Annotated in this window: 51 protein-coding genes (1 of these 51 running past the window's edge); 39 read left to right on the top strand and 12 right to left on the bottom strand. The window is 62.1% G+C overall.

Annotation, left to right across the window (positions count from 1 at the left end):
- Nucleotides 1-51: 51 nt before the first annotated feature.
- Together ACOJB8_RS16285 and bktB are read right to left on the bottom strand one after the other, a co-directional pair.
- On the bottom strand, nt 52-1698 hold the full coding sequence (locus tag ACOJB8_RS16285) for an MBL fold metallo-hydrolase (RefSeq protein ID WP_475013365.1): 1647 nt from the start codon (nt 1696-1698) through the stop codon (nt 52-54).
- 42 nt (nt 1699-1740) lie between these two features.
- Nucleotides 1741-2922, bottom strand: coding sequence for a beta-ketothiolase BktB (gene bktB / locus ACOJB8_RS16280; protein ID WP_475013364.1), 1182 nt, complete (start codon nt 2920-2922; stop codon nt 1741-1743).
- Between the two features lie 354 nt (nt 2923-3276).
- On the opposite strand from bktB, the gene ACOJB8_RS16275 reads away from it, so the two are divergent.
- From ACOJB8_RS16275 to ACOJB8_RS16240, 8 genes are all read left to right on the top strand, one after another.
- Nucleotides 3277-5208, top strand: coding sequence for an AMP-binding protein (locus tag ACOJB8_RS16275; protein ID WP_475013363.1), 1932 nt, complete (start codon nt 3277-3279; stop codon nt 5206-5208).
- 5 nt (nt 5209-5213) lie between these two features.
- Entirely contained in the window at nt 5214-6425 is a 1212-nt protein-coding gene (locus ACOJB8_RS16270; RefSeq protein ID WP_475013362.1) for an acyl-CoA dehydrogenase family protein, read from the top strand.
- 79 nt (nt 6426-6504) lie between these two features.
- The gene (locus ACOJB8_RS16265; RefSeq protein WP_475013361.1) at nt 6505-7665 is read left to right on the top strand and encodes an acyl-CoA dehydrogenase family protein; all 1161 of its coding nucleotides are present in this window, start codon (nt 6505-6507) and stop codon (nt 7663-7665) included.
- A 19-nt stretch (nt 7666-7684) separates the two neighbouring features.
- On the top strand, nt 7685-8422 hold the full coding sequence (locus ACOJB8_RS16260) for an enoyl-CoA hydratase (RefSeq protein WP_368617187.1): 738 nt from the start codon (nt 7685-7687) through the stop codon (nt 8420-8422).
- Nucleotides 8423-8501: 79 nt separating this feature from the next.
- On the top strand, nt 8502-9296 hold the full coding sequence (locus ACOJB8_RS16255; protein WP_475013360.1) for an enoyl-CoA hydratase/isomerase family protein: 795 nt from the start codon (nt 8502-8504) through the stop codon (nt 9294-9296).
- 51 nt (nt 9297-9347) lie between these two features.
- Nucleotides 9348-10127 carry an SDR family NAD(P)-dependent oxidoreductase gene (locus ACOJB8_RS16250; protein WP_475013359.1) on the top strand — a complete coding sequence of 260 codons (780 nt, stop codon included), beginning with the start codon at nt 9348-9350 and terminating at the stop codon, nt 10125-10127.
- Between the two features lie 33 nt (nt 10128-10160).
- A complete protein-coding gene (locus ACOJB8_RS16245; protein ID WP_368602271.1) occupies nt 10161-11141 on the top strand; it encodes an NAD(P)H-dependent flavin oxidoreductase in 981 nt (326 codons plus the stop codon).
- A gap of 129 nt (nt 11142-11270) precedes the next feature.
- Nucleotides 11271-11951 carry a TetR/AcrR family transcriptional regulator gene (locus ACOJB8_RS16240; RefSeq protein ID WP_083245401.1) on the top strand — a complete coding sequence of 227 codons (681 nt, stop codon included), beginning with the start codon at nt 11271-11273 and terminating at the stop codon, nt 11949-11951.
- Between the two features lie 21 nt (nt 11952-11972).
- On the opposite strand, the gene ACOJB8_RS16235 is transcribed toward ACOJB8_RS16240, so the two are convergent.
- Nucleotides 11973-12860, bottom strand: coding sequence for an SDR family NAD(P)-dependent oxidoreductase (locus tag ACOJB8_RS16235; RefSeq protein WP_475013358.1), 888 nt, complete (start codon nt 12858-12860; stop codon nt 11973-11975).
- Between the two features lie 55 nt (nt 12861-12915).
- Here ACOJB8_RS16235 and ACOJB8_RS16230 point away from each other — a divergent pair, with 55 nt between their 5' ends.
- Both ACOJB8_RS16230 and ACOJB8_RS16225 read left to right on the top strand, forming a co-directional pair.
- Complete coding sequence (locus ACOJB8_RS16230) at nt 12916-13443, top strand: nuclear transport factor 2 family protein (protein ID WP_475013357.1); 528 nt, start codon at nt 12916-12918, stop codon at nt 13441-13443.
- Nucleotides 13444-13484: 41 nt separating this feature from the next.
- Complete coding sequence (locus ACOJB8_RS16225; RefSeq protein ID WP_342947355.1) at nt 13485-14636, top strand: Gfo/Idh/MocA family protein; 1152 nt, start codon at nt 13485-13487, stop codon at nt 14634-14636.
- Nucleotides 14637-14658: 22 nt separating this feature from the next.
- On the opposite strand, the gene ACOJB8_RS16220 is transcribed toward ACOJB8_RS16225, so the two are convergent.
- Nucleotides 14659-15594 carry a FadR/GntR family transcriptional regulator gene (locus ACOJB8_RS16220; RefSeq protein ID WP_475013356.1) on the bottom strand — a complete coding sequence of 312 codons (936 nt, stop codon included), beginning with the start codon at nt 15592-15594 and terminating at the stop codon, nt 14659-14661.
- Between the two features lie 275 nt (nt 15595-15869).
- Here ACOJB8_RS16220 and ACOJB8_RS16215 point away from each other — a divergent pair, with 275 nt between their 5' ends.
- Entirely contained in the window at nt 15870-16934 is a 1065-nt protein-coding gene (locus tag ACOJB8_RS16215) for a hypothetical protein (RefSeq protein ID WP_475013355.1), read from the top strand.
- A 75-nt stretch (nt 16935-17009) separates the two neighbouring features.
- On the opposite strand, the gene ACOJB8_RS16210 is transcribed toward ACOJB8_RS16215, so the two are convergent.
- From ACOJB8_RS16210 to ACOJB8_RS16190, 5 genes are read right to left on the bottom strand one after another with little or no spacing between them, the layout of a single operon-like run.
- Complete coding sequence (locus ACOJB8_RS16210) at nt 17010-17786, bottom strand: enoyl-CoA hydratase-related protein (RefSeq protein ID WP_069266512.1); 777 nt, start codon at nt 17784-17786, stop codon at nt 17010-17012.
- Between the two features lie 43 nt (nt 17787-17829).
- Nucleotides 17830-18594 (bottom strand): glucose 1-dehydrogenase, encoded by a 765-nt coding sequence (locus tag ACOJB8_RS16205; protein WP_069266513.1) that lies wholly within the window; start codon nt 18592-18594, stop codon nt 17830-17832.
- Between the two features lie 39 nt (nt 18595-18633).
- Entirely contained in the window at nt 18634-19887 is a 1254-nt protein-coding gene (locus ACOJB8_RS16200) for a CaiB/BaiF CoA transferase family protein (protein ID WP_069266514.1), read from the bottom strand.
- A gap of 2 nt (nt 19888-19889) precedes the next feature.
- On the bottom strand, nt 19890-20366 hold the full coding sequence (locus ACOJB8_RS16195) for a MaoC family dehydratase (protein WP_069266515.1): 477 nt from the start codon (nt 20364-20366) through the stop codon (nt 19890-19892).
- 48 nt (nt 20367-20414) lie between these two features.
- Complete coding sequence (locus tag ACOJB8_RS16190) at nt 20415-21578, bottom strand: acyl-CoA dehydrogenase family protein (protein WP_475013354.1); 1164 nt, start codon at nt 21576-21578, stop codon at nt 20415-20417.
- Between the two features lie 383 nt (nt 21579-21961).
- On the opposite strand from ACOJB8_RS16190, the gene ACOJB8_RS16185 reads away from it, so the two are divergent.
- The 15 genes from ACOJB8_RS16185 (at nt 21962) to ACOJB8_RS16115 (ending at nt 37142) form a co-directional block, all read left to right on the top strand.
- Nucleotides 21962-22327, top strand: coding sequence for a Zn-ribbon domain-containing OB-fold protein (locus ACOJB8_RS16185; RefSeq protein WP_069266517.1), 366 nt, complete (start codon nt 21962-21964; stop codon nt 22325-22327).
- Between the two features lie 60 nt (nt 22328-22387).
- Nucleotides 22388-23539: a thiolase gene (locus tag ACOJB8_RS16180; RefSeq protein WP_342947360.1), complete on the top strand. Its 1152-nt coding sequence runs from the start codon at nt 22388-22390 to the stop codon at nt 23537-23539.
- 53 nt (nt 23540-23592) lie between these two features.
- Entirely contained in the window at nt 23593-24393 is an 801-nt protein-coding gene (locus tag ACOJB8_RS16175) for an enoyl-CoA hydratase/isomerase family protein (RefSeq protein ID WP_475013353.1), read from the top strand.
- A gap of 11 nt (nt 24394-24404) precedes the next feature.
- Nucleotides 24405-25211, top strand: a complete 807-nt coding sequence (locus ACOJB8_RS16170; RefSeq protein ID WP_069266520.1) for an enoyl-CoA hydratase/isomerase family protein — start codon at nt 24405-24407, stop codon at nt 25209-25211.
- Between the two features lie 17 nt (nt 25212-25228).
- Entirely contained in the window at nt 25229-26044 is an 816-nt protein-coding gene (locus ACOJB8_RS16165) for an enoyl-CoA hydratase/isomerase family protein (RefSeq protein ID WP_256094871.1), read from the top strand.
- 44 nt (nt 26045-26088) lie between these two features.
- Nucleotides 26089-26943, top strand: a complete 855-nt coding sequence (locus ACOJB8_RS16160; RefSeq protein ID WP_368726691.1) for an SDR family oxidoreductase — start codon at nt 26089-26091, stop codon at nt 26941-26943.
- Between the two features lie 3 nt (nt 26944-26946).
- Nucleotides 26947-28089, top strand: a complete 1143-nt coding sequence (locus ACOJB8_RS16155) for a CaiB/BaiF CoA transferase family protein (protein WP_368726690.1) — start codon at nt 26947-26949, stop codon at nt 28087-28089.
- Nucleotides 28090-28133: 44 nt separating this feature from the next.
- Complete coding sequence (locus ACOJB8_RS16150; RefSeq protein WP_475013352.1) at nt 28134-29333, top strand: acyl-CoA dehydrogenase family protein; 1200 nt, start codon at nt 28134-28136, stop codon at nt 29331-29333.
- Nucleotides 29334-29364: 31 nt separating this feature from the next.
- Entirely contained in the window at nt 29365-30519 is a 1155-nt protein-coding gene (locus ACOJB8_RS16145; RefSeq protein WP_475013351.1) for an acyl-CoA dehydrogenase family protein, read from the top strand.
- A gap of 32 nt (nt 30520-30551) precedes the next feature.
- Entirely contained in the window at nt 30552-31718 is a 1167-nt protein-coding gene (locus ACOJB8_RS16140; RefSeq protein ID WP_475013423.1) for an acyl-CoA dehydrogenase family protein, read from the top strand.
- Nucleotides 31719-31736: 18 nt separating this feature from the next.
- Entirely contained in the window at nt 31737-32543 is an 807-nt protein-coding gene (locus ACOJB8_RS16135; protein WP_475013350.1) for an enoyl-CoA hydratase, read from the top strand.
- Nucleotides 32544-32562: 19 nt separating this feature from the next.
- Nucleotides 32563-33432: a MaoC/PaaZ C-terminal domain-containing protein gene (locus ACOJB8_RS16130; protein WP_069266527.1), complete on the top strand. Its 870-nt coding sequence runs from the start codon at nt 32563-32565 to the stop codon at nt 33430-33432.
- A gap of 54 nt (nt 33433-33486) precedes the next feature.
- Complete coding sequence (locus ACOJB8_RS16125) at nt 33487-34695, top strand: acyl-CoA dehydrogenase family protein (RefSeq protein ID WP_368602283.1); 1209 nt, start codon at nt 33487-33489, stop codon at nt 34693-34695.
- Nucleotides 34696-34704: 9 nt separating this feature from the next.
- The gene (locus ACOJB8_RS16120; RefSeq protein ID WP_475013349.1) at nt 34705-35838 is read left to right on the top strand and encodes an acyl-CoA dehydrogenase family protein; all 1134 of its coding nucleotides are present in this window, start codon (nt 34705-34707) and stop codon (nt 35836-35838) included.
- A 74-nt stretch (nt 35839-35912) separates the two neighbouring features.
- Nucleotides 35913-37142: a cytochrome P450 gene (locus ACOJB8_RS16115; RefSeq protein WP_475013348.1), complete on the top strand. Its 1230-nt coding sequence runs from the start codon at nt 35913-35915 to the stop codon at nt 37140-37142.
- 62 nt (nt 37143-37204) lie between these two features.
- Here ACOJB8_RS16115 and ACOJB8_RS16110 read toward each other — a convergent pair whose 3' ends face one another.
- Entirely contained in the window at nt 37205-37864 is a 660-nt protein-coding gene (locus ACOJB8_RS16110; protein ID WP_069266531.1) for a TetR/AcrR family transcriptional regulator, read from the bottom strand.
- Between the two features lie 1374 nt (nt 37865-39238).
- Between ACOJB8_RS16110 and ACOJB8_RS16105 the strand changes: the two genes are divergently transcribed.
- The 5 genes from ACOJB8_RS16105 (at nt 39239) to ACOJB8_RS16085 (ending at nt 47492) form a co-directional block, all read left to right on the top strand.
- Nucleotides 39239-40936 carry a DUF1302 domain-containing protein gene (locus ACOJB8_RS16105; protein WP_256094873.1) on the top strand — a complete coding sequence of 566 codons (1698 nt, stop codon included), beginning with the start codon at nt 39239-39241 and terminating at the stop codon, nt 40934-40936.
- 14 nt (nt 40937-40950) lie between these two features.
- Complete coding sequence (locus tag ACOJB8_RS16100) at nt 40951-42300, top strand: DUF1329 domain-containing protein (protein WP_475013347.1); 1350 nt, start codon at nt 40951-40953, stop codon at nt 42298-42300.
- A 144-nt stretch (nt 42301-42444) separates the two neighbouring features.
- Nucleotides 42445-43806, top strand: coding sequence for a DUF1329 domain-containing protein (locus ACOJB8_RS16095; RefSeq protein WP_368726912.1), 1362 nt, complete (start codon nt 42445-42447; stop codon nt 43804-43806).
- 125 nt (nt 43807-43931) lie between these two features.
- On the top strand, nt 43932-44996 hold the full coding sequence (locus tag ACOJB8_RS16090) for a WD40/YVTN/BNR-like repeat-containing protein (RefSeq protein ID WP_475013346.1): 1065 nt from the start codon (nt 43932-43934) through the stop codon (nt 44994-44996).
- A 12-nt stretch (nt 44997-45008) separates the two neighbouring features.
- On the top strand, nt 45009-47492 hold the full coding sequence (locus tag ACOJB8_RS16085) for an efflux RND transporter permease subunit (protein ID WP_475013345.1): 2484 nt from the start codon (nt 45009-45011) through the stop codon (nt 47490-47492).
- A gap of 127 nt (nt 47493-47619) precedes the next feature.
- Here ACOJB8_RS16085 and ACOJB8_RS16080 read toward each other — a convergent pair whose 3' ends face one another.
- Together ACOJB8_RS16080 and ACOJB8_RS16075 are read right to left on the bottom strand one after the other, a co-directional pair.
- Entirely contained in the window at nt 47620-48402 is a 783-nt protein-coding gene (locus ACOJB8_RS16080) for an SDR family oxidoreductase (protein ID WP_475013344.1), read from the bottom strand.
- A 17-nt stretch (nt 48403-48419) separates the two neighbouring features.
- Nucleotides 48420-49445 carry a zinc-dependent alcohol dehydrogenase family protein gene (locus ACOJB8_RS16075; protein WP_475013343.1) on the bottom strand — a complete coding sequence of 342 codons (1026 nt, stop codon included), beginning with the start codon at nt 49443-49445 and terminating at the stop codon, nt 48420-48422.
- Nucleotides 49446-49582: 137 nt separating this feature from the next.
- On the opposite strand from ACOJB8_RS16075, the gene ACOJB8_RS16070 reads away from it, so the two are divergent.
- The 8 genes from ACOJB8_RS16070 to ACOJB8_RS16035 all read left to right on the top strand — a co-directional run.
- A complete protein-coding gene (locus tag ACOJB8_RS16070) occupies nt 49583-50332 on the top strand; it encodes an electron transfer flavoprotein subunit beta/FixA family protein (protein ID WP_069268810.1) in 750 nt (249 codons plus the stop codon).
- A 2-nt stretch (nt 50333-50334) separates the two neighbouring features.
- Nucleotides 50335-51267 carry an electron transfer flavoprotein subunit alpha/FixB family protein gene (locus ACOJB8_RS16065; RefSeq protein WP_475013342.1) on the top strand — a complete coding sequence of 311 codons (933 nt, stop codon included), beginning with the start codon at nt 50335-50337 and terminating at the stop codon, nt 51265-51267.
- Nucleotides 51268-51445: 178 nt separating this feature from the next.
- Entirely contained in the window at nt 51446-52804 is a 1359-nt protein-coding gene (locus ACOJB8_RS16060; RefSeq protein ID WP_069268808.1) for an aromatic ring-hydroxylating oxygenase subunit alpha, read from the top strand.
- Entirely contained in the window at nt 52804-54513 is a 1710-nt protein-coding gene (locus ACOJB8_RS16055) for an FAD-binding protein (RefSeq protein WP_069268807.1), read from the top strand. The genes ACOJB8_RS16060 and ACOJB8_RS16055 overlap by 1 nt, the downstream gene beginning before the upstream one ends.
- Nucleotides 54514-54529: 16 nt before the next feature.
- Nucleotides 54530-55516, top strand: a complete 987-nt coding sequence (locus ACOJB8_RS16050) for a thiamine pyrophosphate-dependent dehydrogenase E1 component subunit alpha (RefSeq protein ID WP_368602290.1) — start codon at nt 54530-54532, stop codon at nt 55514-55516.
- Complete coding sequence (locus ACOJB8_RS16045) at nt 55513-56505, top strand: alpha-ketoacid dehydrogenase subunit beta (RefSeq protein WP_342947379.1); 993 nt, start codon at nt 55513-55515, stop codon at nt 56503-56505. The genes ACOJB8_RS16050 and ACOJB8_RS16045 overlap by 4 nt, the downstream gene beginning before the upstream one ends.
- 44 nt (nt 56506-56549) lie before the next feature.
- Nucleotides 56550-56780 carry a biotin/lipoyl-containing protein gene (locus ACOJB8_RS16040; protein WP_069268804.1) on the top strand — a complete coding sequence of 77 codons (231 nt, stop codon included), beginning with the start codon at nt 56550-56552 and terminating at the stop codon, nt 56778-56780.
- Between the two features lie 50 nt (nt 56781-56830).
- Nucleotides 56831-57441, top strand: partial view of a 2-oxo acid dehydrogenase subunit E2 gene (locus tag ACOJB8_RS16035; protein WP_475013341.1) — the 5' portion only. It continues 211 nt past the right edge of the window; only the first 611 of its 822 coding nucleotides appear in the window; it begins with the start codon at nt 56831-56833; its stop codon lies beyond the right edge, outside the window.

The following is a 57441-nucleotide window of genomic DNA, read 5'->3' as shown; positions in this document are numbered from 1 at the left end:
ATCGTCTGCCCGTGCCCGGATTGAAAACGGGCGCGCGCAGGCAGTTTGCATTCAGCAACGCGGGGCTTGTTCGTCTAACCGTTCGAGATGAGCAAGCAGCGAGCGGGCCGCGGCTGGCCAGAGCTTTGCCGGTACGTCCTCGTAAGCATGGCGTAGCCAGTCATCGATCGAGCCGTTCGGCAGTGTCTTCACTGCCTGCGCGATCTTTGCTTCCCGCGCCATGCGGTGCGCCTTGAGGCGCGCGATCTGCTCACGCGCGCGGTCGAGCACGTAGCCGTGTGCAGGCAGAATGAAGTCGATCTCATGTTCGGCGCAGATCGCGTCCAGCCGGTCCAGCGACGCGAGGTACGCAGTCATGTTGCCGTCGGGCGGATCGATGATGGTCGTGCTTCCATTGAGGATGTGGTCTCCGCTGAACAGCAATCCGTCCTCGACGAGGACGAGGCACACGTGGTTGCTCGCGTGCCCCGGTGTCGGAACGACAAGCAATCGATGTGTCTCGCCGTCACAGGCAAGCGCGAGCCATTCACCGTCGCGCAGTTCGCGGTCCGGTACGAAATGGCTGCTCGCCCTCGCAAAGGACCCGGACGGCAGGCCGAGGATCGCTGGCTTGTTCGCGCACATGGCTTGCAGTGGCCGCGCGCCGGGCGCGTGGTCCGCGTGCGAGTGCGTGCAGACGATCATACGGATGTCGCCACCCGTTGCGGCGAGAATGCGCTGGAGGTGCGCCCGATCGTCAGGCCCCGGATCGATCACGATGAAGCCGGTTGCCGCTGTGCCGACGATATAGCTATTCGTGCCGGGTCCCGTCATCATGCCGCCGTTCGCGACGGTCAGCCGTATCACGTTTTTCAGCAGCGGGACGGCCTCGGTTGATCGCCAGTCGAGCGCGTGAAGTACCTGGCCATCAGGGCACACGAGGCGAAGCTCCCCGTACGGCGCGTCGCCTTCCATGCAACGCACGACGTTGCCGGCTTTCAGGCCACCGCGCGGACAACTGCTCCACAGCGGTTTTTCACCGGCGCATGCCGCAAGCAACGCTTCGACCGAGTCGAACGAACGAAGGCGTTCGAGCGTGCGCACGGTTGGGAAGATCATGGCGAAGTCGCCCGCAGCGTGGCGCGCGAGGGCGTCGGAGGGATTGACCCACACCGGTTCGAATTGCTCGGCGCCATCCGCGACAGCGGTTTGTCCGGCAGGCATGCGCGCCACGAAAAACTGCACGTCGAAGCGCCGAGGCAGGTCGCGGTCGGTGATCCAATGCGCAAGCGGATAAATGCAGTCGGCGGCGAGCGTGAGGCTTCGCTGCGCGCAATGTTCCCCGATCGCCGCGCTTCGGTCGAGCGTCGCCATATCGCTGTCGTCGACGAACGCGCCATCGCTTCGCCGCGCGAGCAACACGCCTAGCTCCTCGAATGTCTCGCGTATGGCGGCCACAGCCTGAACTGCCTGCGCTTCGTCTTGCGTGCCGCGTCGTGACGCGCACGCGGCGATGCGTGCATCGGACGGATCGATCGCGCCACCAGGGAAGACAAAGGCGCCCGGTGCGAAGCTCGCTTGCGCCGAGCGCCGCGTCATCAGCACTTCAATGGCCGGCGCACCTTTGTATTGAGCGTCGCGCAGCAACAGCATCGTTGCCGCCGGGCGCGGTGAAACGGGTTGGCGCTGCGCGTGGAGCAACTGTTCGGGGCGTACCACGTCACTCCCTCTGATTCAATGAATAGCCGCTTGCGTGTAGCGCTAAATGCGTTCGAAGACTGCTGCGATGCCCTGGCCGCCGCCGATGCACATCGTGACGAGCGCATAGCGGCCGCCGCAACGGTGCAGCTCGTGAATCGCTTTCACCGCAATGACGGCGCCGGTCGCGCCGATCGGATGGCCGAGCGAGATGCCCGAGCCGTTTGGATTGACCCGGGCGCTGTCGAATTCCAGCTCCTTCGCGACGGCGCAAGCCTGCGCGGCGAATGCTTCGTTCGCTTCGATCACGTCGAGATCCGCCACGGTCAAGCCCGCGCGTTGCAATGCCTTGCGTGTTGCAGGCACCGGGCCAATGCCCATGTATTGAGGATCGACGCCTGCGTGAGCCCAGGACACGAGCCGCGCGAGTGGACGAAGGCCGCGTTGCTCGGCCGTGCGGCGCGCCATCAGCAGGACTGCCGCAGCGCCGTCGTTGAGGCCGGACGCGTTGCCGGGCGTCACGGTCCCGTCCTTCTGGAATGCGGGACGCAACTTGGCGAGATCCGCGGCGGTCGTGCCGGGCCGCACATGCTCATCCGTATCGAACACGCTGTCGCCCTTTTTCGTGCGGAGTGCTACAGGCACGATTTGCTCGCGGAAGTGGCCATCATGTATGGCTCGTGCGGCGCGCCGGTGCGACTCGACGGCGAGCTGGTCCTGGTCGTCGCGCGAAACGCCGTACTTCTTCGCGACGTTCTCCGCCGTCACGCCCATATGGCAAGCGCTGAACGGGTCCGTCAACGCGCCGGCCATCATGTCGATCAGGCGGATGTCGCCCATGCGTGAGCCCCAACGCGCGCTAGTGGCAACGTACGCTGCGCGCGACATGCTTTCCGCGCCTGCGCCGATGGCGATTTCGGTCTCGCCGAGCGCGATGGCCTGGGCGGCGGAAATGATGGCCTGGAGGCCGGAGCCGCACAGCCTGTTGAGTGTCAGCGCCGGGGCGTCCGCACTCACGCCGCCCTCGAGCGCCGCCACGCGCGCGAGGTACATGTCGCGAGGCTCCGTATGGATCACATTGCCGAACACCACGTGGCCGACATCGTCGCCCGGCAGATTCGTGCGGTCGAGCAGCGCGCGAACGACCGTCGCGCCAAGTTGCGTAGGCGGAACGCTCGCCAGGGCACCACCAAAATCTCCAATCGCCGTGCGAACGGCAGCGGTGACGACAACCTCATCCGACATGATGGCTCCTTGATCCGGCGCTCGGCTACGACCTGCGCGTCTAGTTTGACAATATGAATGACATTCATAAATTAGCGCATTTCTTGTTTTATGTCCACGTTATTGTGCAGTGCGCAAGGATGCGATCGAGCCGCGCATTTCGACGCGTATTCGCGTCAGATGCGAGTTGCGCATCTGAGTTTCCTTGCGGGTGACAACCGGATAGACGTCCGTTCGATTTCGCGTTATGCTGGTTCAACATGATGATCAACGTTCAATTATTGGTTGCTATGGAGCTGCAAGAATTGCGTCTGCTGGAAGATGATGCGAACGCTCTCAGGACATGGCCTGCCAGATAACAACAGGACGATTCAGATGGATGCAGGTACGGCTTCGCACGATGCCCTCATGGATGTACCGTTTCGCCCGATTCGCCTTGGCAGCATGGAAGCGATTGTCGAGCGCAGACCCGATGGCAGCGTGGTGTACGCACTGAAGGAACCGCTCGAACCGTATCCCGTCCGCTTGACGGAGCGGCTCGAACACTGGGCGAGTGTTACGCCCGAGCGCGCGCTGCTCGCGCGCCGCACGCCGGACGGCAAGTCGTGGGAGTCCCTCACCTATAAGCAGGCGTTCGACGGTGCGCGTGCGCTGGGGCAGGCGCTGCTCGATCGCGGTTTGTCCCAGTCGCGTCCGTTGATGATTCTTTCGGATCGAAGCTTCGAGCATGCGCTCTTTGCGCTTGCCGCATTGCACGTCGGCATTCCCTATATTCCGGTCACGCCCGCGTACTCGCTTTTATCGCAGGACTTTTCGAAGCTCAAGCAACTGGCGGCCGTGTGCACACCTGGGCTCGTGTTCGCGGACGACGGCGCGCAGTATGGCCGCGCATTGCGCGAGGTATTCGGTGACGTGGAGTGCGTCGTCGTCGGCCCGTTGCCGGAGGGCCGGGCCGGTTCGCGTGTCGCGGAGTGGCTGAAGACGCCGGTTACCGCCGATGTCGAAAAGGCGTTCAACGCAGTGGGCCCGGACACGGTGGGCAAGATCATGTTCACTTCGGGTACGACGGGCGCACCGAAGGGGGTGATCTATCCGCAGCGCATGTTGTGCAGCAATCGCCAGCAGGTCGCGCAGGTGTTCGCGTTTCTTCAGGACGGGCCGCCGGATCTCGTTGACTGGCTGCCGTGGCATCACACCTTCGGCGGCACGCATAACTTCGGCATGGTGCTGTACGGCGGGGGCACGTACTACCTGGACCCCGGCAAGCCAACGCCGGAGGAAATCGGCCCGACTGTGCAGGCGTTGCGTGAAATCGCGCCGGTGGTCTACCTCAATACGCCCCAAGGGTTGGCCTCGCTCATTCCGCATCTTCAGGCCGACAAGGCATTGCGCGAGAAATTCTTCAGCAAGCTCGCGCTGATCTACTACGGCGGCGCAAGTCTGCCGGAGTACATCTGGGCCGAACTCGACGAACTCGCCGTACGCACGATAGGCCAGCGCGTGCTCATCATGTCGGGCATCGGTGGCACGGAAGCGGGCCCCACGCCGATGTCGGCAGCCTGGGATCCGCGGCGCGAGGCGATCGCGGGATTGCCCGTGCCCGGCGTCAAAGTGAAGGTGGCGCCGGTTGGCGCAAAGCTGGAAATCCGCTTCCTTGGCGACTGTGTCACGCCCGGGTACTGGAAAGATCCCGAGCGCACCGCCGCCTCGTTCGACGAGGAGGGCTATTTCCGCTCCGGTGACGCCGCAACGTTCATCGACCCGCAGCGTATCGAGCTCGGCCTGCGCTTCGATGGCCGCATTGCGGAAAATTTCAAACTGTCCACCGGCACGTGGGTCAACGTCGCCGAGTTGCGTCTGCATGCGTTGAACATTTTCGGCCCGTATGCGCGCGACATTGTCATTGCGGGGCACGACCGCGATTACCTGACGGCACTCGTGTTCCCCGACATCGAAGCGTGCCGTGCGCTGTGCGACGACCTTCAAGAGCTCACGCCGAGCGTCGATCAGATCGTCAACAGCCGTGGTGTGCTGGCGTTCTTCCAGAAGGGCATCGACAAACTCGCTGCGCGACCCGGCGGCAGTTCTGCCCGTATCGCGCGCATTGTGCTCGAAAGCGAGCAGCCCACGCTCGACAGCGGTGAATTGAGCGCGAAGAGCGCGATTAGCCAGCGCAACGTGCTCGAGCGGCGTCGCGGCGTCGTGGAGGAGCTTTATCGCATGCCGCCCACGCCGCGCACGCTGGTCGGCAATGCCGGCGCTGCCGAAGCAGATCCTGTTCAACGTATCGAAAACGCTGGAAGCTAAAGAATATGGACTTTCGCGTAGACCCCGCCGACATTGCGTTCCGCGAAGAAGTGCGGGCTTTTCTCAAAGCGCACCTGCCGGCGGATATGGCGTTTCGCGGCCAGCAGGGCTTCCTCGCAGGCGACGACGATTCGCAGCGCTGGACCCGCATTCTGCATGAAACACGCGGATGGTCGGTGCCGCATTGGCCCGTCGCCGATGGCGGCACGGGCTGGACCGCGATGCAGCGCTACATCTTCGAGGAAGAGTGCTATCTGGCGGGCGCCCCAACGCAGAATCAGGCGGGTGTGTCGCTCGTCGGACCCGTGATTTGCGAATTCGGAAACGAAGAGCAGAAGCGCCGCTTTCTTCCACCGATTCAGCGCGGCGAAGTGTTCTGGGTGCAGGGCTTTTCGGAGCCGGGTTCGGGCTCCGATCTCGCGTCGCTGCGCACGACGGCGGTTCGCGATGGAGACCACTACATCGTCAACGGACAAAAGATCTGGACGAGCTTTGGCGCCTATGGCCAATGGAACTTCGTGCTGGTACGAACGGACAGCGAAGCGAAGCCGCAGAAGGGCATTTCATTCCTGCTGCTCGACATGGCGACGCCGGGTGTCACAGTGCGGCCAATCGGGTCGCTCGACGGTTGTCATCACCTGGCCGAAGTGTTTTACGACAACGTGCGCGTGCCCGCCGAGAACCTGATCGGCGAAGTGAATAAAGGCTGGGGATATACGAAGTTTCTGCTCTTTAACGAACGTGCGTTCCTCGGCGCCGAAGCACCGGCGCTCAAGCGTTATCTGCGCAAGATCCGGCACTACGCGTCGCGCGAGCGCGCGGCGGGCAGGCCATTGATCCAGGACCCCACGTTTGCCGCGCGTCTCGTGCAGCATGAACTGGAGGTTCGGGCGATCGATATGGCGGTGCAGAAGATTCTGCATCAAGGGATCGACGAGCGTAGCGGCGGCATGGCAATCGGGTCCATGCTCAAGGTGCGAGGCTCGGAACTTCACCAGAAGCTCACGGAGATGTTGCTGGAGGTGATTGGCGACTACGGCGCCGTGTTCTACCCCGATCCGAACGAGGAACATGCACTGCGCGACGCGTCGTTTATCGGGCCCGAATACGCGCCGGGCCTCGCCGCCGAGGTTTTCTACCGGCGCGCGTGCACGATCTACGGCGGCACGGCCGAAATCCAGCGCAACATCATCGCGAAGGCGATGTTCGATCTGTGACGCCTGCGTCGATCCAGGAACAGCCGTCGATCCCCGTTACGGGTGATCGCATCAATTGCCGGTAGATAGAGGGTGCAGCATGGACTTCGAGTTGAGCGACGAACAGCGGATGCTGCAGGAAAGCGCGCAGCGCTTCGTGCAAAAGAGCTATACGTTCGAACATCGCAGCAATCTGGCTTCGCAACGCGGCGGTTTCTCGCGTGAGACATGGCGCGTGCTCGCAGAAATGGGCTGGCTTGGCATCGCGGTGCCGCAGGAAATGGGCGGGCTCGGTTTCTCGCCGGTGGAGAGCGCCATCGTGGCCGAGCAGATCGGGCGCGCACTGGTGCTCGAACCCTACGCGATGTGTGGCGTGTTTCCGGCCTCGCTCGTCACGCGCTGTGGGCGCGAAGGACAGCGCGAAACCATGCTCGGGGAAATCGTCTCCGGCGAAGCCGTTTATGCGGTCGCGCACAGCGAGCGCGAGGCGCGAGGCCAGGTGCACTACGTCACGGCCACGGCGCAGAAGACGGCAGACGGCGCCTGGCGCCTGGACGGCTACAAAACGCTCGTGGTAGGTGCACCCGTTGCCGACCGGCTGCTTGTCGTCGCTCGCACCGCGGGTGCGGCCGATGACAAGGACGGCATCGGTATTTTTCTCGTCGATCCGAAGCAGGCGGGCGTGACGCTCAAGACGTGCGCACTGCTCGACGGCACGCCGTCGGCCGATCTGCTGCTCGATGGCGTGATCGTGGCAGATGCCGATGTCGTCGGCGAGCCAGGGCGCGCTTACGAAGGACTACAGGCCGCAGTTGACGAAGCCATCGTTGCGATTTGCGCGGAACTGGTGGGCGATATGGAAGACGCCATTGAACTCGCTTCGGACTACCTGAAAACACGCAAGCAGTTCGGCGTTCCAATTGGCAGCTTCCAGGCGCTGCAACACCGTATGGCCGACATGGCGATCGATGCCATGCAGGCGCGCGCAACACTGCACCGTGCATTGCTTGCGCTCAGCGAGGACAGCACGAAGCGAAGCTTGGAGATCTCAGGCTGCAAGGCGCAGACCACGCGCAGTGCGAAGTTCGTCACGCAGCAAGGCATTCAGTTGCACGGCGGTTATGGCATCACGAACGAATACAAGGTAGGTCATCACTATCGCCGCCATCTCGTGCTCGACGCGTTGTTCGGCAACATGGACTATCACCTGAATCGCTACGCGTGCCAGATTCAACACGAGGCATTGGCGGCGACGGCTTGAACCTTATCGAGGCACTGCCATGGACGCAACAAGAACCGATCTGCTCGGCACGACGCGTGAGGACGCCGTTCTCACGCTTACACTGAACCGGCCCGAGGCGCGCAATGCGCTGAACCTTGCGTTGACCGAAGCGCTGGTCGAAGCACTGCGCCGCTTCGAAGCCGACGAAAGCCTGCGCGTGCTGATTGTGACGGGCGCCGATCCGGCCTTTTGCTCGGGGCTCGACCTCAATGACTTCTCCGCGCCTGATGCGCCGCGCGCGCGAGTCGCAGAAATGATCGACATGTGGCCGCACATCACCAAGCCGGTGATCGCGGCGGTGAACGGCGCCGCCGTTACCGGCGGGTTCGAGCTTGCAATGGGATGCGATTTCATCCTTGCGTCCGAGCGAGCGCGCTTTGCCGACACGCATACCAAAATCGGCGCGCTGGCGGGCGGCGGCATGACAGCGCGGCTGCCCTATATCGTGGGCCCGAGGTGGGCCAAGCAGATCAGCCTGACGAGCGAGCCGATCGACGCGGCAACCGCGTTGCGCATTGGTCTTGTGAACGAGGTGGTGGGTCACGATCAGTTGATGGAGCGGGCAAAGGCGGTTGCGAAGACGATTGCGAGCCGTCGTCCCGACCTCGTCGCAACCGTCAAGCAGGTGATCGATCAGGGCGCGCTGGCAACACTCCAGGATGCCTTGCGCATCGAGAAGGCCGCGCTAGCGGAACGAAAGCAACGCGGCAGCATGGCGTGGCAAGTGCAGAAATAATCGATTCGCCGAACAAGGCGCGTAACCCGGGCGCGGTAGCGCCGGCTCATCCAGCAACTCTGGCCCCACGGCGCCAAACATGACAAATCTATACGGCCTTCCAGACGATATTCAAGTCACGGCAGATGGCGGCCTGCGCATCATCACGCTCAACCGGCCCGACGATCTGAACGCGTCGACTACGGAGATGTTGTTTAGCTATCCAAAGCTATTCGCGGCGCTCGCTGACGATCCCGAGGCGCGCGTGGCCATTCTCACGGGTGCGGGGCGGGCATTCAGCGCAGGCGGAGACATGAACCATTTCGTCAAGACGCTCGACGACCCCGAGTTCGCCCGGCGGGTTCAAGAGAACGCACGCCAGACCATACACGGTTTCATCGACGTACCGATTCCGATTATCGCAGCGGTCAACGGCCCTGCGGTGGGGTGGGGCGCGACGATGGCCACGTTGTGCGACATCGTTCTGATGTCCGAGAAATCGTTTCTGGCCGAACCGCATATCAACATCGGTCTAGTCGTGGGCGATGGTATTTCCGTAGCGTGGCCGCTCTACACGAGCCTGCTGCGGGCGAAGGAACTGATCTTTACGGGCGATCGCATCACTGCGCAGCAGGCGGTTGAATACGGACTCGCCAACCGCGTCGTGGAGCCGGGCAAGCTGATGGACGAAGCGTTGGCGCTTGCCGAAAAGCTGCTCAAGCAACCGCGTCACGCGCTGCGCGAAACCAAGAAGCTGATGAATCTCCACCTCCATCGCAGCGCGGCGCTGATGCTCGACACGACGCTTGCGCGGCAGCTTGCGGCAACGCTCAGCGATGAGCATCACGAGATTGCCTCGGCGTTCATCGCTCAGCAGAAACGCAAACAGGGCTAATTGGCACGGTGATTCTCCTTCATCGGCACCCCATTCTTATGTGGAGTACGCATGGGCTCTTCGCTTTTCGACCTGACCGATAAGGTCGCCATTGTCACCGGATCGAGCCGCGGCATTGGGTACGCCAGCGCGCTCGGCATGGCAGAGCACGGTGCAAAGGTCGTCATTTCCGGCCGTAACGCCGACGCGTGCGAAACCGCCGCGCAAGCCATCAACGAAAAGATCGGCAGCCGGGTGGCCATGCCGTTTGCCTGCAACATCGGGCGCAAGGCCGAGCTGCAAAATCTCGTGGAGGCAGCGAACGGCAAGTGGGGCAGAGTCGATATCGTGATGGCCAATGCAGCAATTCATCCCTGGATTGGATCTGCCCTCGATCTGCCGGACGAAACGTTCAACAAGTTCATGCAAGTCAACGTGCAGAGCAATATCTGGCTCGCGCAGATGACCATGCCGGGCATGATCGAGCGCGGCTATGGCCGCTTCATTTCGGTGGCATCGGTGGTCGGTCTGTTCGGCGACGCCGTGACGGGAACCTACGGGCTCACCAAGGCCGCCGACATGCAACTGGTGCGAAACCTCGCGATGGAATTCGCAGCGAAGGGGGTCACTGCCAACTGCATTGCGCCGGGCACATTCAAGACCGAGATGGCGCGATCGCAGTGGGAAGACGAGGCGATGGTCGAATGGTACCGTGGCCGCAATCCGTCGCAACGCTTCGGCGAAGTCGAGGAGATTGCCGGGCTCGCCGTGCTTCTGGCGTCGCCCTCGGGTGGCTATATCAATGGCCAGACGATCGCGGTGGACGGTGGCCACACGATTTCGTTTCGCTGATTTGCGCGAGGAAACCGCATCGTGCGCCCACAGATGTTCAAGACGCGAATCACCGATCTGCTCGGCATTCGCCACCCCATTCTTTGCGGCGGTCTCGGGCCACGCGTGTCCGACGCTCGATACGTCGCCGCCGTCGTCAACGCAGGCGGCATGGGGTTCATCGTCGGCGCCGGCTTTCCCGATGCCGACGAATTTCGCAACGAGTTGCGGACCTGCCGTGAACTCAGCGGTGCGAAGAACTTCGGCGTCAATCTCTACATATCACGGCAAGCGGGTGGCGTGGAGCGCGTCAAGCAACAGATCCGCATTCTGATCGAAGAGAAAGTCGCTTGCGTGGAAACGGCGGGCGCGAGTCCGGAAGCGGTCGTGCCCATCCTCAAAGAGGCGGGCATCAAGGTTTTGCACAAGGTGCCCGCTGTGCGCTATGCACATACGGCCGTGCGGATGGGCGTCGACGGTGTGATCGTCGTCGGCAACGAATGCGGCGGCCACCCCGGCATCTATCAGATCGGCAGTATCGTGCAGGCCGCGCAGGCGCCGCGGGAAGTTGGCTTGCCTGTCGTGATTGGCGGCGGCATCGGTACGGGGCGCCAGCTTGCAGGCGTGCTGGCGATGGGGGCCGACGCCGTCATCATGGGCACGCGCATGATGGTTGCCGAGGAGCTGTGGATTCATCCCGAGGTCAAGGCGAAGGTGGTGGCGGGCGACGGCAGCGAGAGCGTCGTGGTCAAGTCTGCGATCCGTGATCACCACCGCGTGCTGCGCAACGAGAGCGCTGAGGCGGTCCTGGAGCTGGATCGCGCGCAGGTGACCGAATTCGAGCAATTCCGTCCTCACGTGATGGGCGCGCTCGCACACGATGCCTACGTGACTGGCGACACCCGCAAGGGCATGATCGACTACGGCCACGCGGCGGTCTTTGCCGATGCGGTGAGGAACGTCGAAGCCATCTTCGACGAGATGATCGACGACGCCGTAGCTGCGTCGGACCGGCTGGGCAAACTGATGACGTAGAAAGTTGTCATGGCGACGATAGAGCGTGCAGGGGGTCTGGCAGGTCCGGCACACGTGGCCCCTGGGCTACAATCTCAGGCGTACTGGTTTCAATATCTGTAATGCATACGCAATCTCTATCGGCACGCCATGAACGCAGTGAAAAGGCCGCAGGCCACGCTTGAGGACGAGGCTTTGCCAGGTGCGAAGCGGGGGCGCCCATTCAAGGCCGACGCGGCGAAGCGCCAGGACGAACTGCTCGATCACACACTGGAGCAGTTCATGGCTGTGGGCTATCGAGCCGCGACCATGGACGGCATTGCGGCCTCGTTTGGCGCGAGCAAGTCCACGATCTACCGGCGCTATGGAAGCAAGGCCGGTCTGCTGAGCGCGGCGATGGAGCGCGGCGTTCCGCTGCTACTCGATCCGCTTGCCCAGGTCTCCACCGATGCTCGCCGCTCGCCGCGCTCGGTTCTGCGCGATTACGGCGAAATCATTCAGTCTTATCACGCCGATCCGAGCATACGCGCGATGTGGCGGGCGGTAAGTGAGGCGAGGGAAGAACTGGGCGACATGCTGGGGCACGTCGTAGAACAGCAGGATAGGGCGCTGGCTCCCATCGCCGACTATCTCGCTACGCTGGCACGCAACGGAAAGATCGCTGTTGCCGAGCCGCGTGCGGCCGCTGCGTGTTTCGGCGCGCTGACGAGTGGCGGTCTCGCCAGCTTCCTCGGCGAGCCGCCTCGCGAGAACGAGCGGCGAGGCGCGCTGGAGTTTGCGCTCACGCTGTTTCTGGACGGCATACTGCCGCGTGCGTCTGCACGGAAATAAGTGAGAGCTTGCGCTGCGGCGCTAACCAAACAGTTTGCACAACGTGCCGCCCATGGGAACGGGGAGCGTCGCGCCTTCGTCGTAAGGCCAGCGCAACATGCCGAGGGCGGCTGCGGCACCGCCGTCCACGTGCAGTACCTGACCTGTGATCGACCTCGCGAGGTCGGATGCGAGGAACAGCACGGCATTGGCGAGGTCGTCCGCGGCAGGAGGCGTTTGCAGCGGGATGTACATCTGAAAGGCCTTCGCCCACCATTCGGCCGGGGCGTCGGCGTTGAGCGAGCGCCATGGTTCGGGAATGGCTGCGGCGTTGCCCGCGCTGGGCGTCGTATCGGGCGCGATCAGGTTCACGCGTATTCCGTGCGGCCCGAGTTCCCATGCCATCGCTTTCGAGAAGTTCGTCGTTGCCGCTTTCGCGCCCGCGTAGACGGCAAAATCGCCGGCACCGCGATGTGCTTCGATAGTCGTGAAATTCACGATCGATCCGCCGCGCCCGCTGCGCTGTAATAGCGGCACCGCGTGACGCATCGATTCGACTACGTAGCCGAAATTGCGCTGAACGTCGTCGGCGCAATCGCGCTCCGCGCGTTCCATGAATGGCTGCATGCACGTGCCGCCAACCACGTTGACAAGCACATCGATACCGTCGAAGAAGCGCGCGGTCTCGCTATAGAACTGCGCGAGTTGGTCACTTCGTGTGGCGTCCGCATGCATGTCGAACACGCGGCGTCCCATCTCCCTTAGCGCCGCCGATGTGCTTGCAATGCTTTCGTCATCGATGTCACAAAACGCGATGTCAACGCCGGCCTCGCCGAGCGCAAGCGCGACCGCTTTGCCAATTCCTGCCGCACCACCAATCAACACGGCTCTGCGCCCTTCAAGCGCGCCCCTGCGATCCAGAAATTCCATCGGCTTCTCCTTTCATTGGGATGTGAGTGAGCGGGAACACGGCAGAATCCGCGTATTGAATAATGGTACCGACGGTGCTATTGTTTCTCAAGGGTATCAAAGCAATGTGCCGAAGACGTCGATCCATGGAGGAACCTGCGTGACCGACATCGAACGACTCCTTGCAATCGAGGAAATCAAGCAGCTCAAAGCGCGTTATCTGCGCTGTGTCGATACGAAGAACTGGGAAGCATTCGGCGCAGTGTTCGCGCCTGATGGCCAACTCGACATCAGCGACGATGTGCCGGGATGCATTCTTGCGGGCAGGGAGAACATCGTGCGCGCGGTCAGTGTCCCGCTTGCCGGATGCGTAAGCGTTCATCACGGCCATTGCCCAGAGATCGATATCACATCGAGCACCACGGCCAACGGCACCTGGGCAATGGAAGACATGTTGCGCTGGGGGGCGAAGTCGGCGTATCCGAATCGCGCGCTGCATGGCTACGGCCACTATGTCGAGACCTACGAGAAGATCGACGGCCAGTGGCTTATCAAGAGCATGAAACTGCAGCGACTGCGCGTCGATGTCGGAGTGCAGACGTGAGTGCAATAAACCCATCGGAAGCAAGACATGGAGAAGCGATCGTGACACGCAGAATCGGCATCATCGGCGCCAACTGGAGCCTGAAAGTGCACGGCAGCGCCTGGCGGCTGCTGCGGGATGTGGAGGTGGCGGCGGTCTGCACCGCGCACCGCGAGACCGCCGAAGCGGCGGCGCAGGCATTCGGCGTGCCGCGCGCGTATTGGAACGTCGCCGATCTCGTCGCCGATCCGACGCTCGACATCATCGATGTCGGCAGCAGGCCTGCATATCGCTACGACATGGTCATGGCTGCGCTCAACGCCGGCAAACACGTGTATGACGCGCTGCCCTTTGCGGTCGATACGGAGCATGCCGTTGCGCAGAGCGAACTCGCGGCGAAGAAAGGATTGGTTGGGGTCGTCGATGCACAGTTTCGTTGGGTGCCCGCAGCGAAGCACATGCAGGCGCTGATCGCAGAAGGGTTCCTCGGCGAACCGCTCGGATTCAATTTTCAGCTGCTTCAGCCGCTGCGCAACCACGATGGTTTCATCTATCCCCACGCGTCCTATCCCGGCGGCGGCGTCTCGCCCTACAAGTGGCTTGCCGATGCGCAAAGCGGTGGCAGCGCATGGCGCAATTTCGGCAGCCACATGGTGCTGCTGCTCATGCCGCTGCTCGGGCGGGTGAAGGCGGCCGCCGGTTCGGACACAACGGGCCTCAAGCAATGGCGCCTGCCGGACGGCAGCGTATTCACGCCGGACACCGCCGATCTCGGCTGTAGCGTGCTGCGCATGGAAAACGGCGCGCTAGGCACGGTCCAGACGAGTTGGGCCGTGGCCGACGGTCCGGGCATTCGCGCAGAACTTTGGGGAACGAAAGGACGCCTGCTCTATGTCGATCCCACGTTTGGCGATGGTGTTTCGTCGCGTCTTTATGCGGGAAAGCCGGAGCCATTCGAATTCGGTACTGCGGCAGGCGAGTGGCTCGAAACGCCCGCACGCTATTTCGAGGTGCCTGGAACTGGGTTCTCGAAGGAGAACGCGCCTTCGTATATGGTGTCGATGGGATGGATGTTTCACGACATGCTCCAGGCCATCGAGCAAAAACGGGCACCGTCACCCAGCTTCGAGGAAGCCACGCACGCGCACCGGGTGGTGGAGGCGGTGATCGAATCCGGCCGTAGCGGGCGGTGGATCGAGATCGGCGGTCGCTGAGGTTCGCGGGGAAACGTGAACGTTATTCGAGCCACGTTCTGATCCCAGCGATGTACTCGGTCATCTGCCCGCGAGCCTGGTCCTTGTCGCGGGCGATGATTGCCCACGCAATCTCGCGATGGTATGCCTTGATTCTGGCGACGACCCGGTCTCGCTCGGGCCGGCTGCGCTGGTGAAACGTGGAATGGGCGTCGGCCAGTTGCAGGACGATGCCGTCGAAAAGGCGCAGAGCGGGATCGCCGCACAATTCGGCCAGCAGGAAATGAAATCGCAGGAGCGCATCGGCCCCTGCGCTGCCGTCGAGTTGCGCCTCGGCCTGCACCTGATCACGCAGACGTTGTTCGCCTTCCTGATCGAGTCGTTCCATGGCGAGGTGCAGGACGGCCAATTCGAGCGCGCGGCGAGTCGCGAGAATATCGCGCGGCGCGATGCCCGCATACTCCAGATAGACGCCGACGCCCTGCATCGTCGCGTTCAGGTCCGGCCGCGCGACGATTACGCTGCCGCCGGTGCCACGCTGCACCCTCACGATCGAGTGGTGCTCGAGCAGATGAATCGCGCCGCGCACTGTGGTGCGGCTTGATCCGTGGATTTTCATTAGATCCTGTTCTGAGCCGAGAGGCAGTCCCTCAGGCCATCCCAACTCGATGATGTGCTTCAGAAGCGACAAGAAGAGCGTCTGGGCACGCGTGATGGGTGTGCCGAGCGAATTGCGCTTGCGGCGCGGTTCGTCGGCCGGCGAGAGCGCAGGTGTCATTGCAGCCAGCATCGTGAGCCATTGCTGGCGTTGCGCTTCGGCAGGGTGCCTGCCTTCGCGCAGTTTCTCGCGGCGTTGCGTGGCGAACTGATTGAAGAGCGCGACGTCGGCTGCCGGCACGACTAGCGTCAGGCTCACCATGCCTTCGGTCTTTATTCGCGCGCGATATTCTGCGACGCGTTCGGCGGAGGATTTTGGCATGTCCAGTCTCGTCGCTACGATAAGCGAACAGCGTTCAATATAGCGCACGCGATCGTTACATGTAACGAATTCTCTCTCCGCAATGGCGATGTGCTCTCCCGCGCAACTGCGAAAGTCGATAAATCAATGCGGTAGCTGCGATACGGGCCTGCCTGTTTCTCCACGGGCGCACGTCTGATGAGGTGGACGAATCAACCGGTTTTCTTCCGTGAGCCGGTATACGTATAGTGGTGAGGTGCTACAAATACCTCACCACGACGATGGACACTTCAACCATGAGCGACACCAAACCCACCATGCCGCGCCGCGGCGACTTTGGCTGGCAGCCTCTCGTCAGCGCCTTCGAGCCCACCATCGAGGACATGTTGTCCAACCGCGCCTACTTCGGCATGCCACCCGAGGCGCTCTACCTGTGGGGGACGCTACGCGACGAGGACGGTGAGATCTACTGTCCGATGCGACGCATTCCCGCTGGCCTGAATACCGACGCGAAGGACACGCGCCGACGTTTCTACCTGTGTACGACGCTTGGCCACGACGACGGCATGCATATGCATCCGGTAGGCAAGACATCGGTGCCGAACGACGGCTTTACGCGATCGCTCGAAGAGGGGCGCATCCACTGGCGCAGCCATCCACAAGCGCCTGGCAACCGTTTCCACGTCACCTGGACACCCGACGACTGCAGCTGGTACGAAGAGAACGCCATGGATATCAAAGGCAGGCTGGTGAAGCCCGGCATGCACTGGTATTTGCCGGGCCGCGATGCTGGCATGTATTACGTCGCGAACATCTTCGAGATGGAAGGTACGATTCTCGGCAAGAAGGTGCGCGGCATGATCGGCTTTGATCCGATCCATATGTACGAGGGCGGCGAAATCTACAAAACGAAAGACGCCCTGGTACAGGAGAAACTGGAACTCGTCTGGTACACATGGGCCACGCGATACAAGGATGGCAGTATCGACTTTGGGCACTTCACGCTCGGCAACGACATGTTCGGCTTCGCGATTCTCGGCAACGAAAAGGGCGAGGTGCGCTTCACTTATGACGTGACCGGCACGGTCGACTTCGGCGCGAATGGCTACTGGCAGGAGGGTATCCGCTACTCGGCCTTTGGCGAGGAGTGGGAGTTCGTGCCCGATCCGCGCGGGCGTCTCGTCGGTCTTGGGACGCTCAAGAATCCGCAGGTGGACGGGCGCTGGCGGCGTGTAGGAGACACCCGCGAGCCCGATGTATGGTTCGCGTGGGGCGAAGCGGCGCCGGAGCATGGCAGCCGCCCCATGAACCGGCTACCGGGGCTTGGCACGCGTGTCGGCGTAAATTTTCGCAAGTACTGAACGTCAACTGCAATGTAGCAAGCGCACGCAGGGCGGCGCCAAAACCAGGCGTCGCCCTGCGTGCCATTCTCCCGCTTACTTCACGTACTTGCGGAACTCCGGCTTGCGCTTTTCGCGGAACGCATTGCCGCCTTCCTTGGACTCGTCGGTTTCGTAATACATTGCGAGCGCTTGCATTGCGAACGCACCGATGCCGCGAATATTCTCGGTATCGATATTGAACGATCGCTTCGCCAGCGCGATGGCCGTGGGGCTCATCTGCAGAATCTCGTCGCACCACTTTTTCGTTTCGGCATCGAGTTGCTCGGGGGGCACGACTGCGTTGATGAGACCCCAGTCGAGTGCCTCTTTCGCGCTGTATTTGCGGCACATGTACCAGATTTCCCGTGCGCGCTTCTCGCCGATGATGCGCGCGAGGTACGCGGTGCCGAAACCCGGATCGACCGAACCGACCTTCGGGCCGACCTGGCCGAAGATCGCGGTTTCGGAAGCGATCGCGAGGTCGCAGATCGTCACGAGCACGTTGCCGCCGCCGATCGCGTAGCCGTTCACGCGTGCGATCACCGGCTTCGGAATGTCGCGGATAATGCTTTGCAGTTCCTCGATCGGCAGGCCCACGGTGCCGCGGCCGTTGTAGCCGTCGCCGGACTGGTCGCCGCCGGTGCAGAACGCCTTTTCGCCGGCGCCGGTGAGCACCACGACGCCGATGTCCTTGTTCCATCCCGCGAGACCGAAGGCCTTGATCAGTTCTTCACAGGTGTTGGCGTTGAACGCGTTATAGACGTTGGGGCGATTGATGGTGATCGTCGCGACGCCATCCGCTTCCTTGTAGATAATGTCCCTGAATTCCATGTCGTATTCCGATGTTGTTTATTGAGCAGGTTCGAGACGCCGGTTAGCCGGCCATCGTCAGGCCGCCGGACACGCTGATGACCTGGCCGCTGATGAAAGCGGCGTCGTCGCTCGCGAGGAAGGCAACCGTGCCGGGGATATCGCCCGGTTCGCCCATGCGGCCGAAAGGCACGGCCTTCACGAGCGCCGCCTTGATGCGCTCGCCTTTCTCACCTTGCGCGAGGTTGTCGAGCAGCGGGGTCGCGGTGGGGCCGGGGCACACGACGTTGACGGGAATATGCTGGCGCGCCATTTCGCGCGCCATGGTTTTCGTGAACGCGATGAGACCGCCTTTGCAGAACGAATAGACGGCTTCCATCGAGGAGCCCACGCGTCCCGCATCGGACGAGATGTTCACGACGCGGCCACGGCCGCGCTCAGCCATGCGGCGCAACACGGCGTGGTGCATATTCAGCGGGCCGTACAGGTTGATCGCGACGACCTTGTCCCAGAACGGCTTCTCCGTTTGCAGGAAGAACGAACCCATGTCCCAGCCCGCGTTGTTGACCAGAACCTCGATCGGACCGAGGTCTTCCTCGACTTTGGCCACCGCGGCATGCACGCCTTCGTGATCCGTGATGTCGACACGGTACGCACGCGCCTTGCCACCCGCCGCCTCGATTTCTGCCGCGACACGTGCTGCGCCTTCTTCGTTCAGATCGAACAGCGCGACGGTCGAGCCTTCCTCGCCGAATCGCTTGCTGATGGCGGTTCCGATCCCGCCCGCGGCGCCGGTTACGATGACGACCTTCTCCTTGAGCCCCTTCATTGGTTCCCCTCCGTGATGTGCGAGGCGCGTTCGCGCCAGTTAGTCTTTGCTCAACGCTTCCGTAACGGCTTGGCCTTTTCCCGTGGCACGGGCGACGAGCGCGCTGGCTTCGCTTGCGCTATAGCCCGCTTCGATCAGGACTTCGATGCTGTGCTCGCCGAGATTCGGCGGCAGATAGCGAACGTTGCCGGGCGACTCGGAGAAATGCACCGGGATCGAGGTCATGACCATGTCGCCTTCGGTCGGGTGATCGAAGCGCTGGAAGAAGCCGGTTTCCTTGACGTACGCGTCGTGCATCAGGTCTTTCAGGTCGCGCACGGGACCGTGCGGAACGTCCGCCAAGGCAAAAATGGCGTTCCATTCAGCCGTGGTCTTATTGCGGATGGCGTCGCCGACGATGCGGTACAACTCGTTGATGTTGCGCATGCGCTCGGTCATGTGGCAAAAGCGCGGGTCATCCAGCAGATGCGCCGCATCGATCGCGCACAGCACGCGGCGCCATTGCTCGTTGTTCACCGCAAGCAGGCAGATATGGCCGTCCTTCGTCGCATACGGGCGGCGATACGGCGAGAACATGCGCGGATAGCCAAGGCCCGTGCCGTCATTGGAGCCCAGCGCGCCTTCCCAGAGATGCTCGAAAAGATTGAACTGCAGCATCGTTTCGAACATCGGCACATGGACGAGCTGACCGAGGCCGGTACGCTCGCGGTGATAGAGCGCCATGCCAATTGAGGAGGCCAGCACGTAACCGCAGAACTTGTCGACGATCACGGTGGGGAAGTAGCGCGGCGAGCCGTCAGCGTCACGGTTCATCGCGGCAATGCCGGTTTCGCCCTGGATCACGTCGTCGAAGGCGGGGCGGTCCTTGTAGGGGCCGTCGATGCGGTAGCCGGCGCCCGACGCGTAGACGATGCGCGGGTTGCGCGCCCGTACGGCTTCGTAGCCGATGCCGAGCCGTTCGGCGGCGCTCGGACGCATGCTGTGCACGATGACGTCGGCCGATTCGACAAGCTTGAGCAGCGCTTCGCGGCACTCGGCCTGTTTGAGGTTCAGGATCACGCTCCGCTTGTTGCGGTTCATGATCGTATAGAACACGGCCATGTCGGGATTGCGGCCGGGGCCGTTCTTGCGGTTCTGGTCGCCTTCGGGCGGTTCGATCTTGATGACGTCCGCACCCATGTCGCCGAGCAGCTGTGTGGCGACCGGACCGAGCACGTTGATGGTCAGGTCGATCACGCGCACACCGGCTAACGGGCCCGTGGCCCGTTCGAGGGGTTGTTGTGGATTTTCCATGCTCAGGCCTTGTATTCTTTGCCCTTCACGAGTCTGAGCGGCGTGTACACCATCACTTCCGTGCCGTCCTGCTTGATCACGCGATTACGCGTGCGTACGAGACCCAGTCCTGGACGCCCGTTGCTAGGCCGGCATTCGATGACTTCGCATTCCACATGAATCGTGTCGCCCACGTAGGTGGGACCCTTGATATCCAGCTCCATGTTGAGGAACGCGAAGCCGACGCCCTGCATGGTGGCCTGCGTGAGCAGCCCCTCCATGAGCGTAAACACGAGTGCTCCCGGCGCGACGCGTCCCTTGATCGCGGACTGCTCCCTTAGAAACTCTGTGTTGGTAAACAGCACTTCCAGCATGCCAGTCACGGATACGAAATTCACCACGTCCGTTTCGGTGACTGTGCGGCCCACGGTCTTGAACTTGCGTCCAACGGGCAGGTCCTCCCAGTGAATACCCAAACCAACCGTTTCGACTTCTTCCATTGCCTGTCCTCTGTTGTTGTCGCTCGCTTGTTAGCTCAACTGTCTTTTTCAGTTCTTCTTGATGCGGCCCAGCACGTTGTCCGCGACAATGTTGCGCTGGATTTGATTCGTGCCCTCAATGATCTGCACAACTTTTGCGTCGCGGAAATACCGGTTTATCGGGTACTCGTTGGAGATGCCGGCAGCGCCAAAAAGCTGTACGGCGTCAGTCGCGACCTTCATGGCGACATCCGATGCGAACATCTTCGCCATCGCAGCCATTGGAGCGAGTTCGCGTCCGCTTACGCCCGCGTCGACGAGCGACGCGGTGCGGTAGACAAGTTGGCGCGCGGCTTCGGTCTGCGTGACCATGTCGGCAATCATCCAGCGCACACCCTGGAAGTTGCTGATGGTCTGGCCGAACGCTACGCGATCCTGAATGAATTTGACGGCATGGTCGATCGCCCCCTGCGCAATGCCGACCGCGCGCGCGGCAACGATGGGGCGGCTCGTGTTGAGCGCTTCCATGGCCACCTTGAATCCCTGGCCGCCTTCCGGCCCGAGACGGTCTTCCGCGCGAATGAAGGCGTCGTCGAAATAGAGGGGGCAAGACGCTACGCCTCGCGCGCCCATCTTGTCTTCTTCATTACCGATGGTGAGCCCGTGCGTGTTGCGATCGACGACGAAGAGATTGATCCCCAGCGGCTGCCCTTCCTCATCGAGCGTCTTTGCCGCGACGAGAATGAAGTCGGCAATATGCGAGTTCGTGCACCAGATTTTTGAGCCGTTGAGCACATAGCCGCCGTTCTTGCGGCGCGCTGTGGTGCGAATGCCGGATACGTCGGAGCCGCTTTGAGATTCGGTAATCGAGAGCGCGCCGCGCAATTCGCCGGATGCGAGTCCGGGCAGAAGGCGTGCCTTCTGTTCGTCCGTGCCTCCTTCGAGAATGGCGCCAAAGGGCGTCCATTGCACGACCAGCAAATAGCCGGTGTTGTAGCAAACTCGCCCAAACTCCTCGACGGCGATACAGGCCGACATCACACTGCCGGCGCCGCCATACGCTTCCGGAAACGGCAACGTGAAGAGGCCCAGTTCCTTAAGCAGTGCATACATGTCATGCGGATACTCGGCCGTACGGTCGATCTCGTCGGCGCGCGGTGCCACACGCTCCCTTGCGACGCGACGGATGAGATCGCGGATCTGAACCTGGTCGTCTGTTAGTTCGTATGTCACTTCGAGCTCTCTTACTGGCGGTTTTCCGGATCGGGCCAGGATTCGTCTTTCGGAGCGGGCCAGGTTGCCCCGCTGACCACTCCCGAATCACCCCGGTCTCTTCAAAATGTTGAACAATGTTCGATAAAGTAAACGATGGATCAGGTGGCCGTCAAGCGCAGAAACCGGCTGGCGCGGGTTTGTCCGAGGTGCGTCCGGAATTTCGCCGGGATGTAGTGTCAGCCTTGTGGGGCGGGGCACGACAGGGCTTTCCCACCGTTGACAGCACGCTTCCGGTGCGTTTAATATTTGGAACAGTGTTCGGTTATTTGTTCCATTTTGGCCCGACATAGCGGCTCGATTCGCGGGAGCCCTAAGGCAAAAACGATTTGGAGGAGCGGGGAATGGACTCTCTTTGTCCTGAAGTCGACTATCAGAAGTTTCTGGCCGAGGGCCGCTTGATGATCCAGCGCAGCCGCAGCAGCGGCCGCTATGTGTTCTATCCGCGCGTGGCCGAGCCGGTCACCGGGGCGCGCGATCTGGAATGGGTCGACGCGTGCGGGAAAGGCACGGTTTATTCCACCACGGTCGTGCGCCAGAAGTCGCCCACGCCGAGCTACAACGTCGCAGTGATCGATCTGGAGGAAGGTGTGCGCATGCTCAGCTGCGTTGAGGGCATCGAGCCGGAGGCCGTGCGCATTGGCATGCCCGTGCAGGCGAAGATCGTCTACCGGGGGGATGCGGCACTGCTCGTATTCGAACCAGCCTGACGCCCGCTAACCCGCAACCGGCCGTCAAGAGCCGGTCGCACCTGATGAAAGGTAGATCGAATGGAATTCAACTTGCGCGGGCGTACCGCACTGGTGGCAGGCGCCACCTATGGGATGGGGGAAGCGCCTGGCTTGTCGTCAATGGACCTTGCTGCGCGCGCTTGCGTCGACGCGCTGGCCCAGGTAGGGCTCACGCCCGGCGATGTGGATGGCCTGTTCGTGTGCACGCCCGACGACATGCTCTCGGGTCTCACGTTTGCCGAGTACCTCGGTATTAACCCGAAGTTCACCGACAACAACCGAAGCGGCGGCTCGGCGTTCGAGATTTACGCACACACTGCGGCGATGGCCTTGTCTACGGGCCAGATCGACGTCGCGCTGATCGCATATGGGAGCAACCAGCGCAGCGCGGCGGGCAAGCTCGTGCAGTCGTCGCGTCCCTCGCCGTGGGAGAGCCCGTACAAGCCGATGAATCCGGTCTCGTCTTATGCGCTCGCGGCGGCGCGGCATATGCACCAGTTCGGCACGAAGCGCGAACATCTGGCCGAGGTGGCCGTCGCCGCGCGCAAATGGGCGCAGCTCAACCCGGATGCGTACATGCGCACGCCCTTGTCGATCGATGACGTGATGGGCGCGCGTCTCGTATCCGACCCGCTTTCCGTACGCGATTGCTGCCTCGTGACGGATGGCGCGGCGGCCGTCGTCATGGTGCGCGCCGACCGCGCACGCGATCTGACCGACAAGCCCGTCTATCTGCTCGGCGCGGCTTCGGCCACGTCACACCGCGAAATTGCGAGCATGCCCGATCTCACGGTGACGGCGGCCGCGCAATCGGGCCGGCGCGCGTATGAAATGGCGGGCGTGAAGGCAAGCGATATCGACGTCGCGATGCTGTACGACGCATTCACGATCAACACCATTCTGTTCCTGGAAGACCTCGGCTTCTGCCCCAAGGGCGAAGGCGGCCGCTTCGTCGCGGACGGGGCCATCGCGCCGGGCGGCCGGCTCGCGGTGAATACCAACGGCGGCGGGTTGTCCTGCGTTCACCCCGGCATGTATGGGCTTTTCCTGATCGAAGAGTCGATGCGGCAGCTGACGGGGCGCGCCGGCGAACGCCAGATTCCCGGCGCGAAGCTGGCCATCGCACACGGCAACGGCGGCGTGCTCTCGAGCCAGGCCACGGTGATTCTCGGAACTGAGGAAACGCTGTAAGACACGGCGGCCGCCCAGGCCACGGTCAACAGTTTTGCATGGGAGACGGACAGATGAGCGTAGAGATCGGCGGCGACGCGACAGAGATCGTCCAGGTCCAGCAAGACGGTGCAATCGCGATCGTCACATTGAATTATCCCCAACGCCGCAACGCATTTTCATTGAAGATGCGTCAGACGTTGTATGCGCAACTTTATCGTCTGATGCATCACGAGGAAAGTTGCCGCGCAATTGTCCTGACCGGCGCCGGCAATACGTTTTGTGCGGGCGGCGACATCTCGGAGATGCAGACGCGCAAGGTGCTCGAGTACCGGCAACGCAATGAACTGCCGCTCGATATCTTCAGACTGATGGTCGAAGGCCCGAAAGCGGTTGTTGCCGCGGTCGAAGGGTTTGCGTTTGGCGCAGGCCTCTCGCTCGCAGCGGCTTGCGACTACGTCGTCACATCGTCGGCGGCGCGCTATGCGAGCGCGTTCGTGAAAGTCGGGCTTTTGCCCGATACGGGGCTCTACTGGTCGCTCTCGCAACGCGTGGGCGGCGGCCTCGCACGTGAGCTCATGCTGGGCGCGCGCGAGTTCAACGGAGTAGAAGCGGGCGAGACCGGGTTTGCGAATCAGGTCGTCGAGCCCGGCGAGGCGCTGAACGCGGCCTTGAAGGTGGCGCAACAGTACGCCGAATTGCCCTCGGTCGCCACCGCGCATCTGAAGGCCGCGCTCGCGACGGGCATCCGCACGCTCGACGAGGCGATCGAAGCCGAAGTCAACCTGCAGCCCATCCTGCGCCGCAGCCGCGAACACCAGGAAGCCGTGAGCGCCTTCATGGAAAAGCGCAAGCCGGTGTTCGTGGCCGACTGAAGGGAGCCAACATGAGCGAAAAACAAACGGCAGCAACCGAAACGGCGGCGCTGATCGAGGTGACCCGCGAGGGGCCGGTCGCGATCGTGACGTTGAACAATCCGCGACGCCGCAATGCGATGGGGCGCCAGATGCGCCAGTTGCTGCGTGACACGGTGCATCGTCTCATGGTCGACGACCCAGAGTCGCGCGCAATTGTACTCACTGGCGCGGGCGAGCATTTCTGCGCGGGTGCGGACATCTCCGAGATGACGAAGCGCACGATCCTGCAAAGCCGCGAAATTCTGGCGGAATCGTGCATGGTGGTGCGCGAAATGCAAGCGGGTCCGAAGCCCGTTGTGGCGGCGGTGGAAGGCGTGGCCTTCGGCGCTGGCCTGTCGCTCGCGGTGGCGGCCGATTACGTCGTCGCAGCGTCGAGCGCGCGTTTTTGCGCTGCGTTTCTGCGCGTGGGGCTGATTCCAGATACCGGCATTCTGTGGACGCTTCCGAAGCGCATTGGCATGGCCCGCGCGCGCGAGATGCTTTCGCTCGCCACGGAGATCGACGGTAACAAGGCCGCGGCAATCGACCTCGCAAACGAAGTGGTCGAGTCGGGCGCGGCGCGCGCCAGGGCGATTGAAGTTGCACTCGGCCTTGCGGCGTTGCCACCGCTCGGCGTGGCGCTGTTGAAGGAGTCGCTCACCAACGCCGCGACGACCATGGAAGGCGCGCTGCGCGCCGAGATCGACTATCAGCCCATCCTGCGTCAGTCGAAAGACCATCAGGCTGCCTGCAAGGCATTTATGGAAAAGACCACACCGGTCTTCACCGGCGAGTGAGCGCGGGGACCCATGCGATGAGTATCGAGCAGAAGGAAATGACTGCGGGCGCCGACGAGGTCGTGCAGGTGCGCCGTGAAGGCGACGTGAGCGTTGTCACGATGAACTATCCCGAGCGCCGCAACGCGTTCTCCATGAAGATGCGGCTCGCGCTGACGGAGGTGTTTCAGCGACTCATGAACGACGACCCCGATACGCGCGCCATCGTGCTGACGGGAGCGGGCGGTCATTTTTGTGCGGGCGGCGACCTCTCGGAAATGCACGCGGCCACGCCGCCATTGCTCGCGCTGCGTGAGCGCATTGCGGTGGGCGTGCGTCTGTTCAAGCTGATTTATACCGGCACGAAGCCCGTCGTCGCGGCAGTGGAAGGCACGTGCTACGGAGCGGGCGTCTCGCTGGCTGCTGCCTGTGATGTCGTGGTCAGCGCCGAGACGGCGAAATACTCGTGTGCCTTCGGCAAGGTAGGCCTGCTGCCCGACACCGGGATTCTCTGGACGCTCCCGCAAAAGGTGGGTGGCGGCAAGGCGCGCGAACTGATGCTGAAGGGCGATGTCATCGATGCAACCACGGCGCGCCGCATCGGCCTCGTCAGCGAGCTGACGGTGAGCGGACACGCGCTCGATGCGGCGATCGAGGCCGCGGCTCGCTTTGCGAGCTATCCGCCGGTGACGCTGGCGCTCCTGAAGGCGAGCCTCGTCAACGCGGGCAACTCGATCGAGGACGCATGCCGTCTGGAGACCGATCTCAATCCGCTGGCGCGTCAAACGAGCGATCACACGGAAGCCGTGAAGGCCTTCATGGAAAAGCGCAAGCCGGTTTTCACGGGCGCCTGAAGCCGACGTTCTTCATTGCTGTCTCTACAGGAAGTTCAATGCCAATGTTTACGCCTGACCTGCTGAAGAACAAACGAATCCTGATCACCGGCGGTGGCACGGGGCTCGGCAAGAGTATCGGCCGACGTTATCTCGAACTGGGTGCCGATCTTGTCATCTGCGGCCGCCGCAAGGAAGTGCTCGGCGCGACCGCCGACGAGTTTCGCGGCGCGGTGCCCGGCGCACGCGTCACGACGGTGCAGGCGGACGTGCGCAGCGCGGAATCCGTCGAGGCAATGATGGACACGATCTGGCAGGACGGCCCGCTCGATGTGCTGCTGAACAACGCTGCGGCGAATTTCATCGCGCGCACGGAGAGCCTTTCGCCGCGCGCGGTGGACGCGGTGCTCGGCATCGTGCTGCACGGTAGCTTCTATTGCACGATCGCGGCGGGCAAGCGCTGGATCGACGCGGGCCACGCGGGCAACGTGATTAGCACGGTGTCTACGCCCACGATGACCGGCTCGGCCTTTACGGTGCCCTCCGCCGCGGCGAAGGCGGGCATTCTCGCGATGACCCGTAGCCTTGCGGTCGAGTGGGGCCCGAAGGGCATCCGTCTGAACGCGGTGGCGCCCGGACTTTTCCCTACGCCCGGCGCCTGGGAGCAACTGTATCCGCCGGGCTCGCAGGTCGAACCGCAGGAGCGCTCCGTTCCGCTGCGCCGCTTCGGCGATCACAAGGAACTCGCCGATCTTTACGCGTATCTGGCATCGGATGGGTCCGGCTACATCACCGGCGACATGATCGTCATCGACGGCGGCCGCTGGATGCAGGGCGTTGGCGGCCCGACCTTCCGTGCCATGCAGGACTGGACCGACGAACAATGGGACGCCATGCGCGCCCATGCGCGCAAGGGTTGAACGATGGGTCCGCTCGCGGGAATCCGAATCATTGAGCTGGCCGGCATCGGGCCGGGCCCCATGGCCGCGATGTTGCTCGCCGACCTGGGCGCGACGGTGTTGCGCATCGAGCGTCGCCAGCCGGTCAAGCTCGGTATCGAGCGCCCGCTGCGCTACAACCTGTTGCTGCGCAACCGGAAGACGATCGCGCTCGACCTGAAAGACCCGGAGGCTGTCGAACTCGTGCTTTCTCTGGTGGAGCGCGCCGACGCCTTGATCGAAGGCTTCCGCCCTGGTGTGACCGAGCGCCTGGGGCTCGGTCCGCAGGTTTGCCTCGGTCGCAACCCGAAACTCGCCTATGGGCGCATCACGGGATGGGGGCAAGACGGACCACTCGCGCAGTACGCGGGGCATGACCTGAACTACATTGCGATCACCGGCGTGCTCAACGCGATCGGGCGCTGCGATCAGCCGCCGTCGATACCGCTGAACCTGATCGGCGACTATGCCGGCGGTTCGCTGTATCTCGCGATGGGGCTGCTCTCGGCAATTCTGCACGCGCGTAACGGCGGCTCAGGCCAGGTCGTGGATGCCGCGATCGTCGACGGTACGGCCAACCTTGCCACCACGTTCTTCGGCATGCAGGCAGCCGGTATCTGGCGTGACGGGCGCGGGACGAATATCACGGACTCCGGATCACACTTCTACGACGTATACGAATGTGCGGACGGCAAGTGGATCACCATCGGCCCGATCGAGGACAAGTTCTATCTCGAACTGCTGCGCTTGCTCGACATCGACACGCGAACCCTCGGCGCTCAGCTTGACGAAAGCAATTGGCCTGCCGCGCGCGCCCTGTTTGCGCTGAAGTTCAAGAGCCGCACACGCGAGCAATGGACCACGCTGCTCGAGCATTCGGACGCGTGCTTCGCACCGGTGCTGTCGTGGACCGAGGCACCCGAGCATGCGCATCTGAAGGCGCGCGGCACGTTCATCGAAGTCGACGGCATCGTGCAGCCCGCTCCGGCGCCGCGCTTTTCCGCCACGGTGCCCGCGAAACCGACCGCGCCTGAAGCGCCCGACGCGGCAACGGTCGACGCCGCGCTGGCTGCGTGGCTCGAACCGGGCCGCATTGGCGAGCTGAAAGAAGCGGGAACGCTGGCCTGAGTGGCACACGCCAGGCGAGCCTAAGAAAACGAAACGAGACACTCATGGATCTGCGATATACCGACGAAGAACTGGCGTTCCGCAATGAGGTGAGAGCCTTCTTCAAGGAAGCGCTGCCCGCCGACATTCGACGCAAGGCCACCCTGGGGCAGCGCTATTCGGCGGCCGACCTGCGCCGCTGGCAACGCATTCTCTACGAGCGCGGCTGGGCGACGCCCGCGTGGGACAAGGCGTGGGGCGGGACCGGCTGGAGCGCCGTGCAGCAATACATCTTCAAGGAAGAGCTGCACATGGCCCCGGCGCCCGAAACATTGTCGTTCAACGTGAACATGATCGGCCCGGTGCTGATCGCGTTTGGCAGCGAAGAGCAGAAGCGCCACTTCCTGCCCCGCATCGCGAGCCTCGAATACTGGTTCTGCCAGGGCTTTTCCGAGCCGGGCGCGGGTTCGGATCTGGCCGCACTGCGCACCCAGGCGGTTCGAGAAGGCGACCACTACGTCATCAACGGGCAGAAGCTCTGGACCTCTACGGCGCATCACGCCGACTGGATGTTCTGTCTCGTGCGCACGGACTCGAGCGGGAAGAAGCAACAGGGCATTACCTACCTGCTGATCGACATGAAGACGCCGGGCTTGACGGTGCGCCCGATCATCACGATCGACGGCCACCACGAAACCAACGAGGTGTTCTTCGACAACGTGCGCGTGCCGGTTGCGAATCGCATCGGCGAGGAAAACAAGGGCTGGGACTACGCCAAGTATCTACTCGGCAACGAGCGCAGCGGCATTGCACGCGTGGGCGTTTCGAAGATGCGCGTGCGGCGTGCAAAGGACCTCGCGAAGCGCGTGCCCTGCGGGGACGGCGTGCTTTGGGACGACCCGCGCTTTCGGGAGCGGGTCGCGGCCGTGGAAGTGGAGTTGAAGGCGCTGGAAATGACGCAGATGCGCGTGATCGCCGAAAGCCGTGCGCAAGAGAGCCATGTGCCGGACCCCAAGACTTCGATCCTGAAGATCAAGGGTTCGGAACTCCAGCAACTTTCCGCCGAACTGCTGCTGGAAGTGGCGGGGCCGGATGCGTTGCCGCTCGATATCGACTTCCTGCGCGGTCTTGGCGACGCGGTTCGCGAGCCCGAATGGGCGCTGACGATCGCGCCGAACCACTACTTTGCGCGTCACGTTTCGATTGTGGGCGGCTCCAACGAGATTCAGAAGAACATTCTCGCCAAGTCGGTATTGGGACTTTGAGCGACGGTCGAACAGCGGAGAAGCATGGGCTATGGACTTTGATTTCACCGATGAGCAACGCATGCTCAAGGATAGCGTCGAGCGTCTCGTCAAGGACGAGTACGGTTTCGAGCAGCGTGCGAAGTACCTCGTGGAGCCGGACGGCTTCAGCCGCGCGCAATGGGCGCGCTATGCGGAGATGGGGCTGCTGGGTCTTTCATTCGATGAGGAATACGGCGGCAGCAACTGCGGTCCTGTCGAGACGATGATCGTCATGGAGGCGCTCGGCCGCGGCCTCGCGGTCGAGCCGTACCTCGCAACGGTCGTGCTGGGCGGCGGCTTCGTGCGCCTTGGCGGCAACGCGGCGCAACGCACGGCGATTCTGCCGCAGATCGCGCAGGGCGAATTGCTGATAGCCTTTGCGCACAGCGAAGCGCAGTCGCGCTACGACCTGGCGGACGTGGCGGCCACCGCGCGGCGCGAAGGCGACGCATGGGTGATCGACGGCGCCAAGCGCGTCGTGCTGCATGGCGGCAATGCCGATCTCCTCGTGGTGTCGGCGCGGGTGTCGGGCGGCAGGCGCGAGCGTGACGGCATCGGCCTGTTCGTGGTGAGGGGCGACGCGGCGGGCGTGACACGCCGCGTGTATCCGACACAGGACCGGCTGAGCGCGGCAGATATCGAATTTTCCGGCGTGCGAGTTCCGGATAGCGACGTGCTGGGTGTCGCGGGTGCCGCGTTCCCGCTCATTGAAACAGTCGTTGCGCACGCAATCGCCGCGGTGAGCGCGGAAGCTGTAGGCGCGATGACCGCCGCGCACGAAGAAACCGTCGAGTATCTCAAGGTCCGCAAGCAGTTCGGCGTACCCATCGGGTCATTTCAGGCCCTCCAGCATCGGGCGGTCGACATGCTGGTCATGGTGGAGCAGGCGCGCAGCATGGCGCTCTTCGCGACCATGATGATTGAGGAACCCGATGCGGGGGAGCGCGATCGCAGCCTGTCCGCCGCGAAAGTGCAGATCGGACGCTCGGGCCGCTTCGTCGGCCAGCAAGGTGTGCAACTGCACGGCGGCATCGGGATGACCGAGGAGTGCAAGATCGGCCACTACATGCGACGCCTGAGCGTGATCGATATCCAGTTCGGCTCGACCGAACATCATCTGACCCAGCTCGCCAATGCCGGCGGGCTGATCGATGCAGCAGCGTGAGCCGCGTCCAGCCAAGTATACGGAAACCATTCATGAGCCGAATTACCTCTCCCGACCAATATCAGGAACTGCGCGACGCGCTGCGTGACCTTTCGAAGGAATATCCCGATGAGTACTGGCGCCGCATCGATCACGAACGCGTGTACCCGGAGGCGTTTGTCGACGCGTTGACGAAGGCCGGCTGGATGGCGGCGCTGATTCCTCAGGAGTACGGTGGTTCCGGCCTCGGGTTGACCGAGGCGTCCGTGATCATGGAGGAGATCAACCGCAACGGCGGCAACTCCGGGTTCTGCCACGGCCAGATGTACAACATGAACACGCTGCTGCGCAACGGCTCGGAAACGCAAAAGCGCAAATATCTGCCGAAGATCGCGAGCGGCGAATTGCGCCTGCAGTCGATGGGCGTGACCGAGCCGACCACGGGAACGGACACCACGAAGCTGAAGACCACCGCCGTGAAGAAAGACGGCCGCTATGTGGTCAACGGCCAGAAGGTTTGGATTTCGCGCGTGCAGCATTCGGACATGATGATCCTGCTCGCGCGCACCACGCCCTTGTCTGACGTGAAGAAGAAGTCGGATGGGCTGTCGTGCTTTCTCGTGGACCTGCACCAGGCGATCGGCAACGGTCTGACCGTGAGGCCGATTCCCAACATGGTCAATCACGAGACCAATGAACTGTTCTTCGACAATCTGGAGATTCCCGAAGAGAACCTGATTGGCGAGGAAGGCAAGGGCTTCAAGTACATCCTCGACGGACTCAATGCCGAGCGTGCGCTGATCGCGGCCGAGTGTATCGGCGACGGCTACTGGTTCGTTGAACGCGCATCGAAATACGCCAACGAGCGTATCGTCTTCGACCGGCCAATCGGCATGAACCAGGGTATCCAGTTTCCGATCGCCGAGGCGTATATCGACGTGCGCGCGGCGGATCTCATGCGCTACAAAGCCTGCGAACTGTTCGACAACCATCAGGCATGCGGCGCGGAAGCGAACATGGCGAAGCATCTGGCGGCCACGGCTTCGTGGAAAGCGGCGAATGCCTGCTTGCAGACGCATGGCGGCTTCGGTTTCGCCTGCGAATACGACGTCGAACGTAAGTTCCGTGAAACGCGGCTTTATCAGGTGGCGCCGATTTCGACGAATCTGATTCTGTCCTACGTCGCCGAGCATGTGCTCGACCTGCCGCGTTCATTCTGATCATCGAGAGGGGATCTCATGCGCTTCGAGACCATTCTGTACGACGTCAAGGACCGTATCGCGACGATCACGCTCAACCGTCCTGAACACATGAACACCTGGAACGACCAGGTGGCGATGGACGTGTACGAGGCAATGCAGGCCGCGGGCGCGGACCGCGGTGTGCGTGTCATCGTATTCACCGGCGCGGGGAAGGCGTTTTGCGCGGGCGGCGATATTCACAGCTTCGGTGGTGACCCCGCCGCACTCATGACCAAGCTGCCGCGTCCGTTCGACATGCGCAAGCGCGCCGACTGGCAGACGCGTTGTTCGTATTACCCGGCCATTCCGAAGCCGGTGATCGCCATGCTCAATGGCGCGACCGTCGGTATTGGCCTGATTCACGCGCTCTTTTGCGACATCCGGTTTGCTTCGGAAGACGCCACCATCACCACGGCATTCGCGCGGCGCGGGCTGACCGCCGAATACGGCATGGCGTGGATACTCGCGCGCCACGTGGGCCAGGCGCATGCGCTCGACCTGCTGCTGTCGGGCCGCAAGATCAAAGGCCGCGAAGCCGAGCGCATGGGACTCGTGAATCGTGCGATCCCGGCGGAGAAACTGGTCGAAGAGACTTATGCCTACGCGCGCGAAATGGCGGATTACTGCTCGCCGCGCTCCATGCGCATCATGAAGGAACAGGTCTGGGAGGTGCCTTTCCAGACGCCCCACGAGGCGATCATGTCGGCCGGTCTGGATATGCCGATCGCCAACCAGTGCGACGACTACAAGGAAGGCATGGCGAGCTTCCTCGAGAAGCGCAAGCCCAACTTCACGGACTACTGAGCACCTACAGGACACCCTCATGCTGAACTACGAAGTCGTCAAGAACTGGCCTATCGAAGATGTTACGCAGACGTACAGCGAACGCGACGTCATGCTGTATTCGCTGGGCCTTGGCCTCGGCGGAGACCCATTGGACGCAGACCAGCTGCGCTACGTCTATGAAAAGGACCTGCAGGCAATGCCGACTTGCGCGGCCGCGTTCGCGTGGCCGAAATCGTGGATGCGCGATCCGCGTACGGGCATCGACTACCTGAAGCTCGTGCACGGTGAGCAGGACGTCCGTTTCGTGCGGCCGATGCCGGTTGCCGCGACCATCGTCAGCAAGACGCGCGTGAGCCGCATCTCCGATAAAGGCGCGGGAAAGGGCGCGATCGTCGAGCTCATGCGTGACATCATCGACGTTTCGAGCGGCGAACAACTCGCCGAAGTCCGCCAGGTGTCGTTTCTGCGTGGCGACGGCGGGTTTAGCGCGGAGTCGGGCGTGAGCGACGTGCCGCCCGAAGCGCTTCCGCCGGTGCCGGAGCGCGCACCGGATGCGGAATACGTCTTCTCCACCGGCGCCCATGCCGCGTTGATCTATCGCCTTTCGGGCGATGCCAACCCGCTGCACGCGGATCCTGAAGTGGCTTCGAAGGCGGGTTTCAGCCGCCCCATTCTGCACGGCCTCGCGACTTATGGCATGGCGGGCTACGCCGCGATTCGCACCTTCGCCGGCAACGATGCCACCCGTCTGAAGCGGCTCGCCCTGCGCCTGACTTCGCCGGTTTATCCGGGCGAAGAGGTGCGTTTCCAGTTCTGGAGGGATAGCGACACCCGCCTGCATTTGCGCGCGCGTGTTGACGCGCGCGATGTGGTGGTGCTGAACAACGGCATCGTGGAAATTGCCTGAAACCGCGCCTGGCAGCGACAACGCGACTTGCCGGGCAGCGACTGGAGCCTGACGATGGACCTGAGAGAAAGCCCCGCCGAGAAGGCGTTTCGCGCCACGGTGCGGGAATTCGTAGCGACGCATTTGCCTGACGACATTCGTGATCGCGTGCTGAACTTCCGCCATGTGCCGCGCGAAGACTACGTGCGCTGGCAACGAATTCTGGCTGGAAAGGGTTGGGGCGCCCCCGCATGGCCCACGCAATTCGGCGGCGCCGCCTGGAATGCCGCGCAGCGCAATATCTTCGACGAGGAATGCTTTACCGCTGGCGCGCCGCGCCAGATGCCGTTCGGCCTTTCGATGGTCGGACCCGTGATCCAGAAGTTCGGCACTGCGGCGCAGCGCGAGCGCTTCCTGCCGCGCATCGTCTCGATGGAGGACTGGTGGTGCCAGGGTTATTCCGAGCCGGGCGCGGGTTCCGATCTGGCCTCGCTCAAAACGCGTGCAGAGCGTATCGAGCGTGACGGTCAATCGTTCTATGTGGTCAACGGCCAGAAGATCTGGACCTCGTTCGCGCAATGGGCGAACTGGATTTTCTGTCTGGTTCGCACGGACGGAAGCGGCCGCCCGCAGGAAGGCATCTCGTTCCTGCTGATCGATATGTCGACGCCGGGTATCACGGTCAGACCGATTCGCACGCTGGACGGCGGTCACGACGTCAACGAAGTGTTCTTCGACAACGTGGAAGTGCCGGTGAGCAATCTCGTCGGAGAGGAGCATCGCGGCTGGTCGATCGCGAAGTATCTGCTCGGACACGAGCGCACGAATATCGCCGGACTTGGCAACTGCAAGCGCTTCATGCGGCGTCTCAAGGAGATTGCAAGCACCGAGCGCAAGCACGGCAAACCGCTCATCGAGGACGTGCGCTTTCGCGATCGCATCGCCAAGGTGGAAATCGATTTGATCGCTCACGAATGGTCGCTTCTGCGCGTGGTCTCCGCTGAAACCGCAGGGCGTCCCATCGGGCCGGAAGCCTCGGTGCTGAAGATCCGCGGGTCGGAGATTCAGCAGGAGCTCACCGAGCTGATCATGGAATGCGCAGGCCCGTATGCAGTGCCCTTCGTAAGCGAAGCGCTGGAGGCGGACTGGCGCGGCGAAACCGCGAACGGCGAATTGCTCAACGCGCTGGCCGCGCACTACCTGGACTGGCGCAAGATTTCGATCTACGGCGGTTCGACCGAAGTGCAGAAAAACATCATCGCCAAGCAGGCGCTCGGCATCTGAGGACACGCCATGGACTTCACGCTGGTTGAAGAGGAACAGATGCTGGCCGACGTGGTCGGTCGTTTCGTCGAAAAGGAATACGACTTCGAGGCGAGGCGTCGTCTCGCCGCCACGCCGCTGGGCTGGTCGGATGCGCACTGGTCCACGCTCGCCGAAATGGGCGTGCTCGCGCTGAACGTGCCGCAGGACCACGGCGGGCTTGGCACGGGCCCGGTCGAGACTATGCTCGTGATGGAAGCCTTCGGCCGGGGACTCGTGCTGGAGCCGTTCGTTTCGTCGGCTGTGATCGGCGCGAAGCTCATCGGGCGCGCGGGACACGAGGCGCGCAAGGCGGAGCTGCTGGCCGGTATCGCAGACGGAAGCCTGAAGACGGCGCTTGCAACGCTCGAACCTGGCGCGCGTTTCGATTTGTGGAACGTCGCGACGAGAGCCGAGGCAACGCGCGACGGGTTCATCCTCGATGGCCGCAAGGGCGTCGTGCTGCACGGCGACTGCGCGGACATTCTGCTGGTTTCGGCGCGCACGGCAGGCGAGCAGGCGGACAAGCACGGCATCTCGCTTTTCGCTGTCGATGCGCGCGCGCAAGGTGTGAGCGTCAAGGGGTTTCCCGCACTGGATGGCCAGCGTGTCGCGGAAGTGGTGCTGAATGGGGTGCGAGTCGACCAACAGGCGGTGATCGGCACGATCGATCGAGGCTACCCGTTGCTCGAATGGGCTGTCGATCAGGGCATATTCGCGCTGTGCGCCGAAGCCGTGGGCGCGATGTCGCGGCTGAGCGAACTGACTTTCGAGTATCTGCGCACACGCAAGCAGTTTGGCTCGCCCATCGGCAAGTTCCAGGCGCTGCAGCACCGCGCCGCCGATATTTTGACCGCGGTGGAGCAGGCGAAATCGATCGTCTATTTTGCGGCCGCCAGGCTCGGCGAAGACGATGACGTTGCCGCTCATCGCGCTGTGACCGCTGCGAAAGCGCTGATCGGGCGCAGCGCGCGCTTCGTCGCGCAGCAGGCAGTGCAGCTTCACGGTGGGATGGGCATGACGGACGAGCTGGCGGTGGGTTGGTATGTAAAGCGCCTCACCTGCATCGACATGACGTGGGGAAACACCGAGCACCATATCGAGCTATACGGCGCGTTCCTGTAACCGCGGCTCGACGGCAACAAGAACGATTCATTCGACCGCGTAGAGCGGTCAATTCGAGGAAAGGAGACAACCTTATGTCAGCAACTGGCCATGGCATGACTCCGGAGCTGGCGCCGGTACCCGCGCACGTTTCGCCGGAACGGGTATTCGATATCGATATCTATCACCCGCCCGGCGCAGAAGACGACTACCATCTCTCGCTCAAGAAGCTGCACGCCGAAGGGATTCCCGACATTTTCTGGACGCCTCGCAACGGCGGGCACTGGATCGCCACGCGCGGCGACGACATCTATCACATCCTGAAGGACTACGAGAACTTCTCGTCGAAGCAGCTCACCGTTCCCCTGGTCGAGCATCAGCCGTTGCCGCCGATCTTCTTCGATCCTCCGCAGCATACGGCGTATCGTGCGTTGATCGCGCCCGCGTTCATGCCGCAGGCGATCAGCAAGCTCGAAGAAAAAGCGCGCGAAATGGCGATCGAGTTGATCGAAGACTTTTACCCGAAGGGCGAAGTGGAATTCGTCTCTGGGTTCGCGCAGCATCTGCCGATCGGCATTTTCATGAACATGGTGGCGCTGCCCGCCGAGGATCGCGAGTACCTCCTGAGTCTCGCCGACAAGATGGTGCGCCCGGTGGACGCCAGGGAGAAGCTCGGCGCGCTAGGCGCAATCTTCCAGTACCTGGGCGTGAAGATCGCCGAACGGCGCGCGAATCCGGGCGACGATCTCATCAGCAAGATCGTGAATTCGAAAATCGACAGGCGTGCCTTGACCGACGAAGAGGTTCGCGGTCTGTGCGGACTCGTGCTGATCGGCGGCCTCGATACCGTTGCGTCCGCAATGGGATTCATCGCCAGTTTTCTGGCCGGCAGTCCCGCGCACCGCAAGCAGCTCATCGACAATCCCGAACTGACCCAAAAGGCCGTTGACGAGCTATTACGGCGTTTCCCGGTGGTCAACCAGGGTCGGCGGATCACTCACGATTTCGAATATAAGGGCGTGCGGCTCAAAGAGGGAGACATGATCATCATGCCGACCACGCTGCATGGCCTCGACGAGAGAAAATTCGACGATCCGCTTACCGTCGATTTTACCCGGCCCACGCCGATTCATTCGACCTTCGGCAATGGTGCGCATCGTTGTCCCGGCTCGTTCCTTGCGCGCGTGGAACTGAAGGTCTTCCTCCAGGAATGGCTTAAGCGTATTCCTGACTTCCAGATCAAGCCAGGTGAGAAGGCGGGTGTCCACGGAGGGGTGAACGGCACGCTGTACCACTTGCCTCTTGTGTGGAAAGTCGCCGGCTGAGCGTCCACATCAGGCGGTGCGCGCAGACCGCTACCCGTGCTGCGCGCACCTGAACTTCAGATTCATGGAGACGCTTTGCTCAGCGCACGCCAGACGACCTTCATGGCGTGACGGAATGAATCCCGCTCGGGTGTATTCGTCCCCGACCGGCGAAGAAAGACGACCAGACCTTGCAGATGGGAAAGAAGCAGGGCGCCACGCAGCGTACATTCCGCGGACGCCAAGGTCGGGTTGATTTCCGCGATCAGTTCCGCGAGAAGAACCTGGAAATCCGCAGTGGATTTGGCCATCAGGGCATGGAGATACGGTTCGTGTTCAGCCAGGCTCCAGGTTTCCAGCACAAAGGCGCTAACGCGATTGCCGCCGGGTGCCGTCAGCACAGAGAATGCCTCTTCGACGATCATGTCCAGCCGGGCCTCCGGTGGCCGGTGTTTGTCCTGCGTGATCGCCTGATAGTGTTCGAAATAGCGATTCGTGAATGCCTCTATCGTGGCCCGCAATAGTTCTTCGCGGGTGCTGAAATAGTGCTGCAGGGTCCTCAGCCGGATGCCTGCGTCGCTGGCGATGCGGCGTTGCGTGAATCCAGCGTTGCCTTCCGATGCGAAGACTTCGATCGCCACTTCAATGATGGCTGGCACACGTGTAGATCTGTTCCCTCGCCGCCGAGGCGCGTCTGCTGCCGGCTTGTCGAGGTCTGCCGATGAGATGGTCAGGTCTTTCATCTGTTGTGCTCTCCTTGGCGTTTCCTGTCCCTCTCGCGCGCGTTGTAAGGGCGAGACGAACAAGACTGGCAACTGTTCCCGCCCCCGATAGGTACGTCTTCCGATTCGGCTCGGACGGCGGCAAGTTTGATCTGATGATACTGCTAGTCAGGCGACGAATAAACGGTAGTCCGACGACTAATTGATTCCAGATCACATGCGGCTCTCGCCCCGTAGCATCACCCATGCTACTAGAAAATAGGGTGGACTTGTCCATACCGGCATTTCCCCTGGTACGGTTGAATCTTGATAATGGGTCTGCTGACTACTAATATTTAGTCAGTAGACACATTTGCGTCCAATCACACGGATCCTTTCGCGACGGCAACCGGAGCACGAGGAATCCGGGTGTCTGAGCTGACTGGTGAGTGCCTCCATTTGCACTCGTGAGTGTGGTCGTCAGAGGCGCGCACAGAGCGGTTGAAGGAGCAGGGCATGAAACTTGGAGAAAGTTCTTTGCGTGCGCTCATCAAAAAATGGTTCGCGCCCTCTGCGACCACCCCGGTGCACGTGACCCGATATAACTTCGCGAATTCGAGCCAGACGAGGTGTGTGCTCGCACGGTCATCCGCCTCGGAGGGGGGGCTTTCGATCTTCTTCTTTCGGCATGACGATGGGGCCTGGCGCGTGTTCCCTCCTGCTCCCCGAAAACCAGCAATGCACTCTCGCGCAGGAACGGGGTAGCGGATCGCGAAAGTCGCGGCCGACAGCCGGCATATATGGAAGGACTGCCAAGGAAGACGGCCTGGTCCCGTAAGCGCTTCGGTCGCTCGTGCAATTCTTCCTCCGTTCACCATTGAATCGACAGACTAAACGCCGCGTCTTCCATGACCGGTACCGCGTACCGCTTTGGATCGGCGGTACCTGGCCGCGTCCGGCCTGCATGTCGATTGATGAACCGCCGCCGGGTTGTTGCAGCGAAAGCTCCCATAGATCGCATCGCCAACCCGCACAGGCGAGGCGAATGCCCCGCAAATGCGAGCGCCGCCAACACGCGTGGGCACAACGCGCGCGCGCCGTATGCAGTCGGCGCCACTTGGCCGAGGCATGCATGTACCGAGTTAAGCCGATGACAAAAATCGAACCCTCGTTTACCCAGGTTTGTGAACGGCGTTCGAGAAAATGTACCGCATAGGGGTGAGCGAGCGTTGACAGTCAGGTTTCGAGCGTTTATCTTTGCGAACAGCATTCGCATTCTGGTGATGCGCTTGGGGGACCCCGAGACGCGATGCTGACGAGGTAGGGAGGCCGGTTTCGCTTCATAGCTAAAAGTCTGCGGCAGTCCAACGGCCTTGGCCTTTTCTGCGGCAGTTCGACAAAGAAAAGAGGAGACGCATGAAAATGAAGAGCCTGAAGCCAAGTGCGATCAGCCTTGGCGTGCATGCAACCTGTATCGCGGCGGCTTGCGGGTTGTGGAGCGCGAACGCCAATGCATTTCACTTCGATGTGCCGAACCCGGACATCGACATGGAATGGGATAACACGGTGCGTGCGGATTACGACATTCGGCTTCAGAACCCGGATCACTTCTACACGAACAGTCCGACCTACGACGAAGGTGATCTGTCGACGCCGAGGTTCAGCACGATCCAGGCGATGCTGAACCTCTATAGCGAGTTCGATTTCAAGTACAAGGAGACGTCGGGCTTCCGCATCAGTATGGATGCGTGGTACGACCCGACGTTCAAGAATCACAACACGAGCAATCCTGCATTTCCGCCGAACTATCCCAACAACGAGTACACAAGCTACATCAAGAAGTATTACCAGGGACCGAGCGCCGAGTTGCGTGATGCCTTCGTGTTCAACACCTTTGACCTCGGCGGGCATTCTGTCAACGTCAAGCTAGGCCGTACGGCGGTAACCTGGGGGCAGTCGGCGTTTGCTACGCTGGGCGGCGCCAACTCGGTGGCGATTGGCCAGGCGCCGCTGGACCTGATGAAGCTGACGCAGAGCCCGAGCGCATCGCTGAAGGAAATCGTGTTGCCGACGGCTCAGGCTGACGTGACGACGAACATTACGGATACGATCACCCTCGGGGCGCAATACACCTTCGAGTGGAACCACGATCGCCTGCCAGAAGGCGGCACCTATTTCGGCGGTGCGGATCCGATTCTCTATGGGCCGCCGGTGGCCAGTTACACGACGATCCCCGGACTGGGCACGTTCGCGATTCCGCGTGTACCGCCGACCAAAGGTCAGATCGGTGATATCGGTCTTGACGGCAAGTGGCGTGTTGATTCGCTGGCAACCACCTACGAACTGACGTATCGCCACTTCGCCATGAAGATGCCTTGGGCGGCCGTGCTCGTGCCGGGCGCTGGGCCGCAACTCTTCCCGGGCACCAATCTGCCGGGCGTCACGGCGAAATACGGCAACGACGTCAACCTGATCGGTCTGGGCTTCAATAGTGCTATCGGCAATGCCGCCGTGGCTGGGGAAGTCTCATACCGCTGGAACATGCCGCTCAATGCAGTCAACACGACGACGGTCAACGACGCGCCGACCGGCCGTACGCTGCATGGTCTTTTGAACGTTACGCAGTCGTTCGGCAAGTCGCCGTTGTGGGACAACATGTTCCTGCAGGCGGAATTCTCGTTCAATCAGTTGTTGAGCGTGCAGTCGAATGCGGGAAATTTTGCGAATTCCAGCTATGACACCACCGGCCAGTGTTCGGCATCGGGCAATTCTGCATTCAATAACTGCTCGACGCGCTTCTGGGCCGGTCTCGGGATCGGTGCGAGCCCGCAGTGGTATCAGGTATTCCCTGGGGTCGACCTGACGATGCCGCTGTTCGTCAATCTGAACCTGAAGGGCTACTCGTCCGTTATCTCGCCGGCCGCCGAGGCACAAGGCCAGAATACGTTCGTGGTCGGGCTCGACTTCACAATCTACAACAAGCACGAGGTGGACATCACCTACACCTATTACATGAACAAGAAGGGGTACTCGACGGCGGGCGCCGCAACCGCTCTCGGCGCGCCGTACAGCGACAAGTCGTGGCTCGGCATCACGTATCAGACGACGTTTTGATAATGGAGACAGCTGTGAAAAGATTCCCAAAGCTTCTTAAGGCGCTTGCGGTTCTTGCGGCAATCTGGGCTTCGCCATACACGCTAGCCGCCGATAGCGGATTGACGCCGTTTGGCGCCGAGATCGCAGGAAACAAGGACGGGACAATTCCTGCCTATACCGGGGGCATCACGCAGGCTCCGGCCGCATTCAAACCGGACTCAGGAAAATGGGCGGATCCGTTTCCCGGTGAAAAACCCATTCTCCAGATCACGGCACAAAACTACGAGCAATACGCGGACAAATTAAGTGCGTCGGAAATCGAATTATTCAAGCGCTATCCGACTTACAGGATGGATGTCTATCCGACTCACCGCAGCGTTTCGTATCCCGACTGGTATTTGGAGAACTCCACCAAGAACGCTCAAACCGCGAAGCTTGAAAAGAACGGCCTTTACCTATCTGGAGCATTTGGCGGAAAGCCGTTTCCGGTGCCGAAGAATGGGCAGGAAGCGTTGTGGGACTGGGAGTTGCGTTACGTCGGTACGCTCCAACGCAATAACGTGAAAACGTGGTTGGTGGACTCGAGTGGTACGCCGATCCTTGCGGCGCAATTCAAGAGCTCGCTCTATTACCCGTACTTCGATATCAAGAAGGAGGATGAATTCCGGAAAAAAGCGGGCCTCGCAAACTGGTATTACGTGTACAACGACTACGCGGCACCGGCGCGCCTGATTGGCGATACGACCCTCTTCTGGTACTTCATGGATACGGCGGATCATGATCAGCAGTCCTGGGAATACAACCCGGGGCAGCGTCGTGTGCGGGTGGCGCCGGACCTAGCCTACGATACGCCGAACCCCGGGTATTCGGGGGCAATCACGATGGATGACATCCAGTTGTTCTATGGACGGATCGATCGCTGGGACGCCAAGCTCGTGGGCAAGAAGGAGATGTACATCCCGTACAACGACTACAAGCAGCAGTATGAAACGCCGGCGAGCAAGATCCTCACACAGCATTTCGTCAATCCGGATCACGTACGCTGGGAGCTTCACCGTGTGTGGGTCGTTGACCTGAAGCTCAAGTCGGGTGCGCGCCACGTCTACGGCCGCAAGATGCTCTACCTGGATGAAGATGGCGGTGGCGGGATGATGGACGCCTACGACCAGTCGGGCAAGCTCTATCGCGGTGGATTCGAGACGACGGTGCCCGCCTACGACTACAAGGTTCCGTATTCGCTCGGCAACTGGTTTTACGACTTCAATAGCGGCATTTACATCTTCGGCAGTCACCCTGCCGAGACGCCGGGGATTCTCTTTAACGTGAGCTTCCCGTCCGACTACTACACACCGGAACGCATGCAGTCTGCGGGTGTGCGCTAATTGCCTGCCGATGTAGGAGTGAGGTAATTAGTAGCGTCCTGCGTGGCCCCGCCGGGCAGGACGCTTCGGCAACGAAGTTCTACATGGGTGTTGGGTATCGAAAGTAGCGTTGTTGCTTTTGGTTCTGAGTTAATCAGGAAAGGGATGGTGAAGGCTTTGAAGAAGCACCTGATGTTGATGAAGGCGCTCGCACTTGCAGCGGCTGTTTGCATGGCGCCGATGGCTGGCGCGCTCGAGAACGGGATGACGCCATTCGGCGCGCAAATTGCCGGCAGCAAGGACGGGACGATTCCTGCGTACACGGGCGGAATTACGCAGGCGCCGGCGGGTTTTAAGCCCGACTCGGGAAAGTGGGCGGATCCGTTTGCCGGTGAGAAGCCGACGATGCAGATAACGGCGCAAAACTACCAGCAATACGCCGACAAATTGAGTGCCAGTTCGCTCGAGCTGTTCAAGCGCTACCCGACGTACCGCATGGATGTTTACCCGACGCACCGTTCCGTCTCGTACCCGGACTGGTATCTGGCGAACTCGGAAAAGAATGCGCAGAGTGCGAAGCTCGAAAAGAACGGTCTGTTCGTGGCAGATGCATTCGGCGGAAAACCGTTTCCTGTGCCAAGCAATGGGCAGGAAGCGATGTGGGACTGGGAACTGCGCTACGTCGGTACGGCGCAGCGCAACAACGTAAAGACGTGGCTCGTCGACACCAGCGGCACGCCGATCCTCGCGGCGCAATTCAAGAGTTCGATTTACTACCCGTATTTCGACCTCAAGCAGGAAGATGCATTCAAGAAGAAGGGTGGCACTGCCGTCTGGCAGTACATCAACAATGATTTCGTAGCGCCGGCGCGAATGATTGGTGATACCACGCTTTACTGGTTCTTCACGGACACTGCGGATCACGACCAGCAATCGTGGGAGTACAACCCCGGTCAGCGTCGCGTACGAGTCGCGCCAGACCTGGCCTATGACACTCCGAACCCCGGCTACTCGGGCGCGATCACGATGGACGACATTCAGTTGTTCTACGGGAAGATCGATCGCTGGAATGCGAAGCTGATCGGCAAGAAGGAGATGTACATCCCGTACAACGACTACAAGCAACAGTACGAGACGCCTGCGAGCAAGATCCTGACGCCGCACTTCGTGAATCCCGACGATGTGCGTTGGGAACTGCACCGGGTGTGGGTTGTGGAATTGACGCTCAAGCCGGGCTCGCGCCACATCTACAGCAAGAAGACGATGTACTTCGACGAGGACGGCGGCGGCGGAATGATGGACGCGTACGACCAGTCGGGCAAGCTCTATCGTGGGGGCTTCCAGACCACGGTGCCTGCCTACGATTACAAAGTGCCGTATTCGCTGGGCAACTGGTTCTACGACTTCAATAGCGGTGTGTATATCTTCGGAAGCCATCCGGCCGAATCGCCGGGCGTCTTCTTCAATAGCAGCTTTTCGCATGACTTCTTTACGCCGGAGCACATGCAGTCAAGCGGTATCCGGTAGCAGGCGGTAAAGCAGTAAGCGCAGCAAACTTGCAGTGCCGGTTCGACCCGGCACTGCACGCCAAAATTACATAAAGCCCAGGACAGTTCGCGGAGTCGATCGGCAGTAACTGTGAAGGAGACGCAATGCGCAATACCATGTTTCGTTGGCTCGCCCTGGTGGCGGCAGCAGGCCTCGCGAGCAGTGCGGTTTATGCGGGGTTTGCCGACCCGATGCACTCGCCGGCAATCACCAACCCACGCGCTGCACACGAACCCGTGATGGCCGTTGCCCAGGCCGGCCAGCGACTGGTCGCGGTGGGGCCACGCGGCGTCATTCTCGTCTCGGACGACGACGCGGCGCACTGGCGCCAGGTGAACGTGCCAGTGAGCGCCGATCTTGTTGCGGTGACCTTCAAGTCCTCGACGCTGGGCTGGGCGGTCGGACACGATGGGGAAGTGCTCCACACGGCCGATGGCGGCAATACCTGGACGCGCCAGCTTGACGGCGAGCAGGCCGCGAAGCTGATGACCGACTATTACGCGCAGCAGCGGGGCGATTCGCCGGACTTGAAGGCCTCGCGCGAGGAGGCCCAGCGCTTCGTGGCCGACCAGGGCGGACGTCCTTTCCTCGACGTCTGGTTCGACGACGAGCGCTCGGGCTGGGTCATCGGTTCGTTCAACATCATTTTCCATACCGAAGACGGCGGCAAGAACTGGGTTCCATGGTTTGACCGCGTCGACAACCCGGACGCCCTGAACCTGCATGCGATGCGGCGTATTAACGGGACGCTCTATATCGTGGGCGAGCAGGGGCTGCTGCTCAAACTCGACCCCGACAGGCAGCGCTTCGTTGCGATGTCCTCGCCGTCGAAGGGCAGCCTCTTCGGACTCGCCGCGGCTGGCAACGCGATGGTCGTGTACGGCCTGCTCGGCAACGCTTACCGCTCCACCGATGGCGGCGCCACCTGGAGCAAGATCACGCTGCCAACCGGCGCGAGCATCCTCGCCTCAGCCGAGCTCCCGAATGGTCGTCTGCTGCTGGCCACGCAGGCCGGCGAACTGCTCGAGAGCATCGATCAGGGCGCAACGTTCCACACACTGGGCGCGAGCCAGCCGGGCGGGGTCTTCGCCATGGCGCTGCGCGACGACACCGCGGTGCTGGCCGGCGCAGCAGGCCTGACGCGCGTCACATTGGCGAAGTCGCAATAAGGGGGAGCAGACATGGCTGGCGGCAACAATGCCCAATTCGACAAGATGCCCGTCGTGGCGGATCTTGCCCAGTTCGATTCGCGTTCTGGCAATGCGCTCGAGCGGCTGATCTTCAACCGGCGTCCCTGGCTGATGATCATCTGCGCGATCATCACCGCGGTGCTCGGGTTTCAGGCGACGCGGCTCGATGTCAATGCGAGTTTCGAGAAGATGATTCCGCTCTCGCATCCGTACATCAAGAACTATCTTGCCAACAAGGCGGACCTGAAGGGACTCGGCAACTCGCTGCGTATCGTCGTCGAGAATCCTTCCGGCGACATCTACGATCCGAAGTACCTGGCGGCACTGCGTCGCATCAACGATGCCCTGTTCCTGATTCCAGGCGTTGATCGCCCGGGTGTGAAATCGCTGTGGATGCCGATCGTGCGCTGGAACGTGGTGACCGAGAAGGGCTTCGCGGGCGGTCCCGTCATGCCGGACGGCTTCGACAGTTCGACTCAGGCGATTACACAGCTGCGTACGAACGTGGCGCGCGCCAATATCGTTGGCAGCCTCGTATCCAACGACCTGCATTCGAGCATGATCCAGCTGCCGCTGCTGGACCACTACGCCGATACGGGCAAGGCGCTTGACTACGCAAAGCTCTCGCGCCAGATCGACGAGGTCATCAAGACCGAAGGCCGGGGCGAGGTGCGCGTGCACGTGGTGGGCTTCGCCAGGCTGATCGGAGACCTGATCGCGGGTCTGAAGCAGGTGGCGATGTACTTTGGTATCGCCGCGGCGATTGCGCTCACCGTGATCTTTCTGTACACCCGCTGCTATCGCAGCACGCTGCTGGTGGTGGCCTGCTCGCTCATCGCCGTGGTCTGGCAGCTGGGCATCATCAGCACGCTCGGCTACGTGCTTGATCCGTATTCGGTGCTGGTGCCGTTCCTCGTGTTCGCGATCGGCGTGTCGCATGGCGCGCAGAAGATGAACGGCATCACGCAGGACATCGGGCGCGGCACGCACCGCTACGTGGCTGCGCGCTATACGTTCCGGCGGCTCTTCCTGGCCGGACTCACGGCGCTGCTCGCGGACGTCGTCGGCTTCGCCGTGCTGATGGTGATCGACATTCCGGTGATCAAGGACCTGGCCTTCACGGCGAGCGTGGGCGTGGGCGTGCTTGTCTTCACGAATCTGCTGCTGCTGCCGGTGCTGCTCTCGTATGTGGGTGTGAGTCCGTCGGCGGCACGTCGCAGCGTGCGTGGCGAGCAGAACGACGAACGCGGCACGTCGTCCGCGGGTGCGCTCTGGAACCTGCTGGACCGGTTCACCGAGCGCCGCTGGGCGGTGGGCGCGATCGTGTGCGCGGCGGCGCTCACGGCAGTCGGCTGGTCGATCAGCCAGCACCTGCAGATCGGCGACCTGGATAGCGGCGCACCGGAGCTGCGCCCGAACTCGCGCTACAACCTCGACAACGCGTACATCAACGCGCACTTCGGGCTGTCGAGCGATCTGTTCGTAGTGGTCGGCAAGTCGTCGCACGGCACCTGCGACGCGAACAACTTCCCGCTCGTGCTGGAGGCGGACCGCCTCGAGACCGCACTGCGCGGCGTTCCGGGCGTGCAGACGACGACCTCGGTGGGTGGCCTGACGCGCTGGATGACCTCGGGCTTCTACGAGGGCTATCCGAAGTGGTACACGATCGATCGTGTGCCGTCGATCATCAACAAGACGGTCTGGCAGATCCTGCTGGACCATCCGGACCTGATCAGCCAGACGTGCGGTACGGCGCCGGTCATTGCGTATCTGACGGACCACAAGGCGGCAACGCTCTCGCGGGTGATGGAGGTGGCCGAGGAGTTCGCGAAGGCGCACAGTGATGCGGACCACCAGTTCCTGATGGCGGCGGGCTCGGCGGGTATTGACGCGGTGACGAACGTGGTCGTCGCGAAGGCGAACCGCACGATGCTGTTCATGGTGTACGCGGCGGTGATCTTGCTGTGCTTCATCACGTTCCGCAGCTGGCGCGCGGTGGTGGTGGCGGTCGTTCCGCTCGGCATTACGTCGGTGCTGTGCGAGGCGCTCATGGTCAAGCTGGGTATTGGCGTGAAGGTGGCGACGCTGCCGGTGATTGCGCTGGGGGTGGGGATCGGCGTGGACTACGCGCTGTACCTGCTGAGCGTGCAGCTTGCGTACCAGCGCACAGGGCAGTCGCTGAAGGTGGCCTACCGCCACGCGGTGCAGTTCACGGGCAAGGTGGTGGCGCTGGTCGGTGTGACACTGGCCGCGGGGGTGGTGACGTGGGCGTTCTCGCCGATCAAGTTTCAGGCCGATATGGGCATCCTGCTTACGTTCATGTTCCTGTGGAACATGATCGGTGCGCTGATCCTGATCCCGGCGCTGTCGCATTTCCTGCTGCAAGGGATCACCCGCAAGGCAGTGGCGAAAGCCGCGGCGAAGGGTTCGTCGCAGGTCGAAGCCCGCAGTGCCGAGGTGACCCTGCGGTCGTGACCGTGTCGCATGTGCCGCGTTACGCGGCACTCCCCGCAGAACGAATGTGGCGGGCCGCCATCTGCGAAGATGGCGGCCGAATTGCGTGCAAGTCAGGAAACGTCGGGGCGGACGGTGCTGGGCAGGCCTACACCACGGACATCGAGAAGCTCAGGATCTCCGAGACGCCGCCGTCCACCATCAGCATCTGGCCATTCATGTAGGAGCTGGCCTCGGAGGCGAGAAACACGGCTACGCCGCCGAGTTCTTCCGGGTTCCCCCAGCGTCCAACCGAGATATGCGAGCGGACGATCTCCTTCATTTGCGGATTCGATGTAACGGGCTCGGCCATATCGGTGAGGAAATAGCCGGGACAGATACCGTTGCAACGAATGCCGTGGCGGCCCAACTCCGCGCCGAGCGATTTCGTGAGCCCGGCGACCGCGTGCTTGCTGGCCACGTATGCCTGGAGCTTCTCCCGGCCGAGCACCGAAACGTAGGAACCCACGTTGATGATGCGTCCGTGCCCGCGTTCGATCATGGGACGAGCGAATTCCTGCGCGAGCAGATACGCGGCCGTGACGTTGGTATCCATCGTCCTTTGCCACATTTCAACGTTCGACTGAAGAAAATCGCTCCATTCGCAAATGCCGGCATTGTTGAGCAGGACGTCGATGCGTCCATGACGCGCAAGGACGTTGCGTACGCCGCTTCTGATCGCGTCTTGATCCGTGAGATCGAACGGTTCCACGTCGACGCTGCCGCCCGTCTTCCTGATCGATTCCGCGGCAGTTTCCAGACTCTCGCGCGATCGCGCGCAAAGAATGACGGTCGCACCCGCCGACGCCAACGCACTTGCCATGGCGAAGCCGAGGCCGCGTGACGCTCCGGTGACGAGCGCAATCTGCCCTTCCAGTGAAAACAGTTTCATAGTCTGACTCCCATCGATCATGCAGTGGCTGCTTGCTGGTGGCGAATGACGATCTTGCCGAAATGCTGCTGGCTTTCGAGGTGCCGCAGCGCATCCGGTACATGTGCAAAGTCATAAACCGAGTCGATTACGGGCCGCAGTTTGTGCAGCCCGATCGCGCGATTCATCGCCTCGAAATCCTGACGGGAACCGACGCGGATCGGCGCGATCGACAGGCCGCGCGTGAAGAATCCCTCGCCCGCAGAGGGGGCGCCGGTTAGCAGTCCCACGACGCTGATCCGGCCGCCATCCCGTGTGGCGGCAACGGACTTGCCGAAGGTTTGCGCGCCTCCCACCTCGACGACGACGTCGACGCCCAGTCCATCGGTCAAGCGCAGCACGGCGTCGTCCCATTGCGGCGTTTCGCGGTAGTTGATGGTGGCGTCGGCGCCTAATTGCGCGAGGCGTTTGAGCTTCGCATCGCTCGACGAGGTGGCAATCACGCGAGCGCCGAACAGACGCGCAAGCTGCAGCGCGAAAATCGATACGCCGCCCGTCCCTTGCACGAGGACGCTCTGGCCCGGCAGAAGGGGCGCATGCCCGCACAACGCGTTCCATGCGGTGACGGCGGCGCAAGGCAGCGTTGCAGCCTCCTCGTCGGAGAGATGATCCGGAACGCTAACCAGTTCCTCCTCGTTCAGCACCGCCTTGTCGCGCAGCATGCCTTCGACTATCGCGCCGCGGCCCAGCATATCCGCGTGTTGCGGGCGGGCGCCGCCATGCCAGTTTTCCGCGAAATTCGCCATCACCCGGTCGCCGGGCTTGAAACGCCGAACGCCAGAACCGACTGCAAGCACGACGCCGGCGCCGTCCGAGGCGGGAATGAAGTTGGGCGCCATCCAGTCGCGAAATGCGCCGTTCATCAGCAACAGCTCGCGAAAATTCAGTGAACTTGCGTTGACCTGCACCAGCACCTCATGCGCGCCAGGCTGCGGTGGATCGGGTTCCTCGTGTAGCGCCAAGCCTGAAATTCCCTCAAAACGTTCGCATCGATAGAGCTTCATTCGTTGCCTCCATGGTGGTGAACGAGAGCGCCAAATTCGTTGCCGAATGACGCCTTGTTCATTCTTCTCGTTGACAGCCGCAAAAAGATGAGTTCAGAATATAGAACATTGTTCAACAAAGCGTTCGGAGCGTCAAATTGAAGATACTGGTCGCGGTGAAGCGCGTGATCGACTACAACGTGAAACCGCGGGTGAAAGCCGATGGTTCGGGCGTCGATCTGGCCAACGTGAAAATGGCCATGAACCCGTTCGACGAGATCGCGGTGGAGGAGGCGGTGCGCCTCAAGGAAGCGGGTATTGCGAGTGAAGTCGTCGTGGTATCGGCGGGAACTGCGCAATCGCAGGAGGTGTTGCGCACGGCGCTCGCCATGGGGGCGGATCGCGCAGTGCTCGTCGAAAGCGATGCCGACCTGCAGCCTCTCGCAGTCGCCAAACTGCTGAGCGCCGTTGCGTCGCGGGAAAACCCGCAGCTGGTGTTGCTCGGCAAGCAGGCCATCGACAACGACGCTGGTCAAACCGGTCAAAAGCTCGCCGCATTGCTCGGCTGGCCGCAAGCGACATTCGCGTTCAAGACGGAAGTAGACGAGCGGCAACTGCTCGTTACACGTGAGATCGACGGTGGTCTTGAACGTGTCGCGCTCGATCTGCCAGCGGTGGTCACGACCGATCTGCGCCTGAATAGCCCGCGCTATGTGACGCTCCCCAACATCATGAAGGCGAAGAAGAAACCGCTGGAGACGCTGAGTCCCGAGGCGCTGAACGTTGACGTCGCGCCTCGTTTGAAGGTTCTCGAAGTGACTGAGCCGCCGGCGCGTAAAGGCGGCGTAATGGTTCCGGATGTTGCAGCGCTGATTGAAAAGCTTCGCAACGAAGCGAAGGTGATCTGATCATGACTATTCTCGTAATCGCCGAACACGACAACGCAACCCTGCAGCGCGCCACGCTCAACGCCGTCACGGCGGCGGGCGCAGCGGGCGGCGACATTCATGTGCTGGTGGCGGGCCACGGCGCCGCGGCCGTGGTTGAGCAAGCGGCCAGCATTGCCGGCGTCGCCGAGGTGCTGGTGGCGGACGCACCCGAGTACGCGCACGCGCTGCCGGAAAATCTCGCCTTTCTCGTTGTTTCACTTGCCAGCGGCTATACGCATGTGATTGCCGCTTCGACGGCCGTGGGCAAGAACTTCATGCCCCGCGTGGCGGCGTTGCTCGACAGCGCGCAGATTTCCGATGTCGTCGCCATCAGGGCGCCCGATGTATTCGTGCGTCCGATCTACGCGGGCAATGCACTCGCAACGGTGCAATCGTCCGATGCCATCAAGGTCATCACGATCCGCCCGACCGCTTTCGATGCGGCGGCCACCGGTTCGGGCACCGCGCCCGCGCGCGCGATTGCCACGGCACAGGCCTTCGATAGGGCCCGTTTTGTCGGTCAGGAACTCACGAAGTCGAGCCGCCCGGAGCTTTCCGCGGCGAACATCGTCGTGTCGGGCGGTCGCGGCATGCAGAACGGCGATAACTTCAAGCTGCTCGATGCGCTCGCGGACAAGCTTGGTGCGGCCGTCGGCGCTTCGCGCGCGGCCGTCGATGCCGGTTTCGTGCCGAACGACTATCAAGTCGGGCAGACCGGCAAGATCGTCGCGCCCCGGTTGTATATCGCCGTCGGCATCTCCGGCGCTATTCAGCACCTTGCGGGCATGAAGGACTCGAAAGTCATCGTCGCAATCAACAAGGACAGCGAGGCCCCGATTTTTCAGGTGGCCGATTACGGTCTCACCGCCGATCTGTTCGAAGCGGTACCCGCACTGACCGCGGCGCTCGATTGAGTTCGATTGACGTTCGTCCGGATTGACAGCAATCCGGGCGCAGGCCTAGCATCTGAACGCCGTTCACGAAAATTGCACCGACAGTTGCATATTGGTTACCGACCGGGCTGCAAAACGAGCGGCCGCGACATAAAAAGCCGGAACCGGCGCCTACGCCGGCCACATCAAGGAGATATCCATGGGTAACAGAGGTCCCGATTCGGGTGCGCACACGGTCAGACTCGATTTCGTCCCGAAGGACAGTTACCTGTCGAAGCAGTTTCTCGAGCGGGAGAACGAGCGCCTGTGGCCGCGCGTCTGGCAGGTTGCCTGCCGCCTGGAGGAGATTCCCAACGTCGGCGACTACGTGACTTTCGATGTGGCGGGCGAGTCGATCATCGTCGTGCGCAAGTCGGCTGAAGAAATCAAGGCCTTTTTCAACGTCTGCCAGCATCGCGGGCGCCGCTTGACCAACGGTTGCGGCAAGGCCGCGAAGTTTCACTGCGCCTATCACGGCTGGCAGTGGAATCTGGACGGCAGCGTGGCGCGCGTGCTCGACCGGCAAGACTGGGAAGGCTGCCCGGAAATGGCCGATGGCGATCTGCGTCTCACCGACGTTCTGGTGGACACGTGGGGCGGTTTCGTTTTCATCAACATGGATCCGAACGCCGAACCGCTCGCAAGATTCCTCGATCCGGTGCCGGAGATCACGAACTGCTTTGAGTTCGAGAAGATGCGCTACCGCTGGTACAAGTCGATTCGCCTGCCGTGCAACTGGAAGGTCGCACTCGAAGCGTTCAACGAAGGCTATCACGTTGCCGCAACGCATCCGCAGTTGCTCGACGTTGCCGGCGACGACGTAACGCGCAGCTTCGCCTACGGCCGCCACGGCATGTTCGGGTACTCGACGGCCACGCGCATGATCGGCGCGCCGTCGCCGCGCACTGGCAAGCCCATGCCTGAAGACGTGCGCCAGGGTCTCGTGAACTTCTTCCGCGTCATGGAAGAAACGCTCAAGGCGATCAACACGGCTCGCGACTATGAAGCCGCGAAGCGTTTGATGCACGAAATGTCGCCGTCGGGCAACCAGTTCGAAGTCTTGGGGAAGGCGATGGAGTTCCAGCGCGAAGCGGCCATCGCAGAAGGTGCGGGCTGGCCCGAGATTACGTTCGAGCAGCTCGGTCGCGCGGGTGCGGACTGGCACGTGTTTCCGAATCTCGTGTTTCTGCCGTACCCCGATGGCGCGCTGTTCTATCGTGCGCGGCCGGACGGCGACAACCCCGATTCGTGCATCTACGACATCTGGTCGCTTCAGCGCTTCGCGCCGGGTGCGGAGCCGCCGTTGAAGCGTGAGTTCTATTACGGCGTGGACGACTGGAAAGAGAACGCGCAGGAAAACTTCGGCCTGATCCTGTGGCAGGACTTCCAGAACATGACCAACGTGCAGCAGGGCATGAAGTCGCGCGGGTTCAAGGGTTCGCGCACGAATCCGCTGCAGGAAACGTCGGTGTCGAACTTCCATCGCGCGCTGCGCGAATTCATCGCGCAGGAGGAGTGATGTCGGGGACCTGGGACGCTAGCTACGATTTCGTGGTGGTCGGCAGCGGTGGCGGTTCGATGTGCGCTGCGCTTGCCTGCAAGTCGGTGGGCAAGGATGCGCTCATCATCGAGAAGCTGCCGAAGGTCGGCGGCTCGACCGGTTATTCGGGCGGGGTCTGGTGGCTGCCGAACAATCATGTGATGAAGCGTCACGGCGTGAGCGACTCGTATGAGCGCGCGCGTCAGTACTTCGACGCGGCGGTGACCTATCAAGGCCCGGGCACATCGGAGGCGCGGCGCGAGGCGTATCTGCGCACCGGACCGAAGATGGCCGAGTTCCTCGAACAGCAGGGTATGCAGTTCGTGTACGCGGACGGCTGGTCCGACTACTACGACACGCTGCCCGGTGGCGAGCCGCGTGGCCGTTCGCTGCTGGCAAAGCTGTTCGACGTGAAGGAGCTGGGCGAATGGGCGCCGCGTCTGTCGCGCTACAAGGGCCCTTCGATGCCGGCCAATTCGGACGAATATCCGCAACTCTTTCTGATGAAGCGCACGTGGGGCGGCAAGCGCAAGGCGATGCAGCTTGGCGGCCGCATGCTGTATCAGAAGATCACGGGCAAAGAGCTGGTTGCCAACGGCGCGGCGATTCAGGGGCGCATGCTGCAGATGGCGTTGCGTGCGAACGTGCCGATCTGGACCGACACGCCAGTGCGCGAACTCATTGTCGAGGACGGGCGCGTGACCGGCATCGTTGCGGTCCGCAGCGGCCGCGAAATGCGCATCCAGGCTCGCGAAGGCGTGCTGCTCAACACCGGCGGCTTTTCGCACAACGCGGAAATGCGCCGCAAATACCAGCCGCAGCCTTCATCGGCGGCTTGGACGAACGCGAATCCGGGCGATACCGGCGAAATCCTGCAAGCCGCCATCGCGCTCGGCGGCGCCGTGGACTGCATGGAGGAGGCGTGGTGGGTCGTGACGTCGCTCGGCCCCAACGAAGAACTGCCCGAGGGCGCGCGCGCGCCGGACGGTTCACCGCTGCCGTTCATGCATCACCTCGACCTCTCGCTGCCGTTTTCCATCATGGTTGATCAGGATGGCGAACGCTTCTGCGACGAAGCGGGCGCCTACATGGAAATCGGCCAGCGCATGTACCAGCGCCACAAGGAGACCGGCAAGGCCGTGCCCGCGTGGGTCGTCATGGACAGCCGGCAGCGCAAGTATTACCCGTGGGGCACCGCCATGCCGGGGCAGATTCCTGAGAAGTGGCTCGACAGCGGCTACATGATCAAGGCCGATACGCTCGAAGAACTGGCCGCGAAATGCCATATCGACCGCGCTGGTCTGCTCAAAACGATCGAGCGCTTCAACGGCTTCTGCGAAACGGGCGTCGACGAAGACTACGGGCGTGGTTCGCGCGCATTCGATCGCTGTCATGGCGACCCGACCATCAAGCCGAACCCGAACCTCGGGCCGATCGAAGAGGGCCCCTTCTACGCCGTGCGCATGTACCCCGGCGACGTAGGTACGGCGGGCGGCCTCGTGACCGACGAATACGCTCGCGTGCTCAGGGATGACGGCACGCAGATTCCCGGCCTGTACGCCACCGGCAACTGCACGGCATCCGTTGTCGGCCGCTGCTATCCGGGCGCCGGCAGCAGTATCGGCGCGTCGTTCGTATTTGGTTATATCGCGGCGCTCCATGCAAGCGGCGCGCCAAAAATCTGGTGAGACAGGAGAGATACGAATGAACGCCTATCAGCCGCCCAGCAGTGAAGTCCTGGTCGACATTTACCGGCGCATGGCACTCATCAAGCAGAACGATGAGCGCTTTCGTGCCGTCATCAAGTCCGGCAAGCTGGTCATGCCGTACTACTCGCCGCGCGGCCAGGAGGTGATTCCCTCCGCGATGTCGGTGTGCCTCACCGACGACGACTACATCTGCACGATCTACCGTGGCGTTCACGACATGATCGCCAAGGGTGTGCCGCTCAAGGAATTGTGGGCCGAACTGGGCGGCCGCGTGACCGGCACCTGCAAGGGCAAGGGCGGCCCGATGCACGTTACCCATCCCGCATCCGGCGTCATGGTGACGACGGGCATCGTGGGCAGTTCCATGCCCATTGCAAACGGCCTCGCGCTGGCCGCGCAGATTCGTGGCGAGCCGCGGGTGGCCGTGGCTTATTTCGGCGACGGCGCGTCGAATATCGGTGCTTTCCATGAGTCGCTGAATATGGCTTCCGTCTGGAAGTTGCCGGTGATCTTCGTGTGCCAGAACAACGGCTACGCCGAGCACACGAAATACGCTTACGGCACGTCTGTGGCGAATATCGCGCAGCGTGCCGTCGCGTATCAGATGCCCGGCGTCACGGTCAACGGCAACGATCCGATCGCGATGCACAGGGCGGCACACGAGGCGGTCGAACGCGCTCGCAACGGCGGCGGCCCGACGCTCATCGAAGCGAATACCTTCCGCTTTCAGGGGCACGTGTTCGGCGACCCGGACGCGTACATGGACAAGCACGAAAAGGCCGCCTGGGTGGCCAGGGATCCCGTGCCGCTCTTCCGGCAGTGGCTCATCGAAGCGAAGCACGCAACCGAAGAGCAACTGGCCGCGATGGAATCCGATCACGAGACGCAGATCGATGCTGCTGTCGAATTCACGTTGTCGAGCGAATATCCCGACGTTGCGGAGCTTCGCCGTGACATCTTCAAGGACGAGGTGATCGCATGAGCCAGGCACCCACGAACATCAACACTATCCAGGCCGTCAACTACGCGCTCGACGACGCAATGGCGGCCGACGCCAATGTGATCGTGCTGGGTGAAGACGTGGCCGATGGCCAGGAGGGCGGCATTGTCGGCGTAACGAAGGGACTGTCTTCGAAATACGGCACGTCGCGCGTGCGTTCGACGCCGATCTCGGAGCAGGCCATCATCGGCGCCGCAATCGGCGCGTCGATGGTCGGCATGCGTCCCGTTGCGGAAATCATGCTGATGAACTTCACGACGGTCGCGATGGACATGATCGTCAATCACGCCGCGAAGTTGCGCTTCATGTCGGGCGGACAGACCAACGTGCCGCTCGTCATTCGCACCATGACGGGCGCGGGGTTCGGCACGGGTGGACAGCATGCCGATTACCTGGAGGCATGGTTCGCGCACGTTGCGGGCATCAAGGTCGTCGCGCCTTCCAACCCGGCCGATGCCTATGGCCTGATGCTGTCCTGCATCCGCGACGACGACCCGTGCCTGTTCATCGAGAACATGCCGTCCTACTGGAATCCGGGCAATGCGCCGGAGCGCGGCGTGGCGATTGCGCTTGGCAAGGCAAACGTGGTGCGCGCAGGCACCGACGTGACGGTGATCAGCTACAGCCGCCGCATGCAAGAGGTCATGGTTGCCGCGGAGGCGCTCGCGAAAGATGGCATCGCGTGTGAAGTGATCGATTTGCGCACTGTCTCTCCGTTGGATACCGAAACGATATTGACTTCGGTTGCCAAAACGGGACGTGCCGTCGTCGTACACGAGGCGGTCAGGCCGTTCGGCGTGGGCGCGGAAATCGCTTCGCGCATTTACGAAGCCCTTTTCCGCGAACTCAAGGCGCCGGTGCAGCGCGTGGGCGCGCAATTCTGCCCTGTGCCGTTCTCCAAGCCGCTTGAGGACGCCTTCGTTCCGGGCGTGGCCGATATCGAAGCGGCGGTTCGCGCCACGTTGAAATAAGAGCGGCGCACCCCAAGGATTTTCATCATCAATAGAGCAATGTCATGACCACACAAGTTCTGCTTCCCAAACTGGGCTTTTCGATGAACGAAGGCACGCTGGCCGAATGGCTGGCCGAAGACGGCGCGACCGTCAACGAAGGCCAGATTCTCTACGCGCTGGAGAGCGACAAGTCGATTCAGGAAGTCGAGTCGCCGGCGTCGGGCAAGCTGCGCATCGTCGCACAGGTTGGCGAGGTGTATCCCGTCGGCACGCTGCTGGCGGAAATCGTCTGATCGGCTTCACGCCGTCAAGTACCCAAAGGTCGTTTGAAGAGGCATCCGCGATGAGTGTCGAATCCGTTGCTAACCGGTCGCAGGCCAATGCGAATGCCGGACCCGGCGAACCCGTAACGCCTGCATTGTGTGCCAATTTGCCGCCCTGGCCGCAGGTCGACTTCGCCGAATTCGGCGAGGTGGAGATCAAGCCGGTCTCGCGCATCCAGAAACTCACAGGCGCCTTCCTGTCGCGCAACTGGCTCACGATTCCGCATGTGACGCACCACGACGACGCGGATATCACATCGCTCGAAACCTGGCGCAAGGCGCGCAACGAGGCGAATGCGGCAGTGAAGCTCACACCGCTCGTGTTTCTCATCAAGGCGGTGGTGCGCGCTTTGCAGGAGTTTCCGCAATTCAACGCTTCGCTCGACGGGGATGGCAAGAACATCGTCCTCAAGAAGTATTTCCACATTGGGGTCGCGGTCGACACCCGCTTTGGACTGCTCGTGCCGGTGCTGCGTGATTGCGACAAGAAGAGCGTCGAGGAACTCGCAACCGAACTCGCGGCGATTTCCCTGAAGGCGCGCGAAAAGGGCCTTTCGATGGCGGAGATGTCTGGCGGTTGCTTTTCGATCAGCTCGCTCGGCGGCTTTGGGGGCACCGGCTTCACGCCTAT

The sequence above is a fragment of the Paraburkholderia sp. BR10141 genome (assembly GCF_056155635.1).
The sequence above is the reverse complement of the archived record's forward strand: the minus strand, read 5'-3'. Positions and strand labels throughout refer to the sequence as shown.

What these genes read in the sequence shown, in the direction of transcription:
- bktB (WP_475013364.1), bottom strand. Translation starts at nt 2,922, where the DNA reads ATGTCGGATGAGGTTGTCGTCACCGCTGCCGTTCGCACGGCGATTGGA.
- ACOJB8_RS16275 (WP_475013363.1), top strand. Translation starts at nt 3,277, where the DNA reads ATGGATGCAGGTACGGCTTCGCACGATGCCCTCATGGATGTACCGTTT.
- ACOJB8_RS16270 (WP_475013362.1), top strand. Translation starts at nt 5,214, where the DNA reads ATGGACTTTCGCGTAGACCCCGCCGACATTGCGTTCCGCGAAGAAGTG.
- ACOJB8_RS16265 (WP_475013361.1), top strand. Translation starts at nt 6,505, where the DNA reads ATGGACTTCGAGTTGAGCGACGAACAGCGGATGCTGCAGGAAAGCGCG.
- ACOJB8_RS16260 (WP_368617187.1), top strand. Translation starts at nt 7,685, where the DNA reads ATGGACGCAACAAGAACCGATCTGCTCGGCACGACGCGTGAGGACGCC.
- ACOJB8_RS16255 (WP_475013360.1), top strand. Translation starts at nt 8,502, where the DNA reads ATGACAAATCTATACGGCCTTCCAGACGATATTCAAGTCACGGCAGAT.
- ACOJB8_RS16250 (WP_475013359.1), top strand. Translation starts at nt 9,348, where the DNA reads ATGGGCTCTTCGCTTTTCGACCTGACCGATAAGGTCGCCATTGTCACC.
- ACOJB8_RS16245 (WP_368602271.1), top strand. Translation starts at nt 10,161, where the DNA reads ATGTTCAAGACGCGAATCACCGATCTGCTCGGCATTCGCCACCCCATT.
- ACOJB8_RS16240 (WP_083245401.1), top strand. Translation starts at nt 11,271, where the DNA reads ATGAACGCAGTGAAAAGGCCGCAGGCCACGCTTGAGGACGAGGCTTTG.
- ACOJB8_RS16235 (WP_475013358.1), bottom strand. Translation starts at nt 12,860, where the DNA reads ATGGAATTTCTGGATCGCAGGGGCGCGCTTGAAGGGCGCAGAGCCGTG.
- ACOJB8_RS16220 (WP_475013356.1), bottom strand. Translation starts at nt 15,594, where the DNA reads ATGCCAAAATCCTCCGCCGAACGCGTCGCAGAATATCGCGCGCGAATA.
- ACOJB8_RS16215 (WP_475013355.1), top strand. Translation starts at nt 15,870, where the DNA reads ATGAGCGACACCAAACCCACCATGCCGCGCCGCGGCGACTTTGGCTGG.
- ACOJB8_RS16210 (WP_069266512.1), bottom strand. Translation starts at nt 17,786, where the DNA reads ATGGAATTCAGGGACATTATCTACAAGGAAGCGGATGGCGTCGCGACG.
- ACOJB8_RS16205 (WP_069266513.1), bottom strand. Translation starts at nt 18,594, where the DNA reads ATGAAGGGGCTCAAGGAGAAGGTCGTCATCGTAACCGGCGCCGCGGGC.
- ACOJB8_RS16200 (WP_069266514.1), bottom strand. Translation starts at nt 19,887, where the DNA reads ATGGAAAATCCACAACAACCCCTCGAACGGGCCACGGGCCCGTTAGCC.
- ACOJB8_RS16195 (WP_069266515.1), bottom strand. Translation starts at nt 20,366, where the DNA reads ATGGAAGAAGTCGAAACGGTTGGTTTGGGTATTCACTGGGAGGACCTG.
- ACOJB8_RS16185 (WP_069266517.1), top strand. Translation starts at nt 21,962, where the DNA reads ATGGACTCTCTTTGTCCTGAAGTCGACTATCAGAAGTTTCTGGCCGAG.
- ACOJB8_RS16180 (WP_342947360.1), top strand. Translation starts at nt 22,388, where the DNA reads ATGGAATTCAACTTGCGCGGGCGTACCGCACTGGTGGCAGGCGCCACC.
- ACOJB8_RS16175 (WP_475013353.1), top strand. Translation starts at nt 23,593, where the DNA reads ATGAGCGTAGAGATCGGCGGCGACGCGACAGAGATCGTCCAGGTCCAG.
- ACOJB8_RS16170 (WP_069266520.1), top strand. Translation starts at nt 24,405, where the DNA reads ATGAGCGAAAAACAAACGGCAGCAACCGAAACGGCGGCGCTGATCGAG.
- ACOJB8_RS16165 (WP_256094871.1), top strand. Translation starts at nt 25,229, where the DNA reads ATGAGTATCGAGCAGAAGGAAATGACTGCGGGCGCCGACGAGGTCGTG.
- ACOJB8_RS16160 (WP_368726691.1), top strand. Translation starts at nt 26,089, where the DNA reads ATGTTTACGCCTGACCTGCTGAAGAACAAACGAATCCTGATCACCGGC.
- ACOJB8_RS16155 (WP_368726690.1), top strand. Translation starts at nt 26,947, where the DNA reads ATGGGTCCGCTCGCGGGAATCCGAATCATTGAGCTGGCCGGCATCGGG.
- ACOJB8_RS16150 (WP_475013352.1), top strand. Translation starts at nt 28,134, where the DNA reads ATGGATCTGCGATATACCGACGAAGAACTGGCGTTCCGCAATGAGGTG.
- ACOJB8_RS16145 (WP_475013351.1), top strand. Translation starts at nt 29,365, where the DNA reads ATGGACTTTGATTTCACCGATGAGCAACGCATGCTCAAGGATAGCGTC.
- ACOJB8_RS16140 (WP_475013423.1), top strand. Translation starts at nt 30,552, where the DNA reads ATGAGCCGAATTACCTCTCCCGACCAATATCAGGAACTGCGCGACGCG.
- ACOJB8_RS16135 (WP_475013350.1), top strand. Translation starts at nt 31,737, where the DNA reads ATGCGCTTCGAGACCATTCTGTACGACGTCAAGGACCGTATCGCGACG.
- ACOJB8_RS16130 (WP_069266527.1), top strand. Translation starts at nt 32,563, where the DNA reads ATGCTGAACTACGAAGTCGTCAAGAACTGGCCTATCGAAGATGTTACG.
- ACOJB8_RS16125 (WP_368602283.1), top strand. Translation starts at nt 33,487, where the DNA reads ATGGACCTGAGAGAAAGCCCCGCCGAGAAGGCGTTTCGCGCCACGGTG.
- ACOJB8_RS16120 (WP_475013349.1), top strand. Translation starts at nt 34,705, where the DNA reads ATGGACTTCACGCTGGTTGAAGAGGAACAGATGCTGGCCGACGTGGTC.
- ACOJB8_RS16115 (WP_475013348.1), top strand. Translation starts at nt 35,913, where the DNA reads ATGTCAGCAACTGGCCATGGCATGACTCCGGAGCTGGCGCCGGTACCC.
- ACOJB8_RS16110 (WP_069266531.1), bottom strand. Translation starts at nt 37,864, where the DNA reads ATGAAAGACCTGACCATCTCATCGGCAGACCTCGACAAGCCGGCAGCA.
- ACOJB8_RS16105 (WP_256094873.1), top strand. Translation starts at nt 39,239, where the DNA reads ATGAAAATGAAGAGCCTGAAGCCAAGTGCGATCAGCCTTGGCGTGCAT.
- ACOJB8_RS16095 (WP_368726912.1), top strand. Translation starts at nt 42,445, where the DNA reads ATGGTGAAGGCTTTGAAGAAGCACCTGATGTTGATGAAGGCGCTCGCA.
- ACOJB8_RS16090 (WP_475013346.1), top strand. Translation starts at nt 43,932, where the DNA reads ATGCGCAATACCATGTTTCGTTGGCTCGCCCTGGTGGCGGCAGCAGGC.
- ACOJB8_RS16085 (WP_475013345.1), top strand. Translation starts at nt 45,009, where the DNA reads ATGGCTGGCGGCAACAATGCCCAATTCGACAAGATGCCCGTCGTGGCG.
- ACOJB8_RS16080 (WP_475013344.1), bottom strand. Translation starts at nt 48,402, where the DNA reads ATGAAACTGTTTTCACTGGAAGGGCAGATTGCGCTCGTCACCGGAGCG.
- ACOJB8_RS16075 (WP_475013343.1), bottom strand. Translation starts at nt 49,445, where the DNA reads ATGAAGCTCTATCGATGCGAACGTTTTGAGGGAATTTCAGGCTTGGCG.
- ACOJB8_RS16065 (WP_475013342.1), top strand. Translation starts at nt 50,335, where the DNA reads ATGACTATTCTCGTAATCGCCGAACACGACAACGCAACCCTGCAGCGC.
- ACOJB8_RS16060 (WP_069268808.1), top strand. Translation starts at nt 51,446, where the DNA reads ATGGGTAACAGAGGTCCCGATTCGGGTGCGCACACGGTCAGACTCGAT.
- ACOJB8_RS16055 (WP_069268807.1), top strand. Translation starts at nt 52,804, where the DNA reads ATGTCGGGGACCTGGGACGCTAGCTACGATTTCGTGGTGGTCGGCAGC.
- ACOJB8_RS16050 (WP_368602290.1), top strand. Translation starts at nt 54,530, where the DNA reads ATGAACGCCTATCAGCCGCCCAGCAGTGAAGTCCTGGTCGACATTTAC.
- ACOJB8_RS16045 (WP_342947379.1), top strand. Translation starts at nt 55,513, where the DNA reads ATGAGCCAGGCACCCACGAACATCAACACTATCCAGGCCGTCAACTAC.
- ACOJB8_RS16040 (WP_069268804.1), top strand. Translation starts at nt 56,550, where the DNA reads ATGACCACACAAGTTCTGCTTCCCAAACTGGGCTTTTCGATGAACGAA.